This is a genomic window from Pseudoalteromonas fuliginea (assembly GCF_000690055.1).
In the GTDB taxonomy this organism is placed as follows: domain Bacteria; phylum Pseudomonadota; class Gammaproteobacteria; order Enterobacterales; family Alteromonadaceae; genus Pseudoalteromonas; species Pseudoalteromonas fuliginea.
In genome coordinates this window covers 1-57,671 of the sequence record NZ_JJNZ01000030.1, presented here as the reverse complement: position 1 = coordinate 57,671, position 57,671 = coordinate 1, and the positions used below count along the sequence as shown (strand labels likewise).

The following is a 57,671-nucleotide window of genomic DNA, read 5'->3' as shown; positions in this document are numbered from 1 at the left end:
CTACAGGAATAAATTTAGAGCTAATACCCATTAATACATGGGCTAGTGCATTCGCTGTACCCATTGGGATGATACCTAGTTTACATCGTGTATTTACAAGTATGCTTGCAACTTCTGCTACGGTACCATCGCCACCACACGCTATTATAATATCTGGATTTTGCGCAATTGCCTGTTTAGCAAGCTCAATACCATTAACCTCTTTTGAAGTAGTAAGCACTTTCAAATCGTAATAGGTCGATAGCCGCGCAACAATTAAATGCTCTTTTTCTTGCCATAATCGTGTACCAGATACAGGGTTTGCAATTAAAACGGCTTTGTTTTTAATCAGCAGTTCGCCTTTTTTATGGCGTTTAGCTAGATGACGAAGCTGATGCTTATTTAAGTTTGCGGTTTCGCGGGTTTCTTTTATTTGTGCAAGCACTTCATGTACATCTGCATTTTTATTTTGACTCAATAAATAAGCCGCCATAACAAAAACTGAACGCCCACGCCCTAAAGCGCAATGTACAACAACGCGATGATTTTCTTTAATATGGTGATGTATCCAATTAATAGCCTGATTTAACTGCGAATGGGTAGGAATACTATGATCGAGTACCGGAATATTTAAGTAATCAATACTTTCTTGCGTAGAGCTCCATTCGAGGCCGTCAAATTCACACGTTACATCTAAAATAGCCGTGATCCCGTTACTTTTTAATGTATCTATATCTGAGGGGAATAATCGGCAAGCTAAAAATAGATTTTCGTTTATTTGTTGAATGGGCGGTACTTTATCGCGCTTACGTGACCAAGCATTATAGATTTGTACACCAAGCAGAAATGGCACAAACGCCCAGCGTATATAAAAAGGGATCACCCCATTTTCACGTTTTCTAAATATTTTTGCAGTATTAAAAATATATGCGGTACTCACTAATAAAAGTGACAGTGCAGTCCAATAAAAAACAATAGCAAAATAAACAGAGTCCACTTCCCAACCAATAAAAATAAGCAGTAGTGCTAAAAGTGAATAACCAATTGCAGCCCACATAATTTCTCCTTGTTATAAATAATCCCGTTTTTTAATCTTAATTTAAACGGCTGTATAAATTATTTTGCAAGTATCACGCCATATAAAAAACACTTAAAACTCAAAAATATATCTTAACCAACTGATATTTAAAATAATAAAATACACTCCCTCAAGTGAACTCATTCTTTGTGCACTTTTTACAGACATGTGAATAAATTATACCTACATGTTTAGTTTCAATATCTTAACGGTTGTCGCTTGTATTAACGTATAACTCAGCCAGTATAAATAACTTGAACTCTGGAAAATAAATGGTAAGAGAAAAATAAATATGGTTCAGTACGTTAGTAATTCTCTTAACCAAAATTCAAGTTGAATAGCAATTTTTGCCTCCAAATCACCATTTCAACCGTTTACTCAATGATAATAAGAAAACAGGACCACTGTGGATAACGATACCCAACGTCCTCTTTTTAGCGCAAAAGAGCAAGGAGATACTAATGGACAAATTTGTGGGCTAAAATAAAAAAGCTAGCCAAGGTATTGGCTAGCTTACTTTTAGTCATCTATTTTTAACGTTACTGAGCTTTATCAAATGGCATCAGTAATGTTTTCATCGCAGGGCGAAGCGCTATAAGTACCGTTTCTTCGGTTAGTTCAGGGTAAAGTAACTTTCTGAGTAATAACCCTGCCATCATCGAAAATATAACATTAATTCGGCTTTCAAGTTCAAGCTCATCAATGTCTTTGAGCGCACTTCGCTCGCTTGTTAAAAGCTGCCTCATGCGCCCTCTTGCTTGAATATCAGTTTCGCGCAAAAGAGTAGCGACTTTCATATTACGACCTGCTTCTGCCATCATGTCTAAATCAATAACACACGAGCCCGTATCCATGTGTCGTTGCACACCAATATTTAAGCCATCTAAAAGAGCTGCTAAAACATCACCGGGGTGATCTTCAAACTTTTGAAAGATAGAGAACATTTCTTCCATATCTTTTTCAATAATGCTTTCTATAATGGCTTCTTTGCTTTCAAAGTAATTATAAATATGGCCTGCACTCATCCCTGCCGTTTTAGATATTTCTGCCATACCTGCACCGTGGTAACCTTTACGGCGAAAACACTCTGCAGCAGCTGTTAAAATTTGCTCACGCCTAGCAAGTGCTATCGCGGGATCTGTTTGCCTTTTTGCTTTAGGCTTCATGTTCAACTCCACTACCAAGTCATAAACTCAGTAAAGCAAGAGCTATAAATAGTCTCGCCATATAAATATGTAATGCGGCTTTAAAAGCCGCAAATATTATTTCTCTTCCTGAGTTGTTTCACTGGCTACATTCCATCCGCCACCAAGCGCTTTGTACAAGTTAATTTGACTCGCAAGATACGCTTGCTGACCCGCAATTAACTGCTGCTCAGCGCCGTACCACGTACGCTGAGCATCAAGTACTTGCAAGTAGCTATCTGCGCCTTTTTCGTAACGCATTTTTGATAAATCAAACGTGATTTGTCGGCTACTTATAAGCATATCAAGGGCACTTAATTGCTCTTGGTAACCTTCTCTATCAGCAAGTGCATCGGCAACTTCGCGAAACGCATTTTGAATTTTTTGCCGATACGTTGCCACTGCAATTTCTTGATCTGCTTTTGCTACATCAAGATTTGCTTGGTTACGTCCCATATTAAAAATAGGTAAGCTAATTGTCGGCACAAAACTCCATGTACCTGAGCCTGAATCAAACAAGCCACTTAAGTCACTTGAAGCAGACCCCGCATTGGCTGTTAAGCTTATGCTTGGATAAAACGCCGCACGAGCAATACCAATATTGGCATTAGCAGCAAGCATTAAGTGCTCAGCGGCTTTAATATCAGGGCGCTGTGATAACAAGTCAGACGGTAAACCAACGGGTACTTCTGGCATACTGATCAAGTTAGTCAGGTCTTTATTAGGCAGTAAATCAGCTGAAACAGATTTACCAACTAATAAATCTAAGGCACTTTTATCACGCTTTAACAAACGTTTGTACGTTGCTATGTCTACTTTTGCTGTAGCAACTGTACTTCTAAGCTGCTCAAGGGTAATTGAAGAAGCTGCACCTAAATCAAAGCTTTTTTGCGTAAGCGATAATGACTCTTGCTGAGAAGTCAGCGTTTCTTTTGCAAGCTCTAACAGTTGTAAATCCGTCGCGTAATTGAGCCATGCATTTGCCAACTCTGAAATTAACGACACTTGCGTGCTGTATTGGCTAAGCTCTGTAGAGTATAAATTTTGCAGGGCTTGCGCTGATTGGTTACGCACTTTGCCCCAAATATCTAACTCGTAGGAGGTAATACCCACTGTTGCACTGTACTGCGAGCTAATAGTAGCATCGCCAGTCCCCGCTAAATCAGCAGGTAAGCGCTGACGCGTACCTGATGCGTTTAAATCAAGAGACGGATACAAAGCAGAGTCTTCAATTTGATACAAACCACGCACACGCTGCACATTAAGCACTGCAATTTGCATGTCTTTATTATGCTCAAGGCTTTGGCTAATTAACGTTTGTAGTTTTTCATCATTAAAAAACTGCTGCCAATTTAATTGCTGCGCAGCGCTTTGCGCAGTACCTGATGCATAAGCATCAGATACTGGTAGCACAAGGTCTTTTTGCTCTGGCGCTAATTGACAACCGCTTAGCACCAATAAAGCAATTGCACTTAGGCTGAATGTTTTAATGCTCATTCTGCGCTCTCCTTTGTTGTTTCGTTAGTTTTACCAGGAAATATACGGCGAACTAACACAAAGAATAACGGTACAAATACAACAACTAATATTGATGATGCGAGTGTGCCGCCAATAATCGAAATACCTAACGCATTCTGCGCACCAGAGCCCGCACTTGAGGCTATTGCTAGTGGTAAAACACCACAAATAAAGGCCATCGAAGTCATGAGTATTGGGCGCAAACGTAAGCGTACAGCTGCAATAGCAGCATCAACTAAACCAAGCCCTTCTTCCATTTTATGAATCGCAAACTCAACAATGAGTATTGCATTTTTAGATGCCAAACCAATGGTGGTCAACAAGCCTACCTGCAAGTAAATATCGTTAGATAAACCACCAGCGAGTGCCGCCATAATCGCACCAAATATACCCAGTGGTACAATCATCATTACCGCAAATGGTACCGACCAACTTTCATAAAGCGCGGCTAAACATAAAAATACAAACAAGAGCGATAAGCCATATAATAAGGGTGCTTGACCACTACTTGAGCGCTCTTGGAATGAAATACCGGTCCACTCAGACGAAATACCATTAGGCAGCTGTTTAACTAATCGCTCCATTTCATCCATTGCTTGTCCCGTGCTGTAACCAGGCGCTGCACTACCTTGAATTTCCATTGCTGAAAAACCATTGTAACGCTCTAAGCGTGGTGAACCGTATGTCCAAAACGAGCTAGCAAAAGCTGAAAACGGCACCATGTCGCCATTATCATTGCGCACATACCACTTGTTTAGATCCTCAGGCACCATACGCGATTGCGCATCACCTTGTAGGTATACTTTCTTCACGCGACCACGGTCTATAAAGTCATTTACATAACTACTCCCCCAAGCAGTGGCAAGCGTGCTGTTTATATCGCCTTGTGAAACACCAAGTGCTTCAGCTTTAGCTAAATCTACATCAAGTTGAAGTTCTGGCATGTCTTCTTGTCCATTTGGACGTACGCCCGCTAAAATTGGGCTTTGGCTCGCCATACCTAATAATTGGTTTCTTGCCGCTAATAAATCATCATGTCCAAGGCCAACACGGTCTTGTAAAAAGAGAGTAAAGCCATTGGCCGTACCCAGCTCAACAATTGCCGGCGGTGGAAATGCAAAGACAAAGGCTTCTTTTATTGTTGAAAAGTAGCCCATTGCTTTACCTGCAACCGCTTTAACAGATAAATCATCTCGCTGACGCTCATCCCAATGCTTAAAGTTAACAAACGCAATCGCTGAGTTTTGGCCAGAACCTGCAAAACTAAAACCAGTCACGGTAAAAATACCGTTTACTGCTTCGGATTGATCATTTAAGAAATGGTTCTCTACTTTTTTAACAACCTCAAGTGTTTCTTGTGTTGTGGAGCCTGCCGGTAATGACACTTGGTTAAACAAAATACCTTGGTCTTCGTCAGGCAAAAATGCCGTTGGTAAGCTTGAGAATACATAAACCATGCCGCCCACAATCACGCCATAAATAAGCAGATAGCGCTTAGAGTGCGTAAGCATACGGCCCACAAAACTTTGTGCACCTGAGTTTGTTTTATCAAAACCACGGTTAAAGCCTGTAAAAAATCGGCCAAATAACGTGTTATTGTTATGTACATGGCTTGGTTTTAAAAGCGTTGCACACAATGCAGGTGTTAAAATTAGGGCCACTAAAACCGATAACCCCATCGCAGATACAAGTGTTATAGAAAATTGACGATAAATAATCCCAGTAGAGCCGCTAAAGAACGCCATTGGTATAAATACCGCAGAAAGTACCATGGCAATACCGACCAACGCGCCTTTAATTTCATCCATAGATTTACGCGTAGCTTCAAGTGCCGATAGCTTCTCTTCGGTCATTAAGCGCTCAACATTTTCTACAACAACAATGGCATCATCTACTAATAGGCCTATGGCAAGTACCATAGCAAACATGGTTAACGTATTTATTGAATAGCCAAAGGTGTATAAAATACCAAATGTACCTAACAACACTACTGGTACAGCAATGGTCGGAATAAGCGTTGCTCGGAAGTTTTGTAAAAACAAATACATGACGACAAACACTAAAATAACCGCTTCAATAAGCGTATGAACTACTTTTTCAATTGATAAAGATACAAATGGTGTGGTGTCATAGGGTACAACTACATCTAACCCTTCAGGAAAATAAGGTTTTAACTCTTCAATTGCGGCTTTAACGCCTGCCGCTGCATCAAGTGCATTCGCGCCACTGGCCAATTTAATACCTAAACCCGAAGCAGGTTGTCCATCGTAGCGTGCTACAACACGGTAGCTTTCGCCACCCAACTCTACACGTGCAACATCCTCAAGGCGGACAAAAGAGCCATCAGGATTTGTTTTTACTAAAATATTCTCAAACTGCTCGACCGTTTGTAAACGACTTTGCGCTGTCACCGTTGCATTAAGTTGCTGCCCAGCAACTGCTGGCATCCCTCCTAATTGCCCCGCAGATACTTGTGCATTTTGCGCGCTAATTGAGGCGCTAATATCCGCTGGCGTTAGTTTGTAATTTTGCAGTTTTGAAGGGTCTAACCAAATTCGCATAGCGTATTGTGAGCCAAATAATTGCACTTCACCTATGCCTTCAACACGTGAAACAATATCTTGCACGTTTGATGATACATAATCACCAATATCGATGTTGGTCATACTGCCATCTTTAGACACAAAACCTAATACCATCAAAAAGTTACGCGCAGACTTTGCAACAACGACACCTTGCCTTTGTACTTCTTCAGGTAAAAGTGGTGTTGCTGTCGCTAATTTATTTTGCACTTGAACTTGTGCAATATCAGGGTCTGTTTCGGCGCTAAACGAAAGAGTAAGCGTTGCTGAACCGCTCGACTCAGACGTTGATGACATATAAAGTAAGCCATCAAGCCCTTTCATTTTTTGCTCTATAACTTGCGTAACCGTATCTTCAAGCGTACGTGCAGATGCACCAGGGTACGTTGCCGTGATACTAATTGCTGGCGGTGCAATTGACGGATACTGTGCAATTGGCAAGCTTTGTATAGCCAAAATACCTGCTAGCATCACTACTATTGCCAGTACCCATGCAAAAATGGGCCTGTCGATAAAAAATCGTGACATTACAACTCTCCGTTATTGCGCTTTATCAGCTTTTGTAGATGACTGAATTTCAGAAGGACTCACTGGCGCACCCGGGCGAATTTTTTGTAAGCCTTCTACAATTAATTTATCGCCATCACTTAGGCCATCAGTAACAAGCCAATCTGAACCAACGGTTCTATCCACTTTTAACACGCGACTTTCTACTTTATTGTCTTTACTGACAACCATTGCTGTTGGCTCGCCTTTGTTGTTACGGCTTACACCGCGTTGCGGTACTAAAATCGCATCCGCTTTAACGCCTTCAACAATAGATGCACGTGCATACATGCCTGGTAATAATAGCTTTTCAGGGTTAGGGAACTTAGCGCGCAAAGTTACAGAGCCGGTACTTGGGTCAACAGTCACTTCTGAGAACTGCAACGTTCCTTTGTGAGAATACGCCGAGCCATCTTCCATTATTAATTCAACATCTGTTTGGCTGTTTGCATCAATACCTAAACGGCCAGATGCAATCGCTTTTTTAAGTTGCGTCAACTCATTGCTCGATTGTGTTAAATCAATATAAATTGGGTCTAATTGAGTCACTGTAGCAAGTGCTGTACTTTGATTTGCACTTACTAGTGCACCCACTGTTACGCTTGATTTACTAATTTGGCCACTAATAGGGGAAGACACATGGCTGTAATCAAGGTTAATTTGTGCTGATTTTAACTGGGCTTTAGCCGTTAATAATTCAGCATTTGCTTGTTTGTACGCAGCATCCGCTTCGTCAAAATCTTGTTGACTCACTGCTTTGATTTTTAAGAGTTCGCCGTAACGTGATGCTTTTGATTTAGAGCTGGCGATGCTTGCCTCTGCGCGTGCAACGCTCGCTTCACTTGCTGCAAGGTCTGCTTCAAATGTAGCTGGGTCTATTTGATACAGTGCTTGGCCTTGCTTAACCTCTTTACCTTCGACAAATAAACGAGATTGCACAATACCACTTACTTGTGGGCGAATTTCAGCAATTTGAAATGCACTGATACGCCCAGGAAGTTCTTTTTTGAGAGTAAGCGCTTGGCTTTTTAATGTCAGTACACCCACTGGCACAGCTTGAGGAGCTGAAGCTTGTGACTGCTCAGTTGCTTGGTCACAACCAGTTAAAGCAACAGAACCTACGAGGGCGGACAATACAAATAAAGCGATGCGGGAACGCTGCATGTTAAATACCTTTTAGTTTAGAGTGAACGATCATTCTAAATTAAAACGCGCTGAGAATGAATCTTAATTAGAAGAAATTTACACAAACTTACACTCCTCAGTACAATATACGTCTTAGGTTGCATTTAATGTTAATTAGATGAAAATAGAATCAAGACTGTATGAAAATAAAACAAATGAACATATTGAAATAATATCTCATTTTAGAAACGGAGTGTTTAACAGACACAAAAAAGCCAAGCAAATACACAGCTTGGCTATTTATATAAAAACTAAAGCGCACCTTATTTTAAAGGATATTAGCACTGTGCTAAGTAATAACTCTTGAAACTAATAACTGCTCTACCCTAATACCCTCTACATCAACCACTTCGAATTTAAAGCCTGAAAAGGTTAAATGTTCCGCACGCTTGGGTATTCGCTTCATATTGTAAATTAAAAAGCCTGCAACGGTTTCATAGTGCATTTGCTCAGGAAACTCTTCTATGTCCAGCAGTTTTGCTAAATCGCTAATCGGAGTTAAACCATCAACTAACCAAGAGTCTTGATCGCGTTCTATAATTAATTCATCGCCTTGGTGAGTTATTAAATCCCCCATAAAGCCTTTCATTAAGTCTTTTACCGTAACGATACCGACCGATAAAGCGTATTCATTAACAACAACGGCAAACGGTTTGGCTGCACTTTTAAAGGCATTTAATGCTTCTGATAGGCTTAATGTCTCGGGTAAATAAAAAACATCTTTATCAATCAACTCATCATTTATATTGGCTGCTTCACCTTTTAATACTTGTCGTAAAATATCTTTTGATTCAACAGAGCCATGTAACTTATCTAAGCTCCCTGACACCACTAAAAAGTGATTATGAGGATGATCAATAATTTTAGTCGCAATATCATGACTCGATTCGTTTAAATCAAAATAGACAATTTGGTCGCGTGGCGTCATTACACTTGATAAAAACCGCGCTTCTAAATCAAACACATTGCCTATTAATTCATACTCTTGCTTTTGCAAGCTTCCGTATGCAGCACCTGCATCCATCATCGCAACAATATCTTCAGTTGTTACATTGTCTTCCCGCTCTGCGGGTACTTTAAATAAGCGCAGTACAAAGTTAGTTACACCATTAAAAAACATCACTAACGGGGTTAAGGCAAAGGTCACCCAACGCATTATAGTCACCACTCTCACAGCGACTGCTTCTGGCATGATCATCGCTAAGCGTTTGGGCATTAAATCGGCGAACAAGATAAACAGAGATGTAATAGTAAAAAATGAGAATAAAAAGCTAATTTTTTCTAAGTGTGCACCTTGATAAAAAAGCACTAAAACACTTTCAACATAAGGCGATAAAGCCTGCTCGCCCACAATACCACCCAAAATCGCAATCGCGTTGAGTGCAATTTGAATCATGGCAAAAAAAGCCCCTGGATTCTCTTGTAGCTTTAATACCGCTGCAGCTTTTATATTTCCTTCATCTGCCATTACTCGCAGTTTTATTTTACGCGACGCCGCAATTGCTATTTCTGACATAGCAAACAACGCACTGATCAAGATCAATAAGCTAATCCCGATTAAATCACCCATTTAACGCTCCAAAAAAGTTAGTGCTTTTGAAACAAAAGCAGCTGATTATAGTCGGTTTTTTAAACGCAGCAATTTAAATTTAAAAAATATATTAAAGTAATTATATTTCATGGTGTTATATTAATAAAACCACTTATTTTACTGTTCTAATATTTTTAAATGCAGCTTTTAATTGCGTAACTAAGGCAGGATCCATATTAATATTGCAAGCAAAGTACAAAGGGGATTGTGTTGTATTTAAACTGAGAACAGGTTCAAGTAATTTAAGCCTTGGCTCAGCTTGAATTCGATAGTCAAATTGCTTTTTACTAAGCACAACAAAATCTAGAATATCGTCGCGAGTACTAATAAGTTTATCTATTTTGTCTAGGCTATCTATAAGTAATAAATGCTTACTTTCGCTAAAGCCACGCTCTAACAAATAATGATGACTAAAGTTATCACGCAGTACTGCTATTTTATACTTTTTGGCATCATTGAGAGTATTTAACTTTATACCTCTCGACTTAAGCCCATATATAGCAGAGTCAAAGCTTTCTAGCTCGCCTATCCAAGTAAACTTATTCTCTCTATTAGGGAGTCGCACTATCGAAAATATACAGGTGTTTTTATCACGTAATGTTGCGTTGTACGATATGGCCCAACTATAGGCAAACATAGTGTAATTTATACCTGACCCTTCTAGCGCTTTATGAACTTTATCTACAGAGCGGCCAATGAGTTTGTTATCTTCATTGATGTACTGAAAGTCCGGAAATACTTCCGTTACTATTGTAATTTCAGTGGCGTTAACCTTAATACAGATAACGCACAGTAAAAAGATAAACCACTTCATTTAACTGAGCCTCATGATAAGTACATTAATAAATATAGCTGAGGCTCTGCGAACTGCTAGTTTTTAGTAGTGTATAAGCACGACCAATTTACTTGTTCATTGCGTTGATTAAAAAGGCCGATATTTTAGCGCCTTCTCTGAGTGTTGTTTCAGAACTAGACTGACCGACAAGCGAACTGTCGGTGAATGGCGCTATTTCCATCATATCAGCCCCCGTAATTGGAAACTCATCCGCAATGGCTGATAAAATATCAAGCGCATGCTTTGGTGTTAAACCATTATGTTCTGGCGTACCTGTGGCAGATGCAAACTCGGCATCAAGCGCATCAATATCAAAGCTTACATATACTTCATCAACGTTATCGGCTTTTAATTGTGCAATAGCGTCGGCAGCAACCGCTGCTGCGCCGCGCTCAATGATTTCATGTGCCCAATGTTGCTTAACGCCAAAGGTACTTTCCCAGTGCGCTTTAGGCTTGCCACTTGAGCGTATACCAAATTGTATTAAATGATGCGGTGCCGGTAAAAACTCTAATATATGTGTACACCACGAGCCAAAACATAAATCAATACCTAAGCGCTCCACAAGTAAATCGGTATGCGCGTCAAAATGAATAATAGCCGTGCGCTTACCTTGCTCACGTTTTGCTTTTAAGTACGCTTTAGTAAGTGGGTAACTAATTGAGTGATCGCCACCAATACCAAATAATCCTTTATCTTTAAACGTTGCGTAAAAACTGTCGCAGACATCTTCAGTGATTGATAATGGGCTTACGTAATAATCGTTATCTTCATCACCATATAAAGCTTTTTGGCAATTAGAAATGGTTGCATCATTTAGGTATTTGTCATGAAGTAAATGTGGGATTACACGTACATCGCCTAAATCAAACGAATGACATTGCGGATGCTGATCAATTAATGCTGAGCGCACAAACAATGGCCCCCAGTTTGCACCGCGTAAAATTCCACCGCCACAGTCTGAACTAATACCTAACATAACGGCTTTATGTGGTGAGCTTGGTAATTCGTTTAAAGACTCGCGCCACAAGTTATCAACGTTTTCAGTTTGTCCGTAAAGTTTATTACGCAGTGCGGCTTTGCGCTCTTTTGCAGTATTTACTGTGTATACGCCATCGCCCGGTGCGCACAAACAGTGCTCAACTTTGTTTTTAAATGCTTCAAATTGTGTGCTCATAATAAACTCCTTCGGTTTTTATTCTGTACGTAGCTAATTAGTTTTGATTACTTTTGATTAGTTATGCAAAATCACTAAAAGTGCCTAAACTTCAAATAAATGTCACTTTGCTAAATAAGTCAGTGCTTAATATAAGTAAACACGTTAGTTTTTACGTGTTCACTACAAGATTAAGCCATTGAATTTATTTGATATTAATGAAACTTTGTAATCATCCATTTAATCGTAGTTACGCGCTTGAGTGATACTTATTATGTCTGCTTGAACATGTCAACAGCGCAACAAGGCTACGTATATAAGTACTTGAGTGAATATTCATAGTTGGTGAATAAATCAAATTAGCCCTTAAAATTATTAAGGCTTTATTGGAAGAGTTAAGATAAAACGGACAATCGTCCTGTACTTAATAAACGTTTCTAGCAATGATGCTAGATTGACAACAAATTATTATAAAAGGCTTAGCTATGGAAAAGGTATTTCACTTAGGACTATGTATTGACGATCTTAAAGGTGCAAAACTTGCGATTGTACCGGGCGATCCAGATCGTGCAGCACGTATTTCACAATTCCTAGACAACCCAACCTGCCTTGCTCAAACTCGCGAGTTTCATGTTTATTTAGGTCAATTAAACGGCCACTCTGTGGTTATATGTTCTACAGGTATTGGTGGTCCATCTACGTCGATTGCAGTAGAAGAATTAGCACAACTTGGCGTGCGTAAATTTTTACGTATTGGTACAACCGGTGCAATTCAGCCACACATTAACGAAGGCGAAATTTTAATTAGCCAAGCGTCTGTACGTTTAGATGGAGCTAGCCAACACTTTGCACCACTTAGCTACCCTGCTGTATCTGACTTTTATGCAACACAAGCTATGGTACAAGCATGTAAAAACCTAAATATCGATTTTCATATTGGTATTACTGCATCAAGCGATACATTCTACCCAGGGCAAGAGCGTTACGATACGCACTCTGGTTACGTTCCTAAATCACTACAAGGTAGCTGCGAAGAGTGGCAAAAATTGGGCGTGATGAACTACGAAATGGAATCGGCAACATTATTTACTATGTGTGCAGCCCTTGGATTACAAGCAGCATGTGTAGCAGGCGTACTTGTTAACCGTACTCGCCAAGAAATACCAAATGTAGACCACGGTGAAATTGAGCGTAAATCTGTAGCAGTCGTATTAGAAGCAGCTAAAGTATTACTTGATTAATACAGATTATAGCAGTTAGTGAGTTATTTAATTCGATAGAATGACTCGCTTTAATAAAGCACAGCTCCGGCTGTGCTTTATTGTATGCAAGCCACTATTTAAGTGGTGCGCTAATTACTTTAAGTGCTGGTAAATGCGTAAAACTGGCAAGTACAGCTTTTGCCACTTGCGACTGGTTTTCACGACCCGCTGTTTCGAGCAATGTTATTCCCTTCACCGTACTTTCGTTAAAGCTAAGCCCAGCTAAAAAGAACTGACTTAGTGCACTTTGCAGTGGCGACAAGCTTGGGCTGTACGCTGCGTTTTCTGCGTAACTTCCGTAAAAGTCACCATCACTAAATGTACTTATTTTTACGGCGCTAAAGTTTTGGCTGTAAGGCACATACGCATTAAGTGCAAAACGCGCAAGGGTTTCATCAAGGCCATCAAAGCTAAACTTACCTTGCTGTGGTTTTGGGTTAAATAAGCTAAATTCGTTACCTAAATCGGTAGGTCCAAATGAATGCGGCAGTAATTCAGCAAGTTTAAATTGCTGATCAGGAAGTAAAATATCAAACTCTTTCGCATCAGCTAGTTCGTTCATAAACTGGCGACAATACCCACAAGGCGCATCGCTAATAGCAATTTTAACTATTTTTTTAGCGCCGTTTAACCATGCGTTATTTATAGCCGATTGCTCTGCATGAACCACTAAACTCAATGCTTGATGATCAAACTCTACATTCGCACCAAAGTAAAAGTTTACCTCACCCTTTTCATCAAGCGCTTTAACAATTGCGCCTACATGAAAATCTGACACTGGCGCAACGGCATACTCAGAAGCTAAAGGTACTAAACCTTGTAGTAATACATCATCAGACACATTGAGTTGCGCGCATAATACTTTAATATTATTAGAATTTAATATGCCACGTTGTGATTTTAATTGACTACGTAATGACGCTGTTTGCGCTACGCTTAATGTGAAGTGCGAATTTGTAAGTGCTGTATCTTGCTGTACAGTAAAAGTTGCTGAAGCCATAATATTTTTTAATTATTCAATGGCTAAGTAGTTTAAAAGGTTAGGGTGTTAAATACCAGCCTATTTAACGCAAAAAAAGGGAGCACATCGCGTGCTCCCTTTTAATACTAATAGGTATACCTAACAAAATAAAGTGTTAGCCGGTATTACGCATACCTGCAGCTATACCTGTCATCGTGATCATTAACGCATTATCAATGTCACCTTCGTTTCGTTTTTCCTCTGAGCGAGCACGGCGTAAAAGCTCAACCTGTAATAGGTTAAGTGGATCGGTGTAAGGATTACGTAAACTAATCGACTCCTTAATCCAAGGTTGTTCGGCGAGTAGGCTTTTTTGTGGGCTAAGTGATTGCACCAAGCTAATCGCTTCTTGAAGCTCTTTACGAAGTGTTACACCCAATGGTTTGTACATATCTTCCACCAGCGCATTATCGTAATGCTCACTCAACCAGCAATCGGCTTTACTAAATACCATTTCTAACATTTCTAGGCGCGATCTAAAGAACGGCCACTGTAAGCTCATTTCGTTGAGTGTTTCTGCGCCGTACTTATTAAGCGCAGCTTTTAAGCCAGTTAACGCACCTAACCATGCAGGTAGCATTAAACGGTTTTGGCTCCACGCAAAAATCCATGGAATAGCACGCAGGCTTTCAACGCCACCATTAGGATTACGTTTTGCAGGACGCGAGCCAAGCGGTAACTTAGACAACTCAAGCTCAGGTGTTGCCATTCTAAAGTAAGGTACAAAGTTTTCATCGTGGCGAACTACATTACGGTAGTGTTCACACGACTCCTCACTTATTAGCTTCATTACTTCGCGCCACTGCGGTTTTGGCTCCGGCGGCGGTAATAAGTTACTTTGTAGTACCGCGCCTGCGTAAATATTTAAGCTTTGCAGTGCTACATCGGGTAAACCAAATTTAAAGCGGATCATCTCGCCTTGCTCGGTTACACGCAACCCCCCTTTTAACGAACCTGGCGGTTGTGAATGCAGCGCTTGTGCAGCAGGTGCCCCACCACGCCCTACTGTGCCACCACGTCCGTGGAATAAAACAAGCTCAATACCACGAGCATCAGCAAGCTGTACTAGCTTATCCATTGCTTCGTACTGGGCCCAACCTGCTGCCATCATGCCGGCATCTTTAGCAGAATCAGAGTAACCAATCATTACATTTTGGGTGTTTTTAATGTGCCCGCGATACCAAACATTATCAAGTAATGTAGTAATTACATCACTGCCTGCGTTTAAATCGTCGAGTGTTTCAAACAACGGTGCTACTGGTAAATCAAAGCTACAGCCGCTTTCTTTTAGCAATAATTGTACTGCTAAAATGTCTGATGCTGTTCGCGCCATCGAAATAATATACAAGCCAAATGTTTGTTCGTCTTGCTTAGCAATCACATCAAAGGTGTCTAGCACTTCTTGAACATCAGGGCTTGGTTGCCAATGTTTTGGAATAAGCGGTCTGCGAGAGTTAAGCTCAGTAAGTAAAAAAGCTTGTTTGTCTTGCTCTTGCCATTGGTTGTAGTCGCCTAAACCTAAATAACGCGTCAGCTCTGAAAACACATCGCTGTGGCGAGACGAATCTTGGCGCACATCGAGTTTAGCTAAACGCAAGCCAAAGCTATTAATACGGTACAGTAAATCAAGCAATAAGCCATCAGCAACGACTTTCATATTACACTTTAATAACGAGCGATAGCAGACCTCTACAGGGTGTTTAAGCTGATTAATATCGGTAATTAAATCTTGTGAATCGCTACGCTTATTTTTAATTTTAGCGCCAAGATGAGCTACTGTTTCTGCAACTTGGTTTTTAAGCTTTTTGATCACCGCTCTGTATGGTTCAAAGTCTTGACCTGCCAACTCAATAAGCTCATCACTGGCATCTGACATAGAGAGTTCAGCGCATAACGTTTTTAAATCTTGAATATATAAGTTAAGCGCCATCCAACGACCATGGTCAAGCACTTCTGCTGTAACCTGCGATGTTACAAATGGATTTCCATCACGGTCTCCACCCATCCAAGATGTGAACTCAATCGGGCTGTAATCTTTTGGTAGATCTAAGTTCAATTGCTCTTTAACATTGGCTGAAAATTCACGTAAAAAGCGCGGAACAGCGTGCCATAGACTGTTTTCGATTACCGCATAACCCCATTTAGCTTCATCAACTGGCGTTGGGCGAGAGCGACGAATGTCGTCGGTATGCCAAGCCTGACTAATAAGCTGTTCAATACGATTTAAAATAGCATCTCGCTCTAGCGGTAAGTTATCTTTTCGCTCAAGCGACGCTAAGCAATCACTTAGTTCAACATGTTTATTAATGATAGTACGGCGCGTCACCTCGGTTGGGTGAGCGGTTAATACTAAGTTTATGTGGAGTTTTGAGAGTGTTTCGGCCAAATGATTACTATCTAGCTGGCCTTGTTCTGCTTTTGTAACTAACGTTTTTAATGTTTGAGTGAGAGGGTTTTGTTGACCAAGGCCAACGTCATTAAAACGCGAAACGGTATGAAATTGTTCTGCTACATTAGCAAGGTTTAAAAAATGATTAAATGAACGGGCAACCGGCAAAAGCTCTTCATCACTAAGCGCATGTAAAACATCTATTAGCGCTTGTCTGTCGTCTTCATTACCACTGCGAGATGATTTAGATAAAGCCCGAATTTCTTCTACTTTATCTAAAATAGCTTGGCCTTGAGCATCTTTAATTGTTTGTCCTAGAAGTTGCCCTAATAAATTTACATTACCTCGCAAGGCGGCGTATTGTTCACTCATTTCTCATTCTCCTTTATTTCGTAGGGCACTATTAATATCATCATGTAGGGATATTTAATAGATCCATTTGCAATGTCTTGTCGTAAAAAAATATATATAAAATAATCACAAAGCACCCACATGATAATTTTTTACGATGGTAACTGCCCCCTTTGCAGCACCGAAATGCAGCAACTAAAACACGCTGATTCTAAAAATCTAATTACGCTTGAAGATCTTAACGCGAGCGACTTTAGTGAGCGCTACTCGTATATTGATAAAGACCAAGCAATGACTTATCTGCAAGCTCAAAAGCTATCAGGTGAAATGATTTACGGGCTTGATGTAACGTACGAAGCATGGAAATTAGTGGGTAAACACGGCTGGTTGAAAATTTTTCGCTTGCCAATAATTCGCTTTTTCGCTGACTGCGGATACCTGTTATTTGCTAAGTATCGGCACCCCATCAGTCGCTTTTTAATGCCAAATACTCAGTGCAGTAACGGCCAATGTGGACTAAAAGCAAAAGGTGATAAATGAAAACCATTGTTTTATTCGGCGCAAGCAGTGCCATAGCAAATGCATATATAGAACATCTACAAATAAACACGCCTACTCATCAGATCGTTTGTATTAGTTCAAAAAGTATTGAATCTGACTCAAGTGTTGTCCACCTGCATACTGACTACACAAAACAAAGTTTAGCGCGCGTTACTAATTACCTAAAAGCGCAAAATGCCGATATACAACAAGTTATTATATTCAATGGTACACTGCACAACGAAACTCATATGCCCGAAAAAAAGCTGGAGGATTTAGACGCTGATTATTTTAGCCAACTTCTAAATTCAAACACCCTAACTCCCCTACTTTGCTTGCAGAGTATTTTGCCGCTTTTAACACATAAAACGCAGTGTACTATTACAGCACTCAGTGCGCGTGTGGGCAGCATTAACGACAATAAATTAGGCGGTTGGTATACGTATCGCGCCTCCAAGGCTGCGCTTAACATGCTATTTAAAACCGCAGCGATTGAGCTTGCACGCCGAGCTAAAAATACCAAGCTCGTTTTATTTCACCCAGGGACTACTGATACTGCGCTTTCAAAGCCATTTCAAAAAAACGTACCCGCAGGAAAACTCTTTACAGCTGAATTTGTAGCTAAGCAGCTTTTTACACTTACTTTTAATAACCCTCATTTAGAACTCAATGGTGAGCCTGCCTACTTAGATTGGCAAGGCGAAACTATACCGTGGTAAGGACCTTTAATGCATTTTACTAAAGAGCGCATAAACGCACTTGAAAAACACACCCGTACTCATTTAATTAATTCGCTTTCGGGTTTTAAAAGCGCCAACTTAATTGGCACGCAAGACAAACAAGGCAATACTAATCTCGCCATTGTTAGCTCTGTTATTCATTTAGGTGCTCACCCTCCGCTAGTTGGCATGATAATGCGACCAAATAGCGCGCCTCGACATACGTTCGAAAACATAATCGAAACAGGTAGTTACACCATTAACCAGGTTAATAAAGCGATTTATAAGCAAGCCCATCAAACTTCAGCTCGTTACGATAAAAATGAGTCTGAGTTTGATACGACGGGGTTAACGCCCGAATACTTAAACGACTTTGCAGCGCCTTTTGTTAAAGAAAGCCGCTTAAAGTACTCGGTTAAATTTGTAGAAAACCAACATTTAGCCATCAATGGCACAGAGCTTGTAATCGGTGAAATCACTGATGTGTATTTAGATGAAGTAGCACTTCAAAGTGATGGCTTTTTAGATTTACAGGCTATTGAAACGGTGGCAGTAACCGGGCTTGATAGCTACCACACAAGTAATAAACTCACGCGTTTACCTTACGCTAAAAAATAATATGCCATTTTAAGAGGCTATAAACTAATAGCCTCTTATCGCATAACATTGAATTTTACCTTGGTATTAATCACACTAGCTAAAAATCCAAGGAGAAAAACATGACCACCATAGGTATAGGTACACAATCAAGCGAGCAAGCGCTGGCAAGCCTAAGTAACATGACGCAAACGCTGACCCCTATCGCAGCTGACGAACATTTAGAGCGCATAGCCAAGGCTCAAGCGTATATGCTAGCAAACAACATAGATGCAATTTATTTAAACGCTGGCACCAACCTTACCTACTTTACAGGCATGAAATGGTACGCGAGCGAACGTATGGTTGGCGCGATATTACCCGCCCTTGGTGAAGTACAATACATTGCGCCTTATTTCGAAATTGGTTCACTAAACGGGTTTAAAGTAATAGATGGGCCTATTCATGGGTGGCAAGAGCACGAAAATCCTTATGCACTTTTTGTCGAAGTATTAAAAAAGTTAAACATTAATGAAAACGCAACTATTGGCATTGATGAAAGCGCACAATTTTTTATATTCGACGGCATTAATAAAGCACAAATGGGTTTAACCCTCATAAATGCACAACCTGTAACGGCGCATTGCCGTATGCATAAATCAGTTCATGAACTTAGCTTAATGCAACGCGCGATGGACATGACCTTAGCCGTACATCAAGCCACAGCAAGCATGCTTTATGAGGGAATAACCACCACCGAAGTAGAAGCTTTTATTAAGCAAGCACACCAAAAAGTAGGTGCACCAGGTAACTATTTTTGTATTGTTTTATTTGGTGTTGCAACGTCTTTCCCGCACGGTGTTAAAGATGCCCAAATACTTAAAAAAGGCGATATGGTACTAATTGATACTGGCTGTAAAGTACACGATTACCTATCAGATATAACCCGTACCTATGTATTTGGCGAACCAACAATGCGCCAACGTATGTTTTGGGATCATGAAAAAGCAGCGCAAATGGCGGCATTTAATGCAGCTAAAATTGGTGCTACGTGCGAAGACGTTGACGCGGGCGCACGTAACTATTTAGCAGCGCAAGGGCTAGGCCCGCAGTACCAAACACCGGGTTGCCCGCATCGAACGGGGCACGGCATTGGGCTAGACATTCATGAATGGCCATATTTAGTTGGCGGTGATAAAACCCCACTTGCCCCTGGCATGTGCTTTAGTAACGAACCAATGTTAGTTATACCCGATGAATTTGGCGTGCGTTTAGAAGATCATTTTTACATGACCGACAACGGCCCTCATTGGTTTACACAACCAAGTTATAGCATTGACGACCCATTTGGGCTTAACGCTTAAAACTGAATACCTTCAAGAGCAGCTGTTTAGCTGCTCTTTTTAGTTTGGTATTGATAAAGTGCAGTTCATCCCAATATCCCCTGTTATACCAAAGCAATCCTCAAAAGGATAAATATGAAAAACTTTAAAATTGATATCGTCTCAGACGTAATGTGCCCTTGGTGTGTAGTGGGTTATAAAAACCTAGAAACTGCACTAGAGCAACTCAAAGACGAAATGAGCGCAGATATTACGTGGCATCCTTTTGAACTAAACCCAGATATGCCAATTGAAGGTCAAGACTTAAACGAACATTTAATGCAAAAGTACAACCTAACAGAAGAGCAAGGCGACGAAAATCGTAAAAACATGTTCGAAGCAGGAAAGCGTGCTGGATTCACCTTTAATTTTGATGGCAAACGCATCATGATCAACAGCTTTGATTTGCATCGTTTATTAATGTGGGCACGTGAAGAAGGTAAGCAAACCGAATTAAAACTTGCCTTTTTTGAAGCGCACTTCACTGATTTAAAATACTTAAATCAAGAAGAAGCACTACTCGACGTTGTTGAAAAAGTAGGTCTTGATAAAGAAACTGCGCGCGGTATTCTACATTCAGACAAATACGTACAAGACGTACGCCAAGAGCAAGACAACTTTAAACAAATGGGTATTACGTCAGTACCTACATTTATCATAAACGATAAGTATGCACTTACTGGCGGACAACCAAGCGAATCATTCATTCAAGCACTAAAACAAATTAGTGAAGAAGAAGCCAAGCAAGACGCTTAATATACAAATAAAGTTTAAAACTAAAAAAGGCTGCTTATTGCAGCCTTCTTCTATATAGCGCAGACTACTTCTTACTTAAAAATAAACTAAGTACGATAAAGTACTTTAATTACATGCCAGCCAAATTTGGTTTTAACTAGGTGGGGTTCTAAAATTTCGCCTTTAAATGCAACCTTATCGAACTGTGGTAGATATTAAGCAAGACAGGCACCTATTTTTAACAAGCAAAACTATCCTAATTAAGATGGGTGCCACGTTAATTTTTTATGAAACTACTTAACCTTACAAAGAGTTAGCACAATCAATATATTTATTTGCCATTTTAAACAATTGAGTATGTTCAGAGCTTGTCATTTCTAATAGTAACTTTAACATTTTTTTGTCCTTAGCACTTGTAGCAACAAATATTGGGCTTTCTATAAATCTCCGTTTTGAAAATAAGGATATGTCGTTACTTAGCAAATACCTGACACCTTCATAGTTTGAACGATAAACAGCCATATCAAGCAAAACATCCCCATATTTATGAAAAATATTACTTTTTTCAAATTCCATTTCATTATTCATCAGTCTCTTCAATACCTTACTTGGGAAATCATACTCCCTCATAAGTTCATGTCCCAATTCTCGTCGGGCAAGTTCGCCGACCTCACTCAAGTCAGCCGTTTGAACCATCTCTGCATACTTTGAGCAAGACCAGACATTATTTGCACACAGTAAAAGTATTGGGACAATATATTTTACTAATCGTATGTTACCAAGGGACATAATCAACCTATACTCCTGTAATTCTGTGGTATTTGAACTGATGTTTTACTGGTATATAAGTGGGCGCAGACAAGCCTAAAATTAAGATGGGTGTCACGTTAATTTTTTCGCATTAATGCGTACAAGTATCCCAGAACTAATGCTGGTAATATTTGTGATTTCCTCACTAACACTACCTTTACCAACAGCAACAATTGAACCAGTAAAAATAACTATTATAACAAAAAAGCAAAAAGAGACCTGGACCTATTTATTTTCATTAAGTATTTTTATTGCATATTCATGTCCATTTTCAGCCGCTTTTTTTAAATAATAATCCGCATAAATACTATTTTTTAACGGAGAGTCTCGCAGGCCGTATACTCCAAAAAAAAGATAATATAAGTTCTTATACATATCATTTGAAAAACCTTGCTTATCAGCTCTGTTTGATAGATAAGAAACCATTTTAAATAGTGATTCTGAATCATTCTTTTTCATTGCTTCATCTAAAGTCAATTGACCGAATAATATAGCAGCCTCATCATCACCCACATCAGATGCTTTACGTAAGGAATTTTTTAGAAAAGCAATATCACCATATTTTCCAAGTTGATATGCATAATATAAATTTACACTAGAATCTAAAATACCTTCCTCAAAAGATAACTCTAGTAGCTTGGTACCTTTATATACATCTTCTGCTTTTTCACTTGTAATTAAAAAACTACCCAGAATATGCTTTGCTCTTATATTCCCTAAATCCGATGAAATTGAAAGCATTTTTCTAGCTTCTTTATAATCTGGATTTTGGTTGTATGCTCCCAAATATAAAATGTAACCAGACAGAAAATACGCAGTGCTGTCATTCTGCAATATCCCTTGTTCTAGTATATTAGAAACATCTTTCCATTCGAGTTCCTGTTGTGCGTCAATATCATCCTTTATCAACTCTAAAGTAACATTCTCACTACAATTACCCTTTGCTTGATGGCAAAAAAATACTACTAACAATATAAAAAATAAAAACTTACTCAATTAATCCCCCAGCGGTCCCTTAGACTGATTATAAAACGACTCTATGAAAGCACTGCTTATTACGTTAAAATTTTCTACTACAGGATAACTATAACTCATATAGCCTTCAGCAGTTCCAATGGTAGCTGAAGCTTCAACTCCAACGTACCCCATACAAGAAATTAGGATGACAGCCATCTTAATTTAACCACAAAACTGTGCCACTAAATTTAATCTTTTTGGCAAAGATTTCATCTTTTTTACTCCGTTCTTCGCTAAGAAAATTAGGATGGATGTTAACGTTATTTTTTTATCGTCAACATACAGTAATAAGGAGGTGTTATTATTCACAGTAGTATAAAGGACTTAACTTCAACCCACCCTCTTCGATTCCCGTAAATAATTTTCACCACATAAAATTATGCAGGATGTCATCATTATTTTTTAGTAACTCTGCTTTTCAAAAAGATTGCGACGCACCATTACAGTGATATTAAATAAGATGAAAAGCATTAATTTTTTATGTTTATAAACTAACTCGTTTTGACTAAAAGGGAACGCCTATATGTGTCTTTGTTATTTCCTTTATTTATACTTATCAATAAAATAACCTAATTTATATGCGACTAAAAATGTAACTATCAGTATAGCCAAGGATATACTCAACCTTTTGAAGGCAATTAACTTCAGTTCAATAGGATTAAGTAAAGCAGCTAATAAATTGCCGAGCACACTTAAAAATGATAGTAAGAATAAAAATAAAAGAACGAAACCAATAATTTTTTCAATCATTTAATTACCATATATAGATTCTTGGCTAAGTAATAGTTGCTTCAAAAACCAAAGTAGACTGCCACATTAATTGGACTAACAAAACTGCGCCACTAAATTTACTTTTTTGGCTAAAGTTTATTTTTCATTCCATTTTTCGCTAAGGAAATTAGGATGGGTGTTAGATTTATCATTCGAGTACCGATTACCTGTAACAACACGACAAGCTAATCAAGCATTTTAGCTGAGGGGTAGGCTGAAATAAAAATATAAAAAGCCAGAAAGTTTCTGGCTTTCAAATAACAATTTAAGATGAAAGGATGCTTATCGCTGATAACACATATTTACCATTTCTTTTTAGGAGCAAATAATATATCCAAGTCGTCCTGCTCTTGTTCGTTTTTCTTTTTAAGCGCATTAGCATTTGATGCTCGAAGCTCTACACTAATTGCTTCTAGATAACCTTCCACTTCTTGACGTTTAGCTGAAACATATTCGTCCGAATAAGTAACCCCGTTAAGAGTAACCTGGGCTTTTTCAAAATATTGCCTAGCAGAACCTACCATGTTTGCCGAACGTGCTGATAAACCGCGTTTTATTTGGCTTTCTATATTGATACGAAGTTGAAGCTTTTCTAATCGTTTATCTTCAACCGTAAACACTTGGCTATCAACTCGCCCTTTATTGTGTTCTGAGCGTAACACTATGCGTAATTTTTTTATACCTTGGATAAGACTTACAAGCTGTTTGTCGTTACTCGGTAAAGACAGCGAGTCATTATTATTGCCTTGAACAGGTTGCGTAAGATGCTCTTTTGCTTCACTTAACCTATTTTTAAGCGCCTTTGAACCAGTGGAATTTGCCACCATAGTTTTCAGCGCTTCATAAACACGGCGTTGTAGTACGCGAATAATAGGTTCGGACAAAGGTATGTTGGCGCTATTCACAAGTGCCTCTTCAGTCTCTTCTATTATCGCCTTTTGCTTTGTAAGCTCTTTGCGACGTTCGCCTTCTTGTTTCTCTTTGTGTTGCTGTACAGCACTTACCCAAAGCGCAATCACAATAAGTGCGACTATGAGCACAATAATAATTGAAACGATCATAGTGTAATTCTCGGATTCATATCTAATTTTTTAATCTTACATTAAATATATACTAACAGGGTAGCTTTGCGCTGTTTAACTTATAAATATGCTAAAAAAGCATTACAAGGAGGACCTATTATAAGATTATCTCGGATAATCATTGCTATCTGAAGCATATTTATTGTGCTAGCCTTAGATCCCAAACAGATAAATGTGTATGCCTAAAACTCAAGGTGAATTTTAAAATTAAAAACGCTTGGGTTTAACACGTATTACCTTTATAAATTATATGAATAACAACGTTAAAATATGCAGCTATGAAATTACAACAACTCAGATATATCGTAGAAGTACAAAATCATAAATTAAATGTTTCAGCAACTGCTGAAAGTTTATTTACCTCTCAACCTGGTATTTCTAAACAAGTACGTATGTTAGAAGATGAGTTGGGTGTACAAATTTTTGGCCGCAGCGGTAAACATTTAACCCATGTGACGGGCGCTGGCGAAGAAATAATTAATATTTCCCGAGAAATACTTTCCAAAGTAGAAGGCATAAAAGCGGTTGCAAATGAGCATACATTACCAGATCAAGGTAAGCTTAATATTGCAACAACTCACACGCAAGCCCGCTACGCTCTTCCGAGTGTTATTCAAGGATTTATGAAGAAATATCCTGCGGTTTCACTCCATATGCACCAAGGTACACCACAACAAATATCAGACGCAGCTGCTCGTGGCGACGCTGATTTTGCAATTGCGACTGAGGCACTTCATCTTTATTCAGATTTGGTTATGTTGCCATGCTATCACTGGAATCGCAGTATTGTTGTTGCAAAAGACCATCCTCTTGCGAAAAAAGTAAATAATTTAACTGTTGCCGACATAGCGCAATATCCGCTCATTACTTACGTATTTGGCTTTACGGGTCGCTCAGAACTAGATAAAGCATTTAGTGCACATGGTCTTGAACCCCATATTGTATTTACAGCAACCGATGCTGATGTAATTAAAACCTATGTTCGTCTAGGGTTAGGGGTCGGTGTAGTCGCTTCAATGGCAATAGATCAAATAAGTGATACCGATTTAGTCTGTATTGATGCGAGCCATTTATTTGAGGCAAGTACCACTAAAATTGGATTTAGAAAAGGCAGTTTTTTACGCACTTATATGTATGACTTCATTGAGCGTTTTGCACCGCACCTAACAAAAGAACGTGTTGAACGAGCAAGTTTATTGCGTAACCAAGATGATGTAGATAAATTATTTGCAGATATCGAATTACCAGTTAAGTAATCAATAATTTAATTAGTTAAAAACCGCGTAGATATAAAATGCGGTTTTTTTTTAATACTTTATAATAGTAAACAACCCAAAATTTTAGGTTAGCGCGTGTTTATCTTCAAAGGTTAAATTTACAGCGATGTGGTCATCTCCCATATACAAGCAATCACAACGCGTAAATACCAAAAAATCATTTTATTACGTGCGATAAAGTACTTTAATTACATGCCAGCCGAATTTTGTTTTAACTAGGTGTGGCTCTAAAATTGCGCCTTTAAACGCAATTTTGTCAAACTGTGGGACCATTTGTCCGCGTCTAAATTCACCTAAGTCACCGCCTTTTTTACCCGATGGGCATGACGAATACTTTTTAGCTAAGGTTTGAAACTTTGCACCTTTACCTAATTGCTTAATAATATCTTCTGCAATCTCTTTGTGCTTAACCAAAATGTGAAGTGCATGTGCTGTGTTTGCCATGAAAAAAGCCTTTTATACCGTTAGCTAAAATTAAACGCGGCGATTTTAACACAACCTCATAAACCTAGCATCTACTTATACTGCAGTGTATTAACCACTAATTTATAAATAATGTTTAGCATCCTCTGGGTTGGGAATTCTGCAATACTGATATTTACCAAATAAGGTATACCTATTCAAAGCAACCCTATCGTATAACCAATTATTAAACCTATTTGGCAAAATACTAAATACGTTTACTAGCTTATATGGGTAACCTAGCTGCTTAACAACGTTAAAAAAAGCATGGCTTTGCGTATACGCTTTGCCGTTTTCTAGGTAAACCATTGAAGCATATTCAATTGTTGAAAAACCAAAATGCGTTAACAACAGTTCCCCTTTTGGAGATTGCACGCTGCATAATTTAAAAATAGTATTAGTGTCGTGAGTAATAATAAAGTTACACCACGCGCTGCAAAGCTTACATTGCGCATCAAATAAAATAATTTTTTGATTTTGCATTAATATAGCTGCATCATCGCTCATAACACTTTCCTTAAATTAAGTACTAAATTACTGCTGCACCGGCTTTTTTTGTAACTTGCGCTGCAAAGTACGTCTATGCATATTAAGTTGCCTCGCGGTAACCGACACATTGCCATTATTACTGTGTAATACTTGTTGAATATGCTCCCACTCTAAACGCTCTGGCGACATAACCGCATCATCAATAACATTCGATGCCGATGCCACAGGCTCGGTGTTAAGCGCTTTTAATAATGTTGCCATATCAACCGGCTTAGTAAGGTAATCGTTTGCGCCTAACCGCATTGCCTCTACTGCGGTTACAATACTTGCAAACCCAGTTAGTAAAACAATATGAGTTTGGGGGAGCAAACTACGCAGCGGCTTTATGAGTGCAAGTCCGTTATCGTCACCTAGTTTCATGTCTAATAAAATAAAGTCGGGCAATAGTTTACGCGCGGTAAGTAACGCATCACTTTGGTTATGCGCCACCTCGCAGGTAAAGCCTTGTTTAGTTAAGCGCCTTGCCAGTGTGCAGGCTAAATTAATGTCGTCTTCAATTATAAGTAACTTCATGAGGCGTTATCCTCAGTGTTTACAATAGCGAGTTTAACTTTGGCGACAGCGCCGCCATCAGCATGGTTAAACAAAGTAAGTGAGCCATTTAAACGCTCAAAAGTAACGTTTGATAAAAGCACAGCAAGCCCCATTCCCTGATCGCTTGGCATAAGTTGCCCGCCAAGCTCTGCTAATTGCGATGATGAAAAGCCACGGCCAAAATCGCGAATTAACAAGTAAACGCATTCACTATGTAAGTTATCTTGCTGCCAACTCAGCTCTAATTGAGTTTGGCCTTGTTTTTGATTAGCTAGCGCGGCGTTTTGCAATAAATTTAAAATAGCAGGCAATAACATCGCATCACTCAATAGCGTTGCCGCAATAGGTGGCGTAATCCATTTAATTTGTTGATCAGGGTATTGCAGTAAAAGTGTATCTGTAATTTGTGTTTGCAGCTGCTTTGCCGTTACATGCTCTTGTGAATTTTTAAGGCGTAACTGCCTTGAGAGCTTTCTAAAGTCGTTAAGTTGTGTACTGCACTGAGTAAGCGGCGCTTGCATGTGCTTAACAATAGGGTTGTTTGGTTGATCTTCTAATAACTCTTCAAACAGTAACTGTAAGTTTGCAATTGGGGTCGCTAGTTGATGGGTTATTTGTGCTGCGGCCCCATCAAGGGTAACAAGCTGTTCATTACGCAATTGTTTTTCACGCACGTTTGCAATAATTCGCTCTCGCTCTTTAAGTGCCCTGCTCATTGCGCCAATAACAAGTGCAATTACGCTGGCACTTAAAACAAAATTAACCCACATGCCAATAAAATGACCACTCATATTCATTTGATGCATACTGTGATCGGGCATCTTTATAAGTAAAAAACTGTATGCGGCAATGGCTAATACCGCAATATAAGCTAATCCTTTTTCTCGCAGCGTAACAGCAGCGATCATTATCGGGAGCAATAACAGTGATACAAATGCATTGGTCGCACCGCCGCTTAGCGATAGCAAAACCGTTAAAAATAATACATCAGCGGTTAACTGCATCAACATACCCAAAGGTTTAGCACGGCTTACATTTCGATAAGCAAATAGGCTAATAAGCTGAAACACAGCCTCAACGGCAATAACAATAAGTAAAGGCAGTAATGCAATTTGATGTTCTAATAAAAAATAAACGCTAAGCACCGCAATTAATTGCACGGCAATAGCGCCGCTTCGCAGCATTAATAGTCGACTAATGGTGGGGTCGGTACGCATTAACAAGAGGTAATTGCCCAATCAAATGTTTAATAAGGTTATTTTAACGGTTATGTGATTTTTAATCATCATCCATCGAAATTGAAAAAGGTGCACAAGGCGTTCCTTGGTGAAACACCATTTTCCATTGCCCGTTAGTTTGCCGCCAAAGCGACATACGCAATGAATAATTAAACTCAGCGCGAGCAGAGCGCCTATAAGCTGCTTGATAACTAAGTTGCACTACATCATCGCTCAGCATTCGGCCCTTAAAATGCTGATTATAAAACTGTGGCACAACCTCGGTAGGTAAACGAGTTAGTACTTGGTATTTATTAAATGTAGTGCCATTGGCAGCAATTTCGATAAATTCATCATCGAGTAAAGCATCTAATGCGCGCTCAGATTGGCGAACTTCTGGGTCTAGTAACTGGCGCTCAGCGTCAATCAAATGATTAAACAACGACACTTTTATTTTGCTGCTCATAACCTTCCCTATTGTTTATAAACTTGCCCAGCTTTCATAACAAATTGTACGTTTTTAAGTACGTCGATATTTTTAAGCGGTGAGCCATTCACACTGATAATATCTGCTTGTTTACCAACACTCAAGTCGCCAATGAGTGCGCTTTGTCCCAGCAGTTTAGCTGCATGTATGGTTGCTGATTTAATCGCTTGGGCTTCGCTCATACCATTGTTTACCATTAAACTAAATTCGTTAGCATTGAGCCCATGACGCGACACCCCAGAGTCTGTTCCAAAAGCTATATTAACCTTATTTTTCAGTGCAAGTTTAAACGAAGCCTGCATTTTTGGAGTCACTTCACGCACTTTGTCGGCTATTGCCGGTGGCATATTTGGGTTTGTAAGCACCTCTTCACTTACCGTTGCCCCCGCTAAAAGCGTCGGTACTAAATAAGCTCCCGTTTTTTTAAATAACTTTATTGCCTCTTTATCTAAGTAAGAGCCATGCTCAATAGAATCTACGCCGGCTTTTAAGGCCGCTTTTATACCTTGTGTACCGTGTGCATGCGCTGTAACTTTACGCCCTAAGTGGTGAGCCGTATCAACAATTGCAACTAGCTCTGCATCTGTAAGTTGTTGGTTAACACCAGCAGCGGTATTACTTAGTACCCCACCTGTGGCAGTAATTTTAATTACATCAGCGCCACTTTTAATTACCTCGCGTACCGCACGGCTACAATCATCCGCGCCATTACAAATACCAATCCCGCCTGTAACCGCATCTGTAATATCTTTTCGATATCCGTGCATATCTGCGTGTCCACCAGTAGGCGATATTGTATTACCCGCTGCAAAAATGCGAGGGCCGTTAATATCATTTCGCTCAATAGCGCGCTTTAGCGGAAATATTACTTTGTGATCGCTACCTAAATCTCGCACTGATGTAAAACCCGCATCGAGCGTACGTTGTAAATATTTAATTGAGCGCAAAGCATAATCGGCATCATATTCTGTAGCCCAGCGGTGAGGGTTTGCTTTTGAATCTCGCTCAAACGTAACGTGAACATGCATATCAATAAGACCAGGCATTACAAATTGATTTTTAAGATTGATAATATCGGCATCAGGTAGATTAAGTTCTGCTTTTGTGAGGTAGCCGTTTTTAATAGCTGTTATTGTATTATCTGTTATGACTAACGTTTGCTCTGTTTTTACTTTTTGATCCTCGGATGCAAGTAAACTGCCCGCATAAATAATTTTATGCTGTTGAGCAAAAGCCCCATTTGCTATTAATGCCAGTGTTATTGCAGTGAATGTTGTTATTAGTGTTGTTTTCATACTTGCTCCTTTTTTATACTAGCATTACCTTAAATAACCTGTAATTGCGAATATTTACGATACAAAGCATGCTATAAACTAGTCTTGAAAGCCGTTTTTTGGTATAACTCCCCCATTAGTAATACATGTCAGACCACCTTAAGAGAACATACTATGCCTTACGCACATATCACTGGTTGGGGTAAATGCATTCCACCAGCAAGCATTAGCAACGATGAAATTAGTGAAATAGTTGATACCACCGACGAGTGGATAACCACGCGTACTGGCATTAAATCTCGCCGAGTGAGCCATGTAAGTACCGCCGAGCTGGCAACTGTTGCTGCTAAGCATGCTATTGCGTGCGCAGGCGTTGATCCTAAAGATATTGATTTAGTGATATTAGCAACCTGTACACCTTCTACCGTTGTGGCAAATACCGCCTCACAAGTGCAAAAAAATATTGGTGCAACAGGCGCTGCCGCAATGGATACAAACGCGGCATGCTCGGGCTTTTTATATGCGTTGCAAGCTGCTACAGCACAAATTCAAGCGGGTATGATTAAAAAAGCAGTGGTCATTGCCGCTGAGCGTATGACCTGGTACGTAAACTGGGCACGTCGCGACAGCGCTGTTTTATTTGGCGATGGCGCAGGTGCAGTAATACTTGAAGCAGCAGATACGCCTGCTGGTTTACTTGGTACCAAAACCGGTTGCGACAGCGAAGACCGCGATATTTTACACATCACCAACTTTGGTAGCGATTTAAATAAGTATGAGCCAATTGGCCCTTCTGATTTATTATTTGAAGGTCGTGAAATTTTTAAACGTGCTGTAAAAGGTATGAGTGAAGCTTGCGACGACGTACTTAAACAAGCCGATTTAAGCCTTGATGACATTAATGTACTTGTACCACACCAAGCTAACTTACGTATTATTCAGGCTATTCAGCATCGTTTAAAAGTACCTGACGAAAAAGTAATGGTTAACATTGGTGAGTATGGTAATACCTCTGCTGCTACGATTGCTATTGCGTTATGTGAAGCCGTTGAGCAAGGGTTAATTAAACCGCATTCAAATATTATGTCTGCTGCCTTTGGTGCAGGCCTTACGTGGGCTGCAAGTTACATAAAATGGGGCGAACGTGTAACGCCTATTAGTGTAAGCGATGCTGCTTTACCGCCGTGTGATAAAACTGGTTTAGAGCTTGTAGCACCGGCTGTTAAAGCATGTAAAGAAGCCGAGAAAAGCTAACGCAGCATATAATAAGCCACATTTAAAACGCACTTCATTAAGTGCGTTTTTGCTTTTTAAGGAATTAAATTTGAAACTTTTAGGTATTCACCACGCTGCGATTATTTGTAGTGACTATGCACGTTCTAAACACTTTTATAGCAATGTACTTAAACTTAACGTTATTAATGAGCACTTTAGAGCTGATCGTAATTCATATAAGTTAGATTTAGCCATGCCCGATGGTAGCCAAATAGAGCTATTTTCGTTTGATGGTTCGCCCGAAAGACCCAGCTATCCCGAGGCACAAGGCTTAAGACATTTAGCTTTTAAGGTAGCGGATATACAGATTGCAAAAACGTATTTAGAGTCGTGCGATGTAAACGTTGAGGATATTAGAGTGGATGAAATAACCGGCAAAAAGTTTACCTTTTTTGCCGATCCAGATAACTTGCCACTTGAGCTTTACGAGTTTTAAAACTCATAAAACTCAAGTTCTTACTATTGAATCAAAAACTTATTTATTAAAACGATTTTGTAAGTAGTTAAATACAGCACGAATACCTAATGCTTCACCACCCGTTGGACGACCTGGTAATGCACGTAAGTTCCACGCCATTACATCAAAATGTACCCACGGTGTTGTTGGTTCAACAAATTCTTTTAAGTAAAGCGCTGCAGTAATAGCACCACCAAACGGTGTGCTTGCACAGTTTGCCATATCGGCTACATCACTTTTTAGTAAGTTTTTATATTGCTCAAACAACGGAAGTTGCCAAACAGGATCATGGACACTTAAACCTGCATCAATAATACCGTTTGCTACATCGCGCTCTGTTGAGAAAAAGCCCGGAAGCTCCGTGCCTAACGCAACACGACATGCACCCGTGAGGGTAGCAAAATCAATAATTAGCTCAGGGTTATCGTTTTGTGCTTCGCTTAGTGCATCACATAATACTAAACGGCCTTCAGCGTCGGTATTATCAATTTCGACCATAATGCCTTTGCGTGTTTTAACAACATCGCCAGGGCGAAATGCATTTCGCGATACCGCATTTTCAACAGCGGGTACAAGTACACGTAATCTAATTGGTAAGTTAGCTGCCATAATAAGCTGCGCTAGTGCAATTACATGCGCGGCGCCGCCCATGTCTTTTTTCATGTTACGCATGCCAGAGCTTGGTTTTAAATCAAGTCCGCCTGAGTCAAAACATACGCCCTTACCGACTAGTGTAATTAATGGAGCATCTGTTGCACCCCATTTTAAATCAAGTAAACGCGGTTTATTTTCGCTTGCACGACCCACCATATGAATAGTCGGGTAGTTTTGCTCTAGTAACTCATCGCCAACCCACTGTGAAAATTCGCCATTGTAAGTTGCAGCTAAATCTTCCATTACTTGCGATAAATGTTGCGGCATCATATCTACCGCTGGAGTATTTACTAAATCACGTGCAAGTGTAATGGCATCAGCTTGTTTGCTAATGCGTTCATATAACGCTTTATCGCTAATGGCTAATTGCGCTTTTGCTGTTGGTTTTTCTTTATATTCACTAAATTCGTAACCACCAAGTACAAACCCTAAAGCAACCTGCTCTACAAAAGCGCTGTCGCCTTGAATTTGATAAGTACCTGTAGGAAGTGTATTTGCTAAATTACCCGCAGCCCAAAAATCATCGCTGCTTTGCATTAAACAAAATACCTGGCTTAACTCGCCCGTTTTAGCATCAGGAATTAAAGCAACACCTTGCTTTTCAAAACCTGTATTAGTTAACCAATTTTGTATAAATGCAGGCTGCTGTGCGTGCCAGTCAGATAATTCGTTTTTTAAAATAAAAGATAAAGGAATACCAGAAGATGTATGACGTAGTAATGCACTCATTAAATAGCTCGTATAATATAAAAATGGTACTTAAGAGCATATCAATAAGCGCACCTAAAAGGTATCGCTAATTTAACGGTTTGTAAGATTACTTTTTAGTCTGTTTTTTTTGAGTTTCTTTTTGATTTTCTTGATTAATTTCTGCGTCGAGCTCTTTAATTGATTTGTTCATGTTAAAGGAGCTAGGTAGTACATCCACCCCAACTAAACTTCCTAATTTAACCACTAAGGGAATAGTGATAGGCGCAAATGGTAATACAGCAAATACACCCAAGCCAAGGCCCTTTAAAATATCGACAAATTGTTCGTTAGCGCGCTTTAACTCAGCTTGATTTGTTTGTCCTTGCGTATAGCGCCTATAAATAGAAAGCATTTCTTTTGTTTCTTGCTTTTCTTGAGCAAGCGCAAGTTTAAGCGCCACCATAGCACGGCGAAAACGTAGCTGTTGGCGTTTCTTGCTAATTTTAACTACCCGCCAAGGTGCACGGTGAATAACTTTATATAATCGCATAACATGCATTTTCACACAGGCATCCATGTTCACAAAGAATAATTTACTTGATTCGCCTCATCTACTATTATTTGCACCAAACTAGTGCCGAATTAATTTATTTCCATGTTCAAAAAAAATACTAAAAACATTTTAAAACCTGAAAAACCAAAATCTGATGAATGTTGTGGCGGAGGCTCTTACTGCCCGTGTGTATGGGATACATACAAAGAAAAGCTTAAAAAATGGCAGCTAACACAACCCAAAATAGATACAGTTAATTAACAAGGCCGACAGTTTAACAACCTAAAAAATGCATTAACTCCCCTTAAAAACACCATATTGCACTTAATTAGTCCATTTTACTTCTTATAACGCACCACTCTAGCTGCTTTTAGTTAATTTAAACTTTTGTTATTTAATAGTTAATTAATAATTGCTCTCGTTGTTTTTTATGTATAGTCTGTAATTAGGACTTCACTAGATGTGAGCTAAAACTCTAAGGGGTCAAGTAATTAAACTTCCTCCTGACATCCACTGTATTCCAGTCCAAAAATACAAAATAAGTAATACTTACAAAGTCTTACTAAACAAAAATTATTCTAACTGGGGAAAATTAGAATGAAATTAAAAAACAACGTACTAAATCAGGCAATTAAGTTTGCTCTAGCGACCACTACCGCTGGTTTATTCATCTCAAGCTCTGCTATTGCTGCAGATGAAGAACAAGCAAAGGCTAAAGTTAATAAAAATGTTGAAAAAATTGCTGTAGTAGGTACGCGTTCAGCTCCACGTTCAATTGGTGATTCACCGGTTCCTATCGATATTATTGGTGGTGAAGAGCTTGAAAAGTCAGGTAATACTGACATGCTTGAGCTTTTAAAAGGTGCAGTGCCATCTTTCAATGTTCACCAAAACCCTATTAGTGATGCAGCATCACTTGTTCGCCCAGCAAACTTACGTGGCTTACCATCAGACAGCACATTGGTTCTTTTAAACGGCAAACGTCGTCACCGTGCTTCTGTAATCGCATTTTTAGGTGGTGGTATTAATGATGGTGCACAAGGTGCTGATATCTCAGTTATCCCTAGTATTGCAATCAAGCAAGTAGAAGTACTTCGTGATGGCGCTGCAGCTCAGTATGGTTCTGATGCAATTGCAGGTGTAATGAACTTCCAACTTAAAGACGCGTCAGAAGGCGGTAAATTAGAAGTTCGTCACGGCCAATACTACGAAGGAGATGGCGATACAACTCAAGTATCGGGTAACATTGGTTTACCGTTTACCGACAACGGTTTTGCTAACTTAAGCTTTCAATACAAAACATCTGATGCAACTAGTCGCTCTGTACAGCGTCCTGATGCTGCTGGACTTGCAGCAGCCGGTGTTCAAGACGTATCGCCTTTAGCTCAAGTTTGGGGCGCACCAGAAGTCGATGATGATATTTCAATTTTTGGTAATGTTGGATTAGAGCTAACAAACGATTCTGAATTTTACATGTTTGGTAACTACTCTGAGCGCGATGTACGAGGTGGCTTCTATTATCGTAACCCTACATCTCGTCCAGGTGTATATGGTGGTAACATTCGCGATGTTAATGGTGTAAATATGCGCCGCCCTGGTGATGACAACCCAGTTGGACAAACTGCTTGGGATGCTGCTACACCTACTGTTTTAGTTGGATCTTTAGACGGTTATGACGCTCAATTAGATTGTCCAGTAGTAGAAATTCAAGCTAACGGTGCACCAGATCAATCTGCAATAGATTCACTAACTTCTGCTAACTGTTTTGCATTTAATGAAACACTGCCTGGCGGTTTCACACCTAACTTTGGTGGTAACATTACCGATACTTCCTTAACAATTGGTACTAAAGGCATGTTTACTGGTGGTTTCTTAAAAGATGCACTTTATGACATTAGTGGTACGGTTGGCTTTAATGAATCTCGCTACTTTATTTACGATACAGTTAATGCGTCATTAGGCTTAGACTCACCACGCGACTTTAGTCCAGGTAAATACTCGCAACTAGAGAAAAACTTCAATTTAGATATTTCTAAAGGATTTGATTTTGATTTAGCATACGATGTAAATATTGCCGGTGGTTTAGAGTGGCATGAAGAAACATTTACAGTAACATCTGGTGATGTAGCGTCATTTACTGCAGGTGAGTTTACTGAGCAAGGTTTTGGTATAGGTTCTAATGGTTTCCCTGGTTTTAAACCATCTGACGCGGGTGAATACACTCGCCGTAACTACGCTGCATTTGTTGATATTGAAGCCCCATTTACTGAAGATTTTTTAATGGGCTTAGCTTTACGTTTTGAGGATTACGACAGCTTTGGCACAACAACAAACTATAAAGTTATGGCGCAGTACCATGTAACGGAAGATTTAAACGTGCGTGGCTCTATTAGTACAGGCTTTCGTGCACCAACGGTTGGTCAAGCTAATGTAAGTAACGTACAAACAAGCTTAGACAATGGTGTATTACAAGATTCAGCACTACTTCCACCAACAAACCCTATCGCGGTACAATTAGGTGGTACAGAGCTTGAGCCAGAAGAATCTCAAAGCTACACGTTTGGCGCTGTATACACTATTGGTGATTTATTTTTAACACTTGATTACTACAATATCCAAGTAGAAGATCGCATTAGCCAATCAGATAAAATAAACTTAAGCCAAGCAGATAAAGATACACTTGAAGCAGCGGGCGTACCTAATGTACAGAGTCTTGCACAAGTAAGCTTTTTCACGAATGATTTTGATACAACAACACAAGGTATCGATTTAGTTGCAAACTATACAGCTGAATTAATGGGCGGTAGCTCTACTTTTAGCCTTGCTTACAACTGGAATGATACTGAAGTAACTCAATTTAGTGATATTACCGGTGCATTTAAAGTTAAGCGTTTAGAAGAAGACTTACCTAATCACCGTGCTACTTTCACATTGTCTCAACAGTGGGAATCTATCTCTGCATTTGCTCGTGCAAATTACTACGGCGAATACCAAGGCGTTCACGTAGATTACGATGCAACAGCAAAAACTGCTGACGCAGCTGTAACTATTGACGCTGAAATTACTTACTTCATGAATGAGTCAATTAGCTTCTCGGTTGGTGCTCAAAACTTATTTGATCAGGATGCTGAAAAACTTGATTTTGCTGAAGCAGCTGGCGCGCCAAATAACAACTGGGGTGGTAAGTATTACGAAACATCTCCGTTCGGTATTAATGGTGGCTTTTACTACGCTAAAGCAACATACACGTTCTAATACTTTTACATAAAGAAGTGGAGGCGAAATGTTAAGACATTTCGCCTTTTTTATTTTATAGTAAATAAAAAATAATATGCCCCGCTATGCTACTCAAAAAAGCTAATCAGTTACTACAACAAAACATGCTCAAAGAAGCTGAGTTTCACTATAAGACACTATTAAAAAGCAACCCTGAAAATGGTGAAGCTTTATTTGGTTTAGGCAAAATCGCATTGAGGTTAGAGCGATTTGATGCTGCTGTGTACTTACTCCAAAAAGTGTGTGAACGCATGCCTAATATGCTTGAGCCACTGCATGCACTAGCCGATGCGTTTAATGGTGTCAACTCACCAAAAGATGCACTTACTGTGCTTGAATATGCAAAAAGTCTAGCAAATAATAACCCTGAACCTCATTACTACTTAGCTCAGCACTATTTAACACATGGCAATTTAAATAAAGCGCATACCACATTTGCACACGCATTGAGTATGGGGGTTTACCCCGTAACTGCTTATATTTTATTTGAGTTAGTTCAATTAGGCCGCTTTGACAAAGAACACAACTACATAAGTAATCTGCATCATTTATTAATGCAAACAGATAATTTACGACTCAAAATGGTGTGTTATTACGCACTCGCTAAAAGTTACGATAAACTTGAAGACATTGAACAAGCATTTAATTACTTTGTACTAGCAAATAAACTACAACGAAAATTAAGTAACTTTAATACTCAAGAGCTTGAACCTTTTTACAGCGAAATAATTAAACACAATACCAATGCCTTTATGCAAAAACGTGATAAAAGTTTTACAACTAATATCGCGCCCGTATTTATTATCGGCATGCCTCGAAGTGGCTCTACCCTTGTAGAGCAAATGTTGGCAAGCCATAGTCAGTTTTCGAGCCTAGGAGAGAGTACGAGTATTAGTAATAACGCAGTTGCTTTTATCGAACAAAAAACGGGGATTGCTTACCCGCAATGTTTAGCGCATTTAACGCCTGATTTAATCAAAAAAGCCCGCGAAATGTATATCACAACATTAAAAACAGCATCGCCCATCAGGCCTTTTATAATAAATAAACTGCCAAGTAACTACCTATCTCTTGGACTTATTTATGTCCTTTTTCCAAATGCCAAATTTATAAACTTAACGCGTGACTTTAATGCAACTGCTTTTTCAGTGTTTAGTAATTACTTTGCTGAAAACGAGCCTTATTTTTGCTCTCTCGTGGAGTTTAAGCAATACCATACTTTATATGAGAAATTAATGGGTCATTGGCAGTCTCTTGAAAATATGCCAATTTACAACATGAATTACGAAGCATTAATAAACAACCCAAAAGGTCAGCTAACTGCATTACTTAACTTTTTAGGTTGTCAATATGAAGATGGCTGTTTAGCATTTCATAAGCGTACATCAGCTGTTACTACGCTTAGTAAGCATGCCATTCGAAAGCCTGTTAATAATTCAGCACTTACAAAATGGGAACGCTATAGAGCGCCTTTGCTTAAATTGCTTGATGAGAACTAGTTAACAGAATGTACTTCAAACCAATTAAGTAAATCTTTAAATTGATCATCGCGGGCACTCGGATGGGTAAGCATATTAATATGGTCGTAATCAAAATTATGCCCGTGTTTACGACCGTAAATTCGCATTTGTTGAATGCCTGGCCCCGATTCGTCCATAAATTTTTGAATATCGATTGGCTGCGCTAATGCTTTATCTTTTACCGCAGCAATATGAAGTGTTGGCGGTAAATGCAGGCTGTTTAGCGCTTTTGCATAATCAAAATTATCATCAGAATCTATCCATGGCTTCTTTTTAGCCCATTGCATACTTTGATAATGCGACTTTTGAGTTTCATTATCGCTTCCCCACTTATAACCTTTAGCATTTAAATAGCCATGCTTTTTAGCAAGTAAAGGTGCCATAAAATACCAAATCAAATTGGCTTGTAATAATTTTTGAGGATGATTATTAAATAAAGAACGCTTAGAGCCAAAATACACACACGCTTTTACATCATTAATATATTCTGGAAAGCGTGCAAATACACTGTTCATCAATACCCCGCCCCAAGAGTGAGCAACCCAGTAGTCAGGCTTTTTACCTTCAATCAACTCTATTTGCTTAATAAAGGCTGGGATATCTTCTAAAATGGCCTCGGTTTGCCCGTATTTAGCGTCACTTGAAATAACCGGTGTACTATCACCTCGGCCACGTAAATCAGCCACATAACATCTATACCCATGCTCAGCCAAAAAAGGGGCAAGTCCTTTATTGGAGTGCGTGTAAAAAATTTTACCGTTTTCTACAGCTCCATGCATAAAAAATACGACAGGCCCTTGCTGATTTTCATCACTGATACGGCGTAAATGAAGTGTTTGTTGATCAGCTAAATTGATAATTATTGATTGCTGAGAAATTGCCACAGTTATTCCTTTTTATTATTTTCAACTCATCCTACCAGCAATATTAAATATACCAAAGGAAATGTCTGCACTTTACCCATCAGCATTTGTTACACTTACGTCATTATATCTGTTGTTAAAATGAAGCCATGAAAGAAAATAAAACACGTTCAAAATTACACCCTCGCAACCTACATAAAAATGGGTACGACTTCGATTTATTAACAACAGAGCACCCTGCTCTACTGCCATTTGTTATAACCACACCTGCAGGTACTAAAAGCATTGATTTTAGTGATAACAAGGCTGTTAAAACACTTAATCAGGCTCTTTTAAAAGCGCATTATAATATTGATTTTTGGGATATACCCGAGCATAACTTATGCCCGCCTATACCTGGGCGTGTTGACTATATTCACTACTTGGCCGACCTATTAAGTGATGATAATCAACAACAAACACCTCTAGGTAGACAAATTAAAGTGCTTGATATTGGCACTGGCGCTAACTTGGTTTATCCACTTACGGGTACAAGTGAATATAAGTGGCATTTTACAGGGACTGATATTGATGCAGCCTCAGTAAAAATAGCAAAGCAAATTGCGCAGTTTAATGGTTTAAAAATAACCCTAAAACAACAAAAAAACGCATCACATATTTTTAAAGGCGTTATTAATCAAAAAGATCTATACCACTTAACACTCTGTAACCCGCCGTTTCATGCAAGTGAAGAAGAGGCAAGTAAAGGCAGTGAACGTAAATGGAAAAACTTAGGAAAAACACCCAGTAGCACGCTTAACTTTGGTGGTCATAATAATGAATTATGGTGCGAAGGCGGTGAAGTACAGTTTATCTCTAATATGATTAAAGAAAGCGAAGACTTTGCAGAACAAGTACTGTGGTTTACGTCGTTAGTCTCTAAAAAAGACAATATTGCAGCGCTTGAAGAAGTGTTAAAAGCTCACCCAATAGCCGAGTATAAAATAGTTGATATGGCACAGGGTCAAAAAATTAGCCGCTTTATTGCATGGAGCTATTTTGATAAAGAAACTCGTGAACAAATATGTAGCGAGCTTGATTAAGCTATAAAAGGAAAAGCAAACCATGATAGATTTTCGCTCTGATACGGTTACAAAACCAACAAAAACAATGCGCGATATTATGTACAACGCACCGGTTGGTGACGATGTATATGGTGATGATGAAAGCGTTAACCAGTTAGAAATCTATGCGTGTAAGCGTTTTAACTTCGAAGCCGCACTTTATTGTAGCTCAGGCACACAAGCCAACTTACTTGCGTTAATGGCGCACTGTGAGCGAGGTGACGAATACATTTGTGGCCAAAATGCTCACAATTATAAGTTTGAGGGTGGCGGCGCAGCTGTATTAGGATCTGTTCAGCCACAGCCTATTAAAAACGAAGCTGATGGCAGCATCCCTTTTAGTAAAATAGCGGCGGCTATAAAACCAGACGATTGCCATTTTGCAAAAACGCGATTGCTCAGCTTAGAAAATACCATTGGCGGAAAAGTACTCCCGCTTGAGTACTTAGCCCAAGCTCGCGACTTTGTTGATATGCATAATTTAGCGCTGCACTTAGACGGCGCACGTGCTTTTAATGCCGCTGTTGAGCTAAAAGTTGATATTACTGAAATCACAAAGCACTTTGACTCAGTTTCTATTTGTTTATCTAAAGGTTTGGGGGCCCCCGTAGGCTCTTTATTATTAGGCTCACTAGCACTTATTAATAAAGCAAGACGATGGAGAAAAGTACTTGGTGGCGGTATGCGCCAAGCCGGAATGCTTGCAGCCGCTGGGCAGTTTGCACTTGAGCACAATATAGAGCGCTTAAAAGACGATCATGAAAATGCACGTTATTTGGCTCAACAATTAAGTGAAATCAGTGGTTTTACTGTCGATATGACTAACACCACTAATATGGTTTACGCAACTTACGCTGGTAATATAAGCATTGAAGAGGTTGCTAAAGCCCTTAAACAACAAGGTATATTATTTAGCCCAAGCAAGCAGCTTAGGCTAGTAACGCATTTAGATATTACGCGCGAAGATATTGATACATTCCTAAATGCTTTGTCGGCCCATATTTAACGCAGCTTTATAATGTTTGCGGCATACCGAAACATATCGGTCATTGCCGCCAATTTCGACTTGGTTACCATCGGCTATTGCTTCACCATTTTCATCGGTACGCAGTACATGGTTTGCTTTACGTCCGCAGTGGCATACAGTTTTAAGCTCAATTAACTTATCAGCCCACGCTAGCAAATATTGCGAGCCTATAAATAACTCGCCTCTAAAGTCGTTACGCAAGCCATAACACAATACCGGTATACCTAATTCATCAACTACATCGGTTAATTGCATTACTTGTTCTTTTGATAAAAATTGGCATTCATCAACCAATACACAATGGCGTTTTTTATCATTATTGAGTGATTGAATAAGATCAAAAACATCTTTACTAGCATCAAAAACATGCGCATCTGCTTGTAAGCCAATACGAGATGATACTTTACCCACACCTAGCCTATCATCAATGGCTGCGGTGAGGATCACAGGTTCCATACCACGCTCTTTATAGTTAAATGCCGATTGTAATAACGTGGTTGATTTACCTGCATTCATTGCAGAGTAGTAGAAATATAATTGAGCCATTGCTGTGCCATTTTATAAAAAGTGCGCTTATGCTACCTTAATATTAAATTAATACCAATTCACATTAGCCCTTCATGTTTTAATAACCACCGTTTTCTATCCAAGCCTCCCGCATAACCCGTTAACTTTGCGTTAGCACCAATGATCCGATGACACGGAACAATAATACTAATCGGGTTTTTACCATTCGCAGCGCCTACCGCTCTCACTGCTTTGGGGTTGTTGAGTTGGTTAGCAATATAGCCATATGTTTGCGACTCCCCAAAAGGTACTGTTAATAACGCCTGCCATACACTTTGTTGAAATACTGTACCGTTTGTATCAAGTGGTACCTCAAAAGTAGTGCGTTTTTTTGCAAAATACTCGTTCAATTGCACAGCGCAAATAAGCACCGCTTTGTTAGTGACTTGCTCAAATGGCGTATGAGAGTGCTCAACTGGTGGATAAAACCCAACATAACTCACACCTTTATCGGTTGCTTGAATAATAATATTGTCTATTGGGCTTGGTATTTTTGTTTGAATTATCATTACAATTGCTGCCAAAGTTGAAACGTTAAGTAAGAGCGAAAAGGAGCGCAATGAGCAGGCTCAAAAGGGTTTGCTGCCGCTTGTGCTTTTTTAACACCTAAGTCGCCATCAAGTAGTATATCGGGTTGGCTTTGTCCTCGCAGCTTTGCATAGTTTACCGTCCAAGGGCCAATTCCTTTTAAACTAAGCCATTCGTCTAAATCATCATTTTGAGGGTTTAACGCACAAAATTGCGCTAAGTTATGCAGCGCATTTTTACGCGCCTGTGGCATTTTAAAAAATGTAAAATCACTATTAGCAACAATTTTAGCCGTAGGAAAATAAATGGCATCGCCCTTTTTTTCGCCTAATTCATCAACTAACTTTGTTACTAAATTATGCGCCGCAGTAACACTTACTTGTTGCCCAAGTACCGCCCTTATACCGGCTTCAAAGCTTGACCAAATTCCTGGAAGCCTGAGCCCCTCGCACACTGTAAATGCATTGTTTGTATTAGCGCTTAAATGCGTTTCAATTAAATTAATATCGGCATCCAAATCAAGTACACGACGTATATTATTTATTACTGGTTGCAGATGACGCGTATTATCTATGTCAATAGACACCCTAAAGTGGTTTTTACTCGCTATAAATTCAGCGGTAAAGCTTCCTTTATATTCCTCACTTGCAAAAGTACGCCCGTAACTCGTTTGCGTTATCCACTCCATTGGTTTTATCAAACGCCTTTGTAAAAAACACTGCAAAGCAGGCCAATTATAAGGCGGCCTAAATGGTAAAGTTAATGTGAGTGTTGACGTTGGTTTTTTATCGCCACTGCGTAGCTTCGAGGGGGCTATATTTAACTGCTGTAAAAATGCATCATTAAAGCGCCTAATGCTTTTAAAGCCAGCGGAAAAAGCTATTTCTGTCATTGGTAGGTTTGTTTCTTGAATCAGTTTTTTAGCAAAATGGCATTGATTGAATAACCTATATTGTGTAATAGACACACCAAAATATTGTTTAAATAAACGTCTTAAATAGCGACTACTAATACCTAAACGACCTGCTAATTTTTCGCAGTCATGTTCATCATTTTGATCTATTAATTGTTTTGCTCTCAACGCGGTAGTTTTTGTCCCCTGCCACGCTGCACTGCCAGGTGCACTATCAGGTCTACATCGAATACATGGCCTAAAACCATCTTGCGCTGCATTGTGCGCAAACTGATAATAAGCCACATTCTTTTCATGAGCCGTTGGTGCCGGACAAATTGGTCGGCAATATATTCCAGTGCTTTTAACCGCTACATAAAAAAGACCATCAAAACGAGGGTCTCGACTTTGACGTGCTTTTTGCCAATGTAAAAATTTCATAAACGGCTCTACAAAGTAATTTAATAGAGCCTAGCTTATAGAAAATAAACTGTATTACTAGCCATATTCGGCACTTAACCAATAGCAGCTAAATAGCGATTTTGTACTTCAGCCCAATTAACCACATTATAAAAAGCAGCAATATATTCAGGGCGTCTATTTTGATATTTTAAATAATACGCATGCTCCCACACATCAAGGCCTAATATAGGTGTATTACCCTCCATTAAGGGACTATCTTGATTAGTACTGCTTTGTATAACTAATGACCCATCAGGTGCTACACAAAGCCATGCCCAACCACTGCCAAATTGACTCACAGCCGCTGCAGTAAACTTTTCCTTAAATTGATTAAAACCACCAAGCTGCTCATTAATTGCTTGTGCCATAATATCACTTGGCTCTCCTCCTCCGTGGGGACTCATGACTGACCAGAATAAGCTATGATTTAAATGCCCACCAACATGCTCCTGCACTGCTTTTTTTAAATCATTTGGTAAGCCATTAATCTCTCTCAATAACTTTTCGGCATCTAAATCAGCAAACGGTGTATTCGCTAAAGCAGCATTAGCTTTATTGATATAGGTTTGATGATGTAAAGTATGATGAATATGCATTGTTTTACCATCAATATGAGGCTCAAGCGCATCGTACTCATAGTTAAGTGCAGGCAAAGTAAAAGCCATAAATACTCCTTTTTCTTTTAAATTAGTGCAGTTGATTGTTTGTAGTACTCTCTGAGCATAAGCAAAAATTTACTTGCTCAATAAGTTCGGGTAAAGAGGGGTAACGACGTGCAAATGACACAAGCTCAGCTGATGTTTTAAGATAATGATGCTTACTTACCTTTTGTACATCGTAATGAGTGTGCTTAATAAGTGGAGATAATGATAAGTGAACTTCACATAACCATTTACATGCATTTTCAGGTTGCTGCATTGCAATATAGGTATCAGCTAAATTATGGGAGGCAACAACAAGTGCAGGAATACAATGTTCAATAGCATAAATGACATTAGTATTAATTTGCGCACATAAGAATTGTTGTAATAGATGGCCAGCGAGTGTTTTAGCTAATAAGTACTTGTCACGCGCTTCAAGTAATGCACCTTGCTCAAAGGCATAATTGCCTTGCATGATGTTTGACTGCCAAGGGCTCAATGCTTGCTCAAGATAAAGTAAATCAGGTTGCTGCTGTTTTTGACCTAAGATCATAAAATCATCTATGCGTTTATTTAATATGCTATTAACTTACACACCACAAAACGCAAATGCAAATGATTTTCATTATCTATTTTGCAAAATTAATTAATTCATCTCCTGCTAATCGGTAAATAATCCATTCATTTTGCGCTTTAGCACCCATGCTGTCATAAAAATCAATGGCCGGTTTATTCCAATCTAAAACCACCCATTCAAACCGACCACAGTTATTGCTAATCGCTTTGTTAGCTAGGTGTTTCATAATTACTTTTCCTGCGCCTTTCCCACGGCTATCTGGACTTACGTATAAATCCTCGAGATATAAGCCATTCTTACCTAACCATGTAGAGTAGTTATAAAAATAAACAGCAAAGCCTATTGGCTCATCGCCATCCAAACAAATAATACTATGTGCTGTCGCCCCTTCACTAAATAATGTATCTAATATGGCTTGTTCATTTGTTTTTACTGCGTCTGGTTCTTTTTCATAAATGGCTAACTCGTTTATAAAATGTAAAATCGTTTTTGAATCACTTGGTCGCGCATCACGAATTTCAATTATTTCACTCATATACTTTATACCTCAAATATATTGTTCTAATTTATCTTTTAAAAAATCCAATTGTATTGGCTTGCTTAAATAATCATCCATTCCGGCAGCAAAACACCTTTGCTTATCTGCATCCATCGCATTTGCCGTTAATGCTATTATTTTAATATCTTTGTGTTTGTCGCCCGCTAAGCCATTTCTAATAGCTTTTGTGGCATCAAAGCCGTCCATCACTGGCATTTGGCAATCCATTAACACAGCTTTAAAATAACCTTGCCCATGAGTATTTAAAATATCAATAGCGAGCTGTCCATTTTCAGCAAGCGTAATATTACAATTAAGTTTTTTAAGCATTAATGTGGATACTTGCTGATTAATTGGATTATCTTCTACAAGTAATATTTGAATAGGTTCACCTAATTTTTCTTTTTTCAAAGATGAGATATAACCGGATGTAACCAACGGTAATGCTTCATCATGCTCATTATTTGTAATTACCGACAACGCTGAAATCAGATCCGCCGTTGTAACAGGTTTAGGGAAATAAGCTTGAAATCCAATGCTTGAATAACGCTGAGCACCTTCCATACCAGCAATACTCGTCATCATAACAAGGGGCATGTTTTTAAAGTCATCGTTTGCTTTTAAAGCCTTGCAAAGTCCAATCCCGTCCATGCCAGGCATTTGCATATCAAGCACTGCAATATCATACATTTTTAGATTACTACTGATCCGGCTTTCACACATTGCAAGTGCATCATATGCATCGCATGCAAGCGCTACATGGGCGCCCCAATGCTCTAGCTGCTGGGATATAACAATTCTATTAGTCTCATTATCATCAACAACTAAGACAGATAAACCTTTTATATTTAGCTTTTGTATATAACGTTCTTTTTGCTCACTTTGGGTGACTTGTATAGTCACAGTAAATTCACTGCCTTGGCCTGCTTCACTTTTAAGTGAAATTTCCCCGCCCATCAGCTCACACAGCTGTTTACAAATAGCTAAACCGAGTCCAGTGCCACCATATTCTCGCGTTGTTGAAGCATCTACCTGAGAAAAAGGTGAAAATAATTGATGCTGTTTTTGCTCATTAATACCAATACCTGAATCTTTTACTTTTATTTGTAGCACTAAGCCTTGTTCTACTTTATCTATTTGAGCACTAACGACAACTTCACCTTTACTGGTGAATTTGACTGCATTACTCAATAAATTAGTAAGAATTTGACGGATACGACCTGGATCGCCACACAATTGTGAAGGCTCTAAAGCGACTAAGTCTAAGATAATTTCAATGCCTTTATCTTGAGCTGTAAAAGCTTGCGCAGCTGCAACTTCACCAATTAAATCACCCGCATTAAAATTAATACTTTCGAGCTCTATTTTACCCGCTTCAGCTTTAGAGAAGTCCAAAATATCATTAATAACCCCCAGCAATGAGTGAGCACTTGTTTTAGCAATCCCTACTTTTGTTTCAATTGGTTTCGATAAGTTTTCAAGCTCAATAAGCTCTAGCATGCCAAGTACACCATTCATCGGCGTTCTAATTTCATGGCTCATCGTCGCTAAAAATTGACTTTTAGCAACCGCAGCATCTTCAGCCTTAACGAGGGCAACACTAAGCTCTTCTGCTATTTTTTTACGGCGTTGCGATATAAGCGTACTTCCGACTAAGGTTGCTAATGAACGTAAATAAGTTTCTTCGTTTTGAGTCCAATAATGGTGTTCATCCACTTTTTCAGCACTCAAAATCCCCAAATTCCCGTCACCCGAAGAAATTACAACATCAATTAACGATTTAATATTTAGCGGCCTGGTGTAGTCATCAATAAACTCAGCTGTTGCAGGGTGCATATTTACATTATCAACCGCAATTAAGTTATGCTTGTAAATAGCAGAAAAATACGCAGGAAAGTCTTTAACTTTTAGCTCATCTTCCGTGCGAACCAGTCCCTCGCCTTTGGTATGTAAACTATGACGCACCATAGCATCACCGGCCTCATTAAAAATCCATAACGAAGCACGCTCTACATTCAATACCTCACACATTGATTTAACAACTAGTTTGTTCACTTCGCTTACATCACTACTTTGTACTTCAGGCGCAATGGTTAATTGAGCAAGATTTTTGTTATATCTGTTTGCTTTTTCACTTTCGATCTCTAAACGTTTATGAGCATCAATACTTTGAAATGAGCCAAATATACGTATGCATTCACCATTTTTAAATTCAGCTTGACCCATAGACTTAACCCACCTTTCTTTACCTTGATGGGTTAAAATTATCAGCTCAACACTCCAGCTTTCACCTAAAGTAACTGCATTTTCAAATAGCTTAGAGATTTTATCGCGATGTTCTCCCAGCTTGTAAAAATCTATTGCGGTCGCTAAATCGGGTTCATATTCATCAGGTACACCATGAATAACTTTAACTTCATCTGACCAATAAAGAGTATGGGCTTTTAAATCTATTTCCCACGCGCCAATTTGTCCCTGCTTACTCATTGATTCAAGTAAACTTTGCTGACGTTTTATTTTTAACTGTATATTGTAGCGCTCAGTAATATCCAATATAAAGCCATCAAGGTACAGAACAGTACCGTCAGAGTCATAGATTGCCTTACCCTTTTCATTAACCCATCGAACATAACCATTTTTTGCTATAATTCGGTATTCAATTGACCACGTACTATGCTCTTTAATAGATTGGTTAATTGATTTTTTTATATGATCAATATCTTCTTCATGAAGAAGATCAAAGAAACGCTTATTTTTATTATTAATAAAATCATCTGCGGCATAACCAGTGATATCTTTAGTTTGATCACTTAAATAAAGCATCGTCCATATTTCATCTGACTCGCAGCGATAAATAATACCGGGAATATTTTCAACAAGAGACGCAAACTGATCACGGCTGCTTTGTAGTTCAGACTCCGTTGTTTTTCTTTGAGTAATATCTACATGCGTCCCAATCATTCGTTTAGGTGAGCCGTCGCTATTCCATTCAACTACTTTAGCTGTATCAAGTACCCAGACCCAATGCCCTAACTTATGCTTCATCCGAGCTTCGCTAACATAAAAATCACTGCCGCCAGCTAAGTAGGTTTTTAATTTTAATTCTGATTCAACTAAATCTTCTGGGTGTGCATATTTATACCAAGTATCTATGCTGCAAGGTTCTATTTCACTAAGTGTATAACCAATGATTTCAGCCCAACGTTTATTAAACGTAACTTTGCTTGTACCTACATACCAATCCCAAATACCAACAGCGGTACTATTGATAACAAGTTCAAGTTGTGTTTTATGCTGTTCTAATTCAAATTCCTGTAACTTAAGTGGAGTAATATCAGTGCGAATTGCTATATAGCTTTGTGGTTTACCTTCATCATCTAAAAATGGCGCTATAGTGGTGTCCATCCAATATAAGCTACCGTCCTTTGATCTGTTACAAATTTGCCCATTCCAAACTTCACCACGCTTAAGCGTTGCATACATTTCTTCAAAAAAAGCATGTGAATGCGTGCCTGAATTTAATAACCGGTGATTTTGACCTATAAGCTCATATTCTTCATAACCACTTATTGCACAAAATTTTCCGTTCACAAAAACTATTGTTCCGTGTAAGTCAGTAACAGCAACAATTGCATGCTTATCAAGCGCTGATTTTTGCTCTGCTAATTGCTTAAGTGCAATTTGCAATGCAGCTCGTTGTTCTTGCAAAGTACTTTGCTGTTCTTGATTTACTTTTACAAGCTCATGCAGATCTTTTGAAAGCTGATTAAACTCAATACTGTCGTTTAAAATAGGGATTTTTACATGTTTCCCTCTAGTTATACTCTCAACAATATTAGTTAAACGAATTAACGGGCGAGATAATCTACGACCAAACCACCAAGACGAACATAAAATAAGCAGCAAAGATCCAGCATTAGTTAAAATAGCAAGCCGCTTATAATAGAGACTGCCTTGTAATGCTGCTTCAGCTGGTTTGGAAACTAATAGCTGCCAACCTTGCTGGCCTAAAAAATCAAGTTCATTAATGTATGCATAAAATATTTTTTCATTGTTATTAGCATAACTAAACACTTGTTTTGGTGCAGAGCTGTTTTGATTTAAAAGCGGTGGGGTAGCAACGGAAGCCCTTGTTTGCTTTTCGATTTTGCTATTGTGCAGTATAAAGAATGCAACACTCGTATTTTTTGCCTGTATTTTGCTTAAGTTGTTTAGCAGTCCCTGTAAGTTTACATCGGCTAGTAATACACTTTTTAGTTTATTTTGATCGTCAAATATAGGTAACGACACTATATGATGCGCATGTCCTTCAACCACCATAGAATGAAATAATGCTTTATCTGTTTTATTTTGTGCTATGAATAATTTAGTGAGTTCTGATTCTTGAATTTGATTAAATAAGGAAAGTTCTATTTTTGCTTTGTTAGACAACACATCAATGATTTCAATATGATTTATAAAATCATATTGTCTGACAAAATCATTTATTAAAGCGTGTTCCTTGGTTGGACTTATACTTAATTGCGACTTTAATAAATACAGATCATTAACTTGGTCTAAAAACCAAATTTCAGCAAATTGCTTTCCAATATTGCTGAGTTCATTTAGTTCGCTATGCGCATTTTGCTTAAGCGTATTATTTACATGCTGAAAACTAAACCACGTTAACAAGCATAACGGCCCTAATGCTATAATTATAAAGGTAATAATTAATTTACTTCGAACAGATTGTCCTTTACCTGTTAATACTCCAAAGTTTAAACCCTTATCCATGCTTATTGCCTAATAGCTTATAATCATTTTATAGTGACTATATTAATGCATTAAATATATAAAGACGCAAGTTTTGAGCTATAAACGCCTTAAAAAATCGGTGTTTAGCGTTATAACGTCTAATTAGCATTACAATAAAAAACATGCCAATAGGATTAATTTTTTGACTCCTTTGTCACTCTTGTAGCTGTTTTAAACTCCCCATGATATAAGCATTATTCAATAAAAGTGTTTTGAGAGCATTATGGCGCACGATCACTCACATAGTCATGTAGACGAAAACCAAAGCGATAAACAGCTCGCCGTTGCTGTTATCATTAACGTATTACTAACCGTAACCCAAGTTATTGGCGGGATATTTTCGGGTAGCTTATCGCTTATAGCTGACGCACTTCACAATTTAAGCGATGCTGGGGCAATATTTATAGCGCTCATTGCACGTAAAATCGGTAATAAACCAGCTGACGTAACTCATCATTTTGGCTATAAGCGCGCTGAAATCCTCGCTACTCTTTTTAATAGCACTACATTAATTATAATTGGCCTATATTTAATTTTTGAAGCCATTTCTAGCTATTTAAATCCACAGCCTATTAATGGTTGGATAGTTGTGTGGGTGGCAGCAATAGCATTAGTTATTGATTTAGCAACAGCGTATTTAACCTACCGAGCTGGTGCTAATCACAGCATAAACATAAAAGCGGCTTTTATTCACAACATCTCAGATGCAATGGCCTCTATTGTTGTTATTATTGCTGGCACTTTAATTATTTTATACCAGTGGTATATCGTTGATTTAATTGCCACAGTGCTTATTTCTGTGTATGTAATTTATCATGGTATTTTATTATTAAAGCAAAGCGGCAAAATTTTAATGCAAGCAGCCCCTAATAACATTGATACACACGCAATATCACATGCTATTAGTAATGAATTTAATATCGAATCGGTAGTCAGCATTAAGCTTTGGCAACTAGATGATAAAGAAAATCATTGTGAGCTTGTTATTACCACTCAACAAACAATTGATTTACCCGCAGTAAAAGGCTTCTTACACGACAATTTTAACATCGAAAATTGCATAATAGAAACCAGACCTATTGCAAATAAAAGCGCAGCATAATAGGGTTAATAATAAGCTAAACAAATACATAACTATTTAATTGAAAACATCTCGTATTATCATTTACAATATTGCTACTAACTTATAATGAGATACTGTTTTTGAAACTTTGGTTACGTAGAATTCATTTAGGCCTTGCCCTCATTAGCGGACTATTTTTATTAATAGTGAGCTTAACCGGTGCTGTTATGATTTATGCAAAAGACATACAGCACTTCATTCAGCCAGATAAATGGCAGGTTATTCCGCAGCCTCGTACATTAAACAATCAAAAATTGATAGAAAGCGTGCAAACGCAAACACAACAAAAAATTGTTTTTTTTATGCCCGAGCAAAATAAAGCATTAGCTTGGCAATTTAGATTGGCTAACAAGCACTACGTGAGTGTCAATCCGTATTCTGGAAAAATAATTCATAGCTATCAAACAACAGACACAATTTATGGCTTTGCTTTAGGCTTACATCGCTGGTTATTATTTGAAGATAGTGATGGTAAAAAACCATTTAAAAATTGGATGTCAGTGTGTGCATTATTACTTTTAATCAATGTACTACTCGGCTTTTACCTATGGATAAAACCAAAAAACAGAATTAAGCGTTTAGCTATTAAGCCTAAAGCCAAATTTAGAGTGCTAATGTATCAATTACATACCGTACTTGGTGTTTACTTTTTTATACCGCTTGTACTTATTGCCTTTACTGGTATGGCATTTAATTGGAAAACACAAACTCAATCAGTATTAGAATTTGTAACGTTTAATAAAGTAGAACAAAGGCCCAAAGCGCCAAAAATAATAGCGCCTTCTCAAGCTGATATAAACTATAACGAAGCAATTAAAAATGCTGGGGATGTATTCCCTGATGGTCGATTATTTAGAATTTACTTACCTAAAAAAGCAGACGATGCCATTGCGCTCAGAATTCAAAACCCTGGTGAAAGCCATGCTTATAGTTGGGTATGGGTAAATCCATTTACAGGCAAAGTATTAAACTCATTTGACGCAAGTAAAGCCAACTTTACGACGCAAGCATGGAACTTTAAGTATAAATTTCACATTGGGGATTTTGCAGGCCCCATAGTGCAATTTATATGGTTATTGATTGCCCTTTCACTCGCATTTTTTATTGTTAGCGGTGTGTATTTTTGGTTAAAACGCCACAAACGAAAATAAATCTCATTAACACTTGCGTGATTAGTTGATAATAATTACCATTGCGAAAATTATTATCAACTAAGGGCTCTCCCATGTTAAAAACTTCGCTTTGCCTTATTGCTGTTGCAGTAAGTACTAACACGCTAGCAGATGAAAATAATAAAAATGAATACGCTTCTGAACAATTAGAACATGTCATTGTATCTGGCAGTCGTATCTCAGAAAGTATTGACGAAGTACCTGCCTCTATTACCGTTATTAATCAACAACAAATACAGCAGCATTTAAAAGTAAGCTCAGAACTGGGGAGTTTACTTGCGCAAATGGTTCCAGGACTTGCCCCTGATACAGGCAGCTCAAGTAATTCAGGACAAACGCTACGAGGCCGTGCGCCTTTAATAATGATTGATGGCGTACCGCAATCAACCCCTCTTCGTAACGGCTCTTTAGGCATAAAAACACTTGATGCAAGTGCCATAGCGCGCATTGAAGTTATAAAAGGCGCGACTTCTATTTATGGTAATGGTGCTTCAGGTGGCATTATTAACTACATAACAAAACAGGCTCGCAGTGATGGTAAGCCTGAAGGTGAAATAAGTATTTCAAGCCGCTTTAGCGCTGTTAAATTAGCAGAAAGTGGCGGCGGTAGAATATCGGCAGCAGTAAACGGCAAGATCGATAAATTAAGCTACCTGTTAACGGCAAGCTATGAAGAAAACGGCGTGCAACGCGATGCACAGGGCGATATTTTAGGCTTACAATACGGTTTATCAGACTCTGAAACTCAAAATTACTTTACTAAACTAAGTTACGATTTTGACGACGAAAAGCAATTGCAGTTTAGCTATAACTTTTACAGCTCACAGCAAAAAACTGACTTAGGTGATATTACTGGCGATGGCAATATAGGGGAAAAAACATACGCTATTCACGTACCCGCTGAACTACAAAAGCAAGGTAAGCCACAAGGACCCGATGGCAACGTTAATATTACTCTAAAATATGTTGACTACGCGTTGTTTGAAAACACACAAATGACCCTCGATCTTTATAAACAAGATATAGAAAACGTATTCTTTTTCTCCACTAACCTAGCTAACCTCGATGAAGGCTATACCGGTGGTCAGTCCGTTATTAAATCAGAAAAGCAAGGTGCAAGGGCTACATTTAATAGCCAGTTTGATTTTGAGAACGTAGCAGCCACCCTAATCTACGGCATTGATGCCTTAAACGATAAAACATCACAACCTTTGGTGGATGGCCGTGTGTGGGTACCAGAAATGGACATGGAAAGTGTTGCTGGTTTTTTACAAACAAAATGGGTAATAAACGACGATATTATTGTAAAAGCAGGTGTAAGAAACGAAAGTATTGATTTGAGCGTAAGTGATTACCAAACATTAAAACTGTGTAGAACCCCTTCGCAATGCTCAGTCCCATTAAATGTGCGTGGTGATACCATAAACTATGACGCTACAACGTATAATGCAGGCATAAAATACAATTTAACAGATGCATTCAGCCCATTTTTTAGTTATTCACAGGGCTCTGATATTTCTGATATTGGGCGCTTACTTCGCGCTGCAACCGTTGACGATATTGCACTTATTCAGACACAAGCATCTATAATTGACAACTACGAAGTTGGTTTTACTTCACAGTTTGAAAACGTTCGTTTTGAATTTGCACTGTACAGAAGTACTTCAGAGCTTGGCACCAGTAATGAATTTAACGAAGTAACGGGTGTTTACGAGCCCGTGCGCGCACCGCAAGAAATATGGGGTTACGAAGGTTTAGTTAATTATACTATTAATCAAGATCTTAAATTAAGTGCTACATACAGCTACGTAGAAGGAAAAAATACTGAAGCGGATGAATATTTAGGGGCAAAACAAATCAGCCCACCTAAAGCCACTGCTAATTTAACATGGCAAACTAACGAAAAGTTATCACTTGCAATGAGCTTTTTATATGTAGGTGACAGAAAGCGCTTTGATAAAAATGCGCAAGGCCAATACTCTGGCGATCAGGGCCCTGTTAGCAGCTACAACACATTTAACTTAAGTGGCCAGTACAATGTTAACGCCAGGTGGAGTGGCTATTTTGGTATCGAAAACCTGTTCAATAGCGATTACTACCCTGCCCGCGCACAATCTTACACTTACGGCGGCTATAACATCAAAGGATTAGGCACAACGGCTACTCTCGGTGCTAAATACCAGTTTTAATTAGCAATAGACTCAATAAATAGGCATCATCAGCATGCCTATTTATTAAAAAAAATAATATAAAAAGCAGTATCTCAACTTATTATCTATAAATACCTCTAGTAATCATTCTCAGATGCTAATACAAATAAAAAACTGTCCATAAACCAAGCAATAACGCAAACTTAAATAAGAATCAAAACCAATAGTAACACAATGATTTTTATAGAGAAAACTTGCAATTCATTCAATTTATACTACACTGCTTACAATTGAAATAGTTAAGGCGATTTATCATGAAAGGTAATCAAAAAGTAATCGATGCGTTTAATACATTGTTAGCTAACGAATTAGCAGCAATCGATCAGTATTTTATACACTCGCGCATGTATGACGACTGGGGTTTAAACAAGCTATACGAACGCCTTAACCATGAAATGGAAGAAGAAAAAGATCACGCAGATTGGCTTATTAAGCGCATCTTGTTTTTAGAAGGTGTACCAAATATGACTAAGCGCCGTGACTTACTTATCGGTAGCGATGTAAAAAGTATGATGCAAAACGATTTAACACTAGAGCTTGAAGTAGTAGCGTGTGTTAAAGACGTAATCGCAATATGTGAAGAACAGCAAGATTACCAATCACGTAGCATTTTAGAAAAGCTGTTATTTGATACTGAAGAAGATCATGTTTACTGGTTAGAGCAACAACTTGGTCTAATTGATAAAATTGGTTCTGAAAATTATCATCAAGCACAAATGGCTTAGTAGGAGCATATTATGAAAGGCGATAAAGACGTTATTGCGGCGCTAAATAAAGTACTCGCTAATGAGCTTGTTGGTATTAACCAATATTTTTTACATGCACGCATGTTTAAAGATTTTGGTTTCACTCAACTAGATAAAGCAGATTACAAAGTATCTATCCAAAAAATGAAAAACGCCGATCGATTAATTGAACGTATTTTGTTTTTAGAAGGCTTACCAAACCTTCAAGACTTAGGCCGATTACGTATTGGTGAAAACAGCGAAGAAATGATTGCTGCTAACATGAGCTTTGAACTCGATACGATTGATGAATTACGAAGCGCAGTTAAACTGGCTGAAAGTAAAAAAGATTATATTACCCGTGAAGCCCTTGATCACATTTTAAATGAACAAGAAGAGCAAATTGATTGGTTAGAAACCCAACAATTACTTATTAAAAATACGGGCATTAAAAACTATTTACAGTCTCAACTGTAAACAATAATTCAGCCACAAAAAAAGCAGCTAAAAAGCTGCTTTTTTATATCTAAATTTTATATGTAATTAAGCAACTTGATCCGTAACATCCGCAATCTGAATAAGTCTGCGATTAAGGATCTTTTTAGCACAACCACAACACTTACCGCATTGGCTGCCCACTTTAAGCTCTTTAGTTAATTCACGCATGGTCGTTGCACCATCGTCAATTGTTTGCTCAATTTTTTTATCAGTCACACCGTGACATAGACAAATATACATGAATACAAACCACTCTCAATTACATTTAGTATGTGCATATTAATCTAAACGAAAATAGTTATCAATTATTTTATTGGCTAATATGTATCTTTTTTCAGCTTATGTGGCCAGCGCCACTTAAATTGAGAATTCGCGGCAGCTTGAGAATTGTTTTAATTTTAAGCAAGGTGTGGCACACAGATTGAGATTTACTAGAGTCGACCTTAAATTTAAGTAAGGTTAGGTTTAGGTAAATATTTGAATGGTTGAAAATTAATGACATTAAGGCTTCAGAAGCCTTAATGTCTAAGTACGGAATTTATGGGAAGGTGATTTCCGGTTTGTACCATGAGCAGACATTGGTAACACTCATATAAGCGGCGATTTACTGCTCTTGTGAATTGTTCGTCTTAATGTTTTTGTTATGTGCGTATATATCAAGCGCCGCTTCACTTGCTGAGGTTATAGCTGCCACGCCACGCAAGGTGATGTCTACATCTAATTCTATGTACGAACCTAAATTAGTCGTAAACGCTGCGAAGCTGTCCTTTAACTCAAAGAGATAAATCTTTTGAAACGCTTTGCAACTCGAAATATTTTTCATTTTTGAAGATATGCATTCTTTGCTTAACCCAACCGCCGACTCATATTTTACTACCATTTTTTCTAATTGCGCTTTGTCGTCAATATTTTCAGCGAACGAGTAAAAACTAGCGAAATAAAAAACTATAATTACTAACTTTAAAATTCTAAACATAATATTCCTTTTCGAACATAACGAGACTGTACAATAACTCCAACAACCAAATTAATTTAAAAACGAGCGCCTAAAATCAACGCTAAGCGTTTTTAAAGCATTAGGTAATGCATTTGGAACCCATAAAACAGGCTGTTTTTCTTAAAAATAAGTAATTCTACAGCCTCAACGAGCCTGTAGATTAACTCGTTTTTAAATTTGTTTTTATTGATAAACAAACCATAGCTGAGTTCCTATTTTGGTTCAATTGATTACTGTATTTTTACGCAGAATATAAAGAAGTATTTGATATTGTTTTAATTGGCGTTTTAGAAGGAATTACGGGTGTTTGAGTGGCTATTATTTAGGGTAAAAGGGTGTAGTGGTACAGTGATTTTGGCCACCCATTAAGAAAGAAATGTTATGCTAATAAGCATACAAATTTGGGTGAAAAAATGACGA

The 57,671-nt window shown here is 38.6% G+C and carries 50 protein-coding genes and 1 pseudogene (1 of these 51 running past the window's edge); 19 read left to right on the top strand and 32 right to left on the bottom strand.

Annotated elements, in window-relative coordinates:
- The 8 genes from DC53_RS10185 to DC53_RS10220 form a co-directional block, all read right to left on the bottom strand.
- Window positions 1-1,036, bottom strand: partial view of a diacylglycerol kinase family protein gene (locus tag DC53_RS10185; protein ID WP_033029794.1) — the 5' portion only. 584 nt of this gene lie to the left of the window's left edge; the window shows 1,036 of its 1,620 coding nt (coding positions 1-1,036); its start codon is at window positions 1,034-1,036; the stop codon falls past the left edge of the window.
- Window positions 1,037-1,596: 560 nt separating this feature from the next.
- Window positions 1,597-2,223 (bottom strand): TetR/AcrR family transcriptional regulator, encoded by a 627-nt coding sequence (locus DC53_RS10190; RefSeq protein WP_033029791.1) that lies wholly within the window; start codon window positions 2,221-2,223, stop codon window positions 1,597-1,599.
- A 96-nt stretch (window positions 2,224-2,319) separates the two neighbouring features.
- The gene (locus DC53_RS10195; RefSeq protein WP_033029788.1) at window positions 2,320-3,738 is read right to left on the bottom strand and encodes an efflux transporter outer membrane subunit; all 1,419 of its coding nucleotides are present in this window, start codon (window positions 3,736-3,738) and stop codon (window positions 2,320-2,322) included.
- Window positions 3,735-6,869 (bottom strand): efflux RND transporter permease subunit, encoded by a 3,135-nt coding sequence (locus DC53_RS10200; RefSeq protein ID WP_033029783.1) that lies wholly within the window; start codon window positions 6,867-6,869, stop codon window positions 3,735-3,737. The genes DC53_RS10195 and DC53_RS10200 overlap by 4 nt, the downstream gene beginning before the upstream one ends.
- Window positions 6,870-6,881: 12 nt before the next feature.
- The gene (locus DC53_RS10205) at window positions 6,882-8,051 is read right to left on the bottom strand and encodes an efflux RND transporter periplasmic adaptor subunit (RefSeq protein ID WP_007375558.1); all 1,170 of its coding nucleotides are present in this window, start codon (window positions 8,049-8,051) and stop codon (window positions 6,882-6,884) included.
- A gap of 310 nt (window positions 8,052-8,361) precedes the next feature.
- A complete protein-coding gene (paeA, locus tag DC53_RS10210) occupies window positions 8,362-9,642 on the bottom strand; it encodes a polyamine export protein PaeA (protein WP_007375560.1) in 1,281 nt (426 codons plus the stop codon).
- A 133-nt stretch (window positions 9,643-9,775) separates the two neighbouring features.
- Window positions 9,776-10,477, bottom strand: coding sequence for a substrate-binding periplasmic protein (locus DC53_RS10215; RefSeq protein WP_007375561.1), 702 nt, complete (start codon window positions 10,475-10,477; stop codon window positions 9,776-9,778).
- A gap of 88 nt (window positions 10,478-10,565) precedes the next feature.
- On the bottom strand, window positions 10,566-11,675 hold the full coding sequence (locus tag DC53_RS10220; RefSeq protein WP_007375562.1) for an arginase family protein: 1,110 nt from the start codon (window positions 11,673-11,675) through the stop codon (window positions 10,566-10,568).
- Window positions 11,676-12,139: 464 nt separating this feature from the next.
- On the opposite strand from DC53_RS10220, the gene udp reads away from it, so the two are divergent.
- Entirely contained in the window at window positions 12,140-12,895 is a 756-nt protein-coding gene (gene udp / locus DC53_RS10225; RefSeq protein ID WP_007375563.1) for a uridine phosphorylase, read from the top strand.
- Window positions 12,896-12,989: 94 nt separating this feature from the next.
- Here udp and cdd read toward each other — a convergent pair whose 3' ends face one another.
- Window positions 12,990-13,916 (bottom strand): cytidine deaminase, encoded by a 927-nt coding sequence (gene cdd / locus DC53_RS10230; protein WP_033029778.1) that lies wholly within the window; start codon window positions 13,914-13,916, stop codon window positions 12,990-12,992.
- 136 nt (window positions 13,917-14,052) lie between these two features.
- The gene (gene ppc / locus DC53_RS10235; RefSeq protein ID WP_033029776.1) at window positions 14,053-16,698 is read right to left on the bottom strand and encodes a phosphoenolpyruvate carboxylase; all 2,646 of its coding nucleotides are present in this window, start codon (window positions 16,696-16,698) and stop codon (window positions 14,053-14,055) included.
- Window positions 16,699-16,818: 120 nt separating this feature from the next.
- On the opposite strand from ppc, the gene DC53_RS10240 reads away from it, so the two are divergent.
- From DC53_RS10240 to DC53_RS10260, 5 genes are all read left to right on the top strand, one after another.
- The gene (locus tag DC53_RS10240; protein WP_007375566.1) at window positions 16,819-17,217 is read left to right on the top strand and encodes a thiol-disulfide oxidoreductase DCC family protein; all 399 of its coding nucleotides are present in this window, start codon (window positions 16,819-16,821) and stop codon (window positions 17,215-17,217) included.
- Window positions 17,214-17,936: an SDR family NAD(P)-dependent oxidoreductase gene (locus DC53_RS10245; protein ID WP_033029771.1), complete on the top strand. Its 723-nt coding sequence runs from the start codon at window positions 17,214-17,216 to the stop codon at window positions 17,934-17,936. The genes DC53_RS10240 and DC53_RS10245 overlap by 4 nt, the downstream gene beginning before the upstream one ends.
- Window positions 17,937-17,945: 9 nt before the next feature.
- Complete coding sequence (locus DC53_RS10250) at window positions 17,946-18,554, top strand: flavin reductase family protein (RefSeq protein ID WP_033029769.1); 609 nt, start codon at window positions 17,946-17,948, stop codon at window positions 18,552-18,554.
- 101 nt (window positions 18,555-18,655) lie between these two features.
- Entirely contained in the window at window positions 18,656-19,876 is a 1,221-nt protein-coding gene (locus DC53_RS10255; RefSeq protein WP_033029765.1) for a M24 family metallopeptidase, read from the top strand.
- Window positions 19,877-19,990: 114 nt separating this feature from the next.
- Window positions 19,991-20,650: a DsbA family oxidoreductase gene (locus DC53_RS10260; RefSeq protein WP_007375570.1), complete on the top strand. Its 660-nt coding sequence runs from the start codon at window positions 19,991-19,993 to the stop codon at window positions 20,648-20,650.
- Window positions 20,651-20,736: 86 nt separating this feature from the next.
- Here the strand turns inward: DC53_RS10260 and DC53_RS21675 are convergent.
- From DC53_RS21675 to DC53_RS10280, 4 genes and pseudogenes are all read right to left on the bottom strand, one after another.
- Window positions 20,737-20,841: pseudogene (locus DC53_RS21675) on the bottom strand (peptidylprolyl isomerase); the annotation flags it as partial.
- 91 nt (window positions 20,842-20,932) lie between these two features.
- The gene (locus tag DC53_RS10265) at window positions 20,933-21,418 is read right to left on the bottom strand and encodes an ankyrin repeat domain-containing protein (protein WP_033029762.1); all 486 of its coding nucleotides are present in this window, start codon (window positions 21,416-21,418) and stop codon (window positions 20,933-20,935) included.
- Window positions 21,419-21,664: 246 nt separating this feature from the next.
- On the bottom strand, window positions 21,665-22,435 hold the full coding sequence (locus DC53_RS10270; protein ID WP_007375571.1) for an SEL1-like repeat protein: 771 nt from the start codon (window positions 22,433-22,435) through the stop codon (window positions 21,665-21,667).
- Window positions 22,436-23,529: 1,094 nt separating this feature from the next.
- Window positions 23,530-24,288 carry a hypothetical protein gene (locus DC53_RS10280; protein WP_007375572.1) on the bottom strand — a complete coding sequence of 253 codons (759 nt, stop codon included), beginning with the start codon at window positions 24,286-24,288 and terminating at the stop codon, window positions 23,530-23,532.
- A 299-nt stretch (window positions 24,289-24,587) separates the two neighbouring features.
- On the opposite strand from DC53_RS10280, the gene cysB reads away from it, so the two are divergent.
- Window positions 24,588-25,565, top strand: coding sequence for an HTH-type transcriptional regulator CysB (gene cysB, locus DC53_RS10285; protein ID WP_007375573.1), 978 nt, complete (start codon window positions 24,588-24,590; stop codon window positions 25,563-25,565).
- Between the two features lie 186 nt (window positions 25,566-25,751).
- Here the strand turns inward: cysB and DC53_RS10290 are convergent, their stop codons facing one another.
- The 6 genes from DC53_RS10290 to DC53_RS10315 all read right to left on the bottom strand — a co-directional run bounded on the left by DC53_RS10290 (window position 25,752) and on the right by DC53_RS10315 (window position 30,130).
- Window positions 25,752-26,030 (bottom strand): peptidylprolyl isomerase, encoded by a 279-nt coding sequence (locus tag DC53_RS10290; RefSeq protein WP_002959014.1) that lies wholly within the window; start codon window positions 26,028-26,030, stop codon window positions 25,752-25,754.
- A 102-nt stretch (window positions 26,031-26,132) separates the two neighbouring features.
- Window positions 26,133-26,555 (bottom strand): thiol-disulfide oxidoreductase DCC family protein, encoded by a 423-nt coding sequence (locus tag DC53_RS10295; protein WP_033029751.1) that lies wholly within the window; start codon window positions 26,553-26,555, stop codon window positions 26,133-26,135.
- A 27-nt stretch (window positions 26,556-26,582) separates the two neighbouring features.
- Window positions 26,583-27,110, bottom strand: coding sequence for a response regulator transcription factor (locus DC53_RS10300; RefSeq protein WP_033029748.1), 528 nt, complete (start codon window positions 27,108-27,110; stop codon window positions 26,583-26,585).
- Entirely contained in the window at window positions 27,107-28,348 is a 1,242-nt protein-coding gene (locus DC53_RS10305) for an ATP-binding protein (protein WP_204247256.1), read from the bottom strand. Before DC53_RS10305 ends, DC53_RS10300 begins: the two co-directional genes overlap by 4 nt.
- Window positions 28,349-28,409: 61 nt before the next feature.
- Window positions 28,410-28,814, bottom strand: a complete 405-nt coding sequence (locus tag DC53_RS10310; RefSeq protein ID WP_007375577.1) for a nuclear transport factor 2 family protein — start codon at window positions 28,812-28,814, stop codon at window positions 28,410-28,412.
- An 8-nt stretch (window positions 28,815-28,822) separates the two neighbouring features.
- The gene (locus DC53_RS10315; protein WP_033029743.1) at window positions 28,823-30,130 is read right to left on the bottom strand and encodes a metal-dependent hydrolase family protein; all 1,308 of its coding nucleotides are present in this window, start codon (window positions 30,128-30,130) and stop codon (window positions 28,823-28,825) included.
- Window positions 30,131-30,283: 153 nt separating this feature from the next.
- On the opposite strand from DC53_RS10315, the gene DC53_RS10320 reads away from it, so the two are divergent.
- Window positions 30,284-31,363, top strand: coding sequence for a ketoacyl-ACP synthase III (locus tag DC53_RS10320; RefSeq protein WP_033029741.1), 1,080 nt, complete (start codon window positions 30,284-30,286; stop codon window positions 31,361-31,363).
- 70 nt (window positions 31,364-31,433) lie between these two features.
- Window positions 31,434-31,820, top strand: coding sequence for an SMU1112c/YaeR family gloxylase I-like metalloprotein (gene gloA2 / locus DC53_RS10325; RefSeq protein ID WP_033029738.1), 387 nt, complete (start codon window positions 31,434-31,436; stop codon window positions 31,818-31,820).
- A gap of 39 nt (window positions 31,821-31,859) precedes the next feature.
- On the opposite strand, the gene DC53_RS10330 is transcribed toward gloA2, so the two are convergent.
- Both DC53_RS10330 and DC53_RS10335 read right to left on the bottom strand, forming a co-directional pair.
- Window positions 31,860-33,224 (bottom strand): leucyl aminopeptidase family protein, encoded by a 1,365-nt coding sequence (locus DC53_RS10330; protein ID WP_033029734.1) that lies wholly within the window; start codon window positions 33,222-33,224, stop codon window positions 31,860-31,862.
- 88 nt (window positions 33,225-33,312) lie between these two features.
- Complete coding sequence (locus DC53_RS10335) at window positions 33,313-33,735, bottom strand: hypothetical protein (RefSeq protein WP_033029877.1); 423 nt, start codon at window positions 33,733-33,735, stop codon at window positions 33,313-33,315.
- Window positions 33,736-33,840: 105 nt separating this feature from the next.
- Here DC53_RS10335 and DC53_RS21670 point away from each other — a divergent pair, with 105 nt between their 5' ends.
- The 3 genes from DC53_RS21670 to DC53_RS10345 all read left to right on the top strand — a co-directional run bounded on the left by DC53_RS21670 (window position 33,841) and on the right by DC53_RS10345 (window position 38,513).
- Window positions 33,841-33,999, top strand: a complete 159-nt coding sequence (locus tag DC53_RS21670) for an oxidoreductase-like domain-containing protein (RefSeq protein WP_081824562.1) — start codon at window positions 33,841-33,843, stop codon at window positions 33,997-33,999.
- 336 nt (window positions 34,000-34,335) lie between these two features.
- Complete coding sequence (locus tag DC53_RS10340) at window positions 34,336-36,993, top strand: TonB-dependent receptor plug domain-containing protein (RefSeq protein WP_033029732.1); 2,658 nt, start codon at window positions 34,336-34,338, stop codon at window positions 36,991-36,993.
- Window positions 36,994-37,079: 86 nt separating this feature from the next.
- Window positions 37,080-38,513 carry a tetratricopeptide repeat-containing sulfotransferase family protein gene (locus DC53_RS10345; protein ID WP_033029731.1) on the top strand — a complete coding sequence of 478 codons (1,434 nt, stop codon included), beginning with the start codon at window positions 37,080-37,082 and terminating at the stop codon, window positions 38,511-38,513.
- Here DC53_RS10345 and DC53_RS10350 read toward each other — a convergent pair.
- A complete protein-coding gene (locus DC53_RS10350; protein WP_033029729.1) occupies window positions 38,510-39,418 on the bottom strand; it encodes an alpha/beta fold hydrolase in 909 nt (302 codons plus the stop codon). The genes DC53_RS10345 and DC53_RS10350 overlap by 4 nt on opposite strands.
- A gap of 128 nt (window positions 39,419-39,546) precedes the next feature.
- On the opposite strand from DC53_RS10350, the gene rlmF reads away from it, so the two are divergent.
- Window positions 39,547-40,479: a 23S rRNA (adenine(1618)-N(6))-methyltransferase RlmF gene (gene rlmF / locus DC53_RS10355; RefSeq protein ID WP_033029726.1), complete on the top strand. Its 933-nt coding sequence runs from the start codon at window positions 39,547-39,549 to the stop codon at window positions 40,477-40,479.
- Window positions 40,480-40,501: 22 nt separating this feature from the next.
- A complete protein-coding gene (gene ltaE, locus DC53_RS10360) occupies window positions 40,502-41,506 on the top strand; it encodes a low-specificity L-threonine aldolase (RefSeq protein WP_033029724.1) in 1,005 nt (334 codons plus the stop codon).
- Here ltaE and DC53_RS10365 read toward each other — a convergent pair.
- The 7 genes from DC53_RS10365 to DC53_RS10395 all read right to left on the bottom strand — a co-directional run bounded on the left by DC53_RS10365 (window position 41,480) and on the right by DC53_RS10395 (window position 50,505).
- Complete coding sequence (locus DC53_RS10365; protein WP_008133830.1) at window positions 41,480-42,073, bottom strand: thymidine kinase; 594 nt, start codon at window positions 42,071-42,073, stop codon at window positions 41,480-41,482. The genes ltaE and DC53_RS10365 overlap by 27 nt on opposite strands.
- A 59-nt stretch (window positions 42,074-42,132) precedes the next feature.
- Window positions 42,133-42,603, bottom strand: coding sequence for a methylated-DNA--[protein]-cysteine S-methyltransferase (locus DC53_RS10370; RefSeq protein WP_033029723.1), 471 nt, complete (start codon window positions 42,601-42,603; stop codon window positions 42,133-42,135).
- Window positions 42,603-43,955: a DNA-3-methyladenine glycosylase 2 family protein gene (locus DC53_RS10375; RefSeq protein WP_033029722.1), complete on the bottom strand. Its 1,353-nt coding sequence runs from the start codon at window positions 43,953-43,955 to the stop codon at window positions 42,603-42,605. Before DC53_RS10375 ends, DC53_RS10370 begins: the two co-directional genes overlap by 1 nt.
- Window positions 43,956-44,029: 74 nt before the next feature.
- Window positions 44,030-44,641: a superoxide dismutase gene (locus DC53_RS10380; protein WP_008133824.1), complete on the bottom strand. Its 612-nt coding sequence runs from the start codon at window positions 44,639-44,641 to the stop codon at window positions 44,030-44,032.
- A 22-nt stretch (window positions 44,642-44,663) separates the two neighbouring features.
- Window positions 44,664-45,170, bottom strand: a complete 507-nt coding sequence (locus DC53_RS10385) for a DUF2753 family protein (protein ID WP_007375592.1) — start codon at window positions 45,168-45,170, stop codon at window positions 44,664-44,666.
- Between the two features lie 76 nt (window positions 45,171-45,246).
- Window positions 45,247-45,729 carry a GNAT family N-acetyltransferase gene (locus tag DC53_RS10390; protein ID WP_007375593.1) on the bottom strand — a complete coding sequence of 161 codons (483 nt, stop codon included), beginning with the start codon at window positions 45,727-45,729 and terminating at the stop codon, window positions 45,247-45,249.
- Between the two features lie 12 nt (window positions 45,730-45,741).
- Complete coding sequence (locus DC53_RS10395; protein ID WP_033029721.1) at window positions 45,742-50,505, bottom strand: PAS domain-containing protein; 4,764 nt, start codon at window positions 50,503-50,505, stop codon at window positions 45,742-45,744.
- A gap of 244 nt (window positions 50,506-50,749) precedes the next feature.
- Here DC53_RS10395 and DC53_RS10400 point away from each other — a divergent pair, with 244 nt between their 5' ends.
- The 5 genes from DC53_RS10400 (at window position 50,750) to bfr (DC53_RS10420) (ending at window position 56,233) form a co-directional block, all read left to right on the top strand.
- Window positions 50,750-51,628 carry a cation diffusion facilitator family transporter gene (locus DC53_RS10400; protein ID WP_033029720.1) on the top strand — a complete coding sequence of 293 codons (879 nt, stop codon included), beginning with the start codon at window positions 50,750-50,752 and terminating at the stop codon, window positions 51,626-51,628.
- 101 nt (window positions 51,629-51,729) lie between these two features.
- Complete coding sequence (locus DC53_RS10405) at window positions 51,730-52,800, top strand: PepSY-associated TM helix domain-containing protein (RefSeq protein WP_007375596.1); 1,071 nt, start codon at window positions 51,730-51,732, stop codon at window positions 52,798-52,800.
- Between the two features lie 74 nt (window positions 52,801-52,874).
- Window positions 52,875-55,010, top strand: coding sequence for a TonB-dependent receptor (locus DC53_RS10410; protein ID WP_008133818.1), 2,136 nt, complete (start codon window positions 52,875-52,877; stop codon window positions 55,008-55,010).
- 275 nt (window positions 55,011-55,285) lie between these two features.
- Window positions 55,286-55,756 carry a bacterioferritin gene (bfr, locus tag DC53_RS10415; RefSeq protein ID WP_007375598.1) on the top strand — a complete coding sequence of 157 codons (471 nt, stop codon included), beginning with the start codon at window positions 55,286-55,288 and terminating at the stop codon, window positions 55,754-55,756.
- A 12-nt stretch (window positions 55,757-55,768) separates the two neighbouring features.
- A complete protein-coding gene (bfr, locus tag DC53_RS10420; RefSeq protein ID WP_002958984.1) occupies window positions 55,769-56,233 on the top strand; it encodes a bacterioferritin in 465 nt (154 codons plus the stop codon).
- A gap of 66 nt (window positions 56,234-56,299) precedes the next feature.
- Here bfr (DC53_RS10420) and DC53_RS10425 read toward each other — a convergent pair whose 3' ends face one another.
- Both DC53_RS10425 and DC53_RS10430 read right to left on the bottom strand, forming a co-directional pair.
- Complete coding sequence (locus tag DC53_RS10425; RefSeq protein ID WP_033029719.1) at window positions 56,300-56,494, bottom strand: (2Fe-2S)-binding protein; 195 nt, start codon at window positions 56,492-56,494, stop codon at window positions 56,300-56,302.
- Window positions 56,495-56,858: 364 nt separating this feature from the next.
- The gene (locus tag DC53_RS10430; RefSeq protein WP_033029718.1) at window positions 56,859-57,230 is read right to left on the bottom strand and encodes a hypothetical protein; all 372 of its coding nucleotides are present in this window, start codon (window positions 57,228-57,230) and stop codon (window positions 56,859-56,861) included.
- Window positions 57,231-57,671: the final 441 nt, after the last annotated feature.

Excerpts from the sequence above, each read along its gene's own strand:
- DC53_RS10380 (WP_008133824.1), bottom strand. The coding sequence starts at position 44,641 with ATGGCTTTTACTTTGCCTGCACTTAACTATGAGTACGATGCGCTTGAG.
- DC53_RS10315 (WP_033029743.1), bottom strand. The coding sequence starts at position 30,130 with ATGAAAACAACACTAATAACAACATTCACTGCAATAACACTGGCATTA.
- DC53_RS10245 (WP_033029771.1), top strand. The coding sequence starts at position 17,214 with ATGAAAACCATTGTTTTATTCGGCGCAAGCAGTGCCATAGCAAATGCA.
- DC53_RS10305 (WP_204247256.1), bottom strand. The coding sequence starts at position 28,348 with ATGCGTACCGACCCCACCATTAGTCGACTATTAATGCTGCGAAGCGGC.
- DC53_RS10205 (WP_007375558.1), bottom strand. The coding sequence starts at position 8,051 with ATGCAGCGTTCCCGCATCGCTTTATTTGTATTGTCCGCCCTCGTAGGT.
- DC53_RS10390 (WP_007375593.1), bottom strand. The coding sequence starts at position 45,729 with ATGAGTGAAATAATTGAAATTCGTGATGCGCGACCAAGTGATTCAAAA.
- DC53_RS10375 (WP_033029722.1), bottom strand. The coding sequence starts at position 43,955 with ATGAAATTTTTACATTGGCAAAAAGCACGTCAAAGTCGAGACCCTCGT.
- DC53_RS10200 (WP_033029783.1), bottom strand. The coding sequence starts at position 6,869 with ATGTCACGATTTTTTATCGACAGGCCCATTTTTGCATGGGTACTGGCA.
- ppc (WP_033029776.1), bottom strand. The coding sequence starts at position 16,698 with ATGAGTGAACAATACGCCGCCTTGCGAGGTAATGTAAATTTATTAGGG.
- DC53_RS10310 (WP_007375577.1), bottom strand. The coding sequence starts at position 28,814 with ATGAGCAGCAAAATAAAAGTGTCGTTGTTTAATCATTTGATTGACGCT.
- DC53_RS10410 (WP_008133818.1), top strand. The coding sequence starts at position 52,875 with ATGTTAAAAACTTCGCTTTGCCTTATTGCTGTTGCAGTAAGTACTAAC.
- DC53_RS10250 (WP_033029769.1), top strand. The coding sequence starts at position 17,946 with ATGCATTTTACTAAAGAGCGCATAAACGCACTTGAAAAACACACCCGT.
- DC53_RS10320 (WP_033029741.1), top strand. The coding sequence starts at position 30,284 with ATGCCTTACGCACATATCACTGGTTGGGGTAAATGCATTCCACCAGCA.
- rlmF (WP_033029726.1), top strand. The coding sequence starts at position 39,547 with ATGAAAGAAAATAAAACACGTTCAAAATTACACCCTCGCAACCTACAT.
- DC53_RS10220 (WP_007375562.1), bottom strand. The coding sequence starts at position 11,675 with ATGAGCACACAATTTGAAGCATTTAAAAACAAAGTTGAGCACTGTTTG.
- bfr (WP_002958984.1), top strand. The coding sequence starts at position 55,769 with ATGAAAGGCGATAAAGACGTTATTGCGGCGCTAAATAAAGTACTCGCT.
- DC53_RS10385 (WP_007375592.1), bottom strand. The coding sequence starts at position 45,170 with ATGATCTTAGGTCAAAAACAGCAGCAACCTGATTTACTTTATCTTGAG.
- DC53_RS10330 (WP_033029734.1), bottom strand. The coding sequence starts at position 33,224 with ATGAGTGCATTACTACGTCATACATCTTCTGGTATTCCTTTATCTTTT.
- paeA (WP_007375560.1), bottom strand. The coding sequence starts at position 9,642 with ATGGGTGATTTAATCGGGATTAGCTTATTGATCTTGATCAGTGCGTTG.
- DC53_RS10280 (WP_007375572.1), bottom strand. The coding sequence starts at position 24,288 with ATGATCGTTTCAATTATTATTGTGCTCATAGTCGCACTTATTGTGATT.
- DC53_RS10290 (WP_002959014.1), bottom strand. The coding sequence starts at position 26,030 with ATGGCAAACACAGCACATGCACTTCACATTTTGGTTAAGCACAAAGAG.
- DC53_RS10395 (WP_033029721.1), bottom strand. The coding sequence starts at position 50,505 with ATGGATAAGGGTTTAAACTTTGGAGTATTAACAGGTAAAGGACAATCT.
- DC53_RS10365 (WP_008133830.1), bottom strand. The coding sequence starts at position 42,073 with ATGGCTCAATTATATTTCTACTACTCTGCAATGAATGCAGGTAAATCA.
- DC53_RS21670 (WP_081824562.1), top strand. The coding sequence starts at position 33,841 with ATGTTCAAAAAAAATACTAAAAACATTTTAAAACCTGAAAAACCAAAA.
- DC53_RS10370 (WP_033029723.1), bottom strand. The coding sequence starts at position 42,603 with ATGATAATTCAAACAAAAATACCAAGCCCAATAGACAATATTATTATT.
- DC53_RS10195 (WP_033029788.1), bottom strand. The coding sequence starts at position 3,738 with ATGAGCATTAAAACATTCAGCCTAAGTGCAATTGCTTTATTGGTGCTA.
- DC53_RS10265 (WP_033029762.1), bottom strand. The coding sequence starts at position 21,418 with ATGTCCCTTGGTAACATACGATTAGTAAAATATATTGTCCCAATACTT.
- DC53_RS10255 (WP_033029765.1), top strand. The coding sequence starts at position 18,656 with ATGACCACCATAGGTATAGGTACACAATCAAGCGAGCAAGCGCTGGCA.
- DC53_RS10300 (WP_033029748.1), bottom strand. The coding sequence starts at position 27,110 with ATGAAGTTACTTATAATTGAAGACGACATTAATTTAGCCTGCACACTG.
- DC53_RS10295 (WP_033029751.1), bottom strand. The coding sequence starts at position 26,555 with ATGAGCGATGATGCAGCTATATTAATGCAAAATCAAAAAATTATTTTA.
- DC53_RS10190 (WP_033029791.1), bottom strand. The coding sequence starts at position 2,223 with ATGAAGCCTAAAGCAAAAAGGCAAACAGATCCCGCGATAGCACTTGCT.
- DC53_RS10430 (WP_033029718.1), bottom strand. The coding sequence starts at position 57,230 with ATGTTTAGAATTTTAAAGTTAGTAATTATAGTTTTTTATTTCGCTAGT.
- DC53_RS10400 (WP_033029720.1), top strand. The coding sequence starts at position 50,750 with ATGGCGCACGATCACTCACATAGTCATGTAGACGAAAACCAAAGCGAT.
- DC53_RS10240 (WP_007375566.1), top strand. The coding sequence starts at position 16,819 with ATGATAATTTTTTACGATGGTAACTGCCCCCTTTGCAGCACCGAAATG.
- DC53_RS10425 (WP_033029719.1), bottom strand. The coding sequence starts at position 56,494 with ATGTATATTTGTCTATGTCACGGTGTGACTGATAAAAAAATTGAGCAA.
- cysB (WP_007375573.1), top strand. The coding sequence starts at position 24,588 with ATGAAATTACAACAACTCAGATATATCGTAGAAGTACAAAATCATAAA.
- DC53_RS10215 (WP_007375561.1), bottom strand. The coding sequence starts at position 10,477 with ATGAAGTGGTTTATCTTTTTACTGTGCGTTATCTGTATTAAGGTTAAC.
- DC53_RS10345 (WP_033029731.1), top strand. The coding sequence starts at position 37,080 with ATGCTACTCAAAAAAGCTAATCAGTTACTACAACAAAACATGCTCAAA.
- ltaE (WP_033029724.1), top strand. The coding sequence starts at position 40,502 with ATGATAGATTTTCGCTCTGATACGGTTACAAAACCAACAAAAACAATG.
- udp (WP_007375563.1), top strand. The coding sequence starts at position 12,140 with ATGGAAAAGGTATTTCACTTAGGACTATGTATTGACGATCTTAAAGGT.
- DC53_RS10260 (WP_007375570.1), top strand. The coding sequence starts at position 19,991 with ATGAAAAACTTTAAAATTGATATCGTCTCAGACGTAATGTGCCCTTGG.
- DC53_RS10335 (WP_033029877.1), bottom strand. The coding sequence starts at position 33,735 with ATGCGATTATATAAAGTTATTCACCGTGCACCTTGGCGGGTAGTTAAA.
- DC53_RS10340 (WP_033029732.1), top strand. The coding sequence starts at position 34,336 with ATGAAATTAAAAAACAACGTACTAAATCAGGCAATTAAGTTTGCTCTA.
- cdd (WP_033029778.1), bottom strand. The coding sequence starts at position 13,916 with ATGGCTTCAGCAACTTTTACTGTACAGCAAGATACAGCACTTACAAAT.
- bfr (WP_007375598.1), top strand. The coding sequence starts at position 55,286 with ATGAAAGGTAATCAAAAAGTAATCGATGCGTTTAATACATTGTTAGCT.